The 56140-nt window shown below is 61.5% G+C and carries 53 protein-coding genes and 1 riboswitch (2 of these 54 running past the window's edge); of the genes, 36 read left to right on the top strand and 17 right to left on the bottom strand.

What is annotated here, in order from left to right; genetic code table 11:
• On the top strand, positions 1–285 hold the final stretch of the coding sequence (locus tag OKB87_RS04665) for a YceH family protein (RefSeq protein ID WP_270805181.1). It extends 369 nt beyond the left edge of the window; only the last 285 of its 654 coding nucleotides appear in the window; its start codon lies off the left edge, out of view; the stop codon is at positions 283–285.
• Between the two features lie 142 nt (positions 286–427).
• Positions 428–4258: a DEAD/DEAH box helicase gene (locus OKB87_RS04660; protein WP_270805182.1), complete on the top strand. Its 3831-nt coding sequence runs from the start codon at positions 428–430 to the stop codon at positions 4256–4258.
• Between the two features lie 93 nt (positions 4259–4351).
• Here the strand turns inward: OKB87_RS04660 and OKB87_RS04655 are convergent, their stop codons facing one another.
• Positions 4352–5245, bottom strand: a complete 894-nt coding sequence (locus tag OKB87_RS04655; RefSeq protein WP_270805183.1) for a DNA replication terminus site-binding protein — start codon at positions 5243–5245, stop codon at positions 4352–4354.
• Between the two features lie 523 nt (positions 5246–5768).
• Between OKB87_RS04655 and OKB87_RS04650 the strand changes: the two genes are divergently transcribed.
• The 7 genes from OKB87_RS04650 (at position 5769) to OKB87_RS04620 (ending at position 11641) form a co-directional block, all read left to right on the top strand.
• Positions 5769–5978, top strand: a complete 210-nt coding sequence (locus OKB87_RS04650) for a DUF1127 domain-containing protein (RefSeq protein WP_010675316.1) — start codon at positions 5769–5771, stop codon at positions 5976–5978.
• 272 nt (positions 5979–6250) lie between these two features.
• The gene (gene astE / locus OKB87_RS04645) at positions 6251–7267 is read left to right on the top strand and encodes a succinylglutamate desuccinylase (RefSeq protein ID WP_270826613.1); all 1017 of its coding nucleotides are present in this window, start codon (positions 6251–6253) and stop codon (positions 7265–7267) included.
• Positions 7268–7528: 261 nt separating this feature from the next.
• Positions 7529–8626: a pyruvate dehydrogenase (acetyl-transferring) E1 component subunit alpha gene (gene pdhA / locus OKB87_RS04640; RefSeq protein ID WP_270826612.1), complete on the top strand. Its 1098-nt coding sequence runs from the start codon at positions 7529–7531 to the stop codon at positions 8624–8626.
• A complete protein-coding gene (locus OKB87_RS04635) occupies positions 8619–9605 on the top strand; it encodes an alpha-ketoacid dehydrogenase subunit beta (RefSeq protein WP_218409232.1) in 987 nt (328 codons plus the stop codon). Before pdhA ends, OKB87_RS04635 begins: the two co-directional genes overlap by 8 nt.
• A 94-nt stretch (positions 9606–9699) precedes the next feature.
• Positions 9700–10800: a dihydrolipoamide acetyltransferase family protein gene (locus tag OKB87_RS04630; RefSeq protein WP_270826611.1), complete on the top strand. Its 1101-nt coding sequence runs from the start codon at positions 9700–9702 to the stop codon at positions 10798–10800.
• Between the two features lie 204 nt (positions 10801–11004).
• Complete coding sequence (locus OKB87_RS04625) at positions 11005–11214, top strand: cold-shock protein (RefSeq protein ID WP_005331438.1); 210 nt, start codon at positions 11005–11007, stop codon at positions 11212–11214.
• A gap of 121 nt (positions 11215–11335) precedes the next feature.
• On the top strand, positions 11336–11641 hold the full coding sequence (locus OKB87_RS04620; RefSeq protein ID WP_190284034.1) for a hypothetical protein: 306 nt from the start codon (positions 11336–11338) through the stop codon (positions 11639–11641).
• Here the strand turns inward: OKB87_RS04620 and OKB87_RS04615 are convergent.
• Positions 11628–11876: a TIGR02647 family protein gene (locus OKB87_RS04615; RefSeq protein ID WP_011706664.1), complete on the bottom strand. Its 249-nt coding sequence runs from the start codon at positions 11874–11876 to the stop codon at positions 11628–11630. The genes OKB87_RS04620 and OKB87_RS04615 overlap by 14 nt on opposite strands.
• Before the next feature lie 250 nt (positions 11877–12126).
• Between OKB87_RS04615 and OKB87_RS04610 the strand changes: the two genes are divergently transcribed.
• Together OKB87_RS04610 and OKB87_RS04605 are read left to right on the top strand one after the other, a co-directional pair.
• On the top strand, positions 12127–12684 hold the full coding sequence (locus OKB87_RS04610; protein WP_029299771.1) for a hypothetical protein: 558 nt from the start codon (positions 12127–12129) through the stop codon (positions 12682–12684).
• Positions 12685–12777: 93 nt separating this feature from the next.
• Positions 12778–13170 carry a DUF2750 domain-containing protein gene (locus OKB87_RS04605; RefSeq protein ID WP_005302792.1) on the top strand — a complete coding sequence of 131 codons (393 nt, stop codon included), beginning with the start codon at positions 12778–12780 and terminating at the stop codon, positions 13168–13170.
• A 114-nt stretch (positions 13171–13284) separates the two neighbouring features.
• Here OKB87_RS04605 and OKB87_RS04600 read toward each other — a convergent pair whose 3' ends face one another.
• The 5 genes from OKB87_RS04600 to OKB87_RS04580 all read right to left on the bottom strand — a co-directional run bounded on the left by OKB87_RS04600 (position 13285) and on the right by OKB87_RS04580 (position 20516).
• A complete protein-coding gene (locus tag OKB87_RS04600; RefSeq protein ID WP_190284035.1) occupies positions 13285–15135 on the bottom strand; it encodes an extracellular solute-binding protein in 1851 nt (616 codons plus the stop codon).
• A gap of 121 nt (positions 15136–15256) precedes the next feature.
• Positions 15257–16147, bottom strand: coding sequence for an EamA family transporter (locus tag OKB87_RS04595; protein ID WP_190284036.1), 891 nt, complete (start codon positions 16145–16147; stop codon positions 15257–15259).
• Between the two features lie 127 nt (positions 16148–16274).
• Complete coding sequence (locus tag OKB87_RS04590; RefSeq protein ID WP_011706659.1) at positions 16275–17021, bottom strand: DeoR/GlpR family DNA-binding transcription regulator; 747 nt, start codon at positions 17019–17021, stop codon at positions 16275–16277.
• A gap of 91 nt (positions 17022–17112) precedes the next feature.
• Positions 17113–19545, bottom strand: coding sequence for a formate C-acetyltransferase/glycerol dehydratase family glycyl radical enzyme (locus OKB87_RS04585; RefSeq protein WP_190284037.1), 2433 nt, complete (start codon positions 19543–19545; stop codon positions 17113–17115).
• Between the two features lie 74 nt (positions 19546–19619).
• Positions 19620–20516 (bottom strand): glycyl-radical enzyme activating protein, encoded by an 897-nt coding sequence (locus OKB87_RS04580; protein WP_270826609.1) that lies wholly within the window; start codon positions 20514–20516, stop codon positions 19620–19622.
• Between the two features lie 128 nt (positions 20517–20644).
• Here OKB87_RS04580 and fsa point away from each other — a divergent pair, with 128 nt between their 5' ends.
• Together fsa and OKB87_RS04570 are read left to right on the top strand one after the other, a co-directional pair.
• Positions 20645–21295 (top strand): fructose-6-phosphate aldolase, encoded by a 651-nt coding sequence (gene fsa / locus OKB87_RS04575; RefSeq protein ID WP_270826608.1) that lies wholly within the window; start codon positions 20645–20647, stop codon positions 21293–21295.
• Between the two features lie 99 nt (positions 21296–21394).
• Complete coding sequence (locus tag OKB87_RS04570) at positions 21395–21583, top strand: hypothetical protein (protein WP_270826607.1); 189 nt, start codon at positions 21395–21397, stop codon at positions 21581–21583.
• Here the strand turns inward: OKB87_RS04570 and OKB87_RS04565 are convergent.
• On the bottom strand, positions 21580–22776 hold the full coding sequence (locus OKB87_RS04565) for an HD-GYP domain-containing protein (RefSeq protein ID WP_168755988.1): 1197 nt from the start codon (positions 22774–22776) through the stop codon (positions 21580–21582). The genes OKB87_RS04570 and OKB87_RS04565 overlap by 4 nt on opposite strands.
• 174 nt (positions 22777–22950) lie before the next feature.
• Between OKB87_RS04565 and rsuA the strand changes: the two genes are divergently transcribed.
• The gene (gene rsuA, locus OKB87_RS04560) at positions 22951–23643 is read left to right on the top strand and encodes a 16S rRNA pseudouridine(516) synthase RsuA (RefSeq protein WP_016351327.1); all 693 of its coding nucleotides are present in this window, start codon (positions 22951–22953) and stop codon (positions 23641–23643) included.
• A gap of 11 nt (positions 23644–23654) precedes the next feature.
• On the opposite strand, the gene OKB87_RS04555 is transcribed toward rsuA, so the two are convergent.
• On the bottom strand, positions 23655–24560 hold the full coding sequence (locus OKB87_RS04555) for a DMT family transporter (RefSeq protein WP_219279970.1): 906 nt from the start codon (positions 24558–24560) through the stop codon (positions 23655–23657).
• A gap of 225 nt (positions 24561–24785) precedes the next feature.
• Here OKB87_RS04555 and OKB87_RS04550 point away from each other — a divergent pair, with 225 nt between their 5' ends.
• Both OKB87_RS04550 and yfcE read left to right on the top strand, forming a co-directional pair.
• A complete protein-coding gene (locus OKB87_RS04550) occupies positions 24786–26429 on the top strand; it encodes a peptide ABC transporter substrate-binding protein (protein WP_270826606.1) in 1644 nt (547 codons plus the stop codon).
• A 10-nt stretch (positions 26430–26439) separates the two neighbouring features.
• Entirely contained in the window at positions 26440–26982 is a 543-nt protein-coding gene (gene yfcE / locus OKB87_RS04545; RefSeq protein WP_257703100.1) for a phosphodiesterase, read from the top strand.
• Positions 26983–27039: 57 nt separating this feature from the next.
• On the opposite strand, the gene OKB87_RS04540 is transcribed toward yfcE, so the two are convergent.
• From OKB87_RS04540 to flgA, 3 genes are all read right to left on the bottom strand, one after another.
• Positions 27040–27453, bottom strand: coding sequence for a flagella synthesis protein FlgN (locus OKB87_RS04540; RefSeq protein ID WP_011706649.1), 414 nt, complete (start codon positions 27451–27453; stop codon positions 27040–27042).
• On the bottom strand, positions 27453–27773 hold the full coding sequence (gene flgM, locus OKB87_RS04535; RefSeq protein ID WP_049048030.1) for a flagellar biosynthesis anti-sigma factor FlgM: 321 nt from the start codon (positions 27771–27773) through the stop codon (positions 27453–27455). Before flgM ends, OKB87_RS04540 begins: the two co-directional genes overlap by 1 nt.
• Positions 27774–27863: 90 nt before the next feature.
• Complete coding sequence (flgA, locus tag OKB87_RS04530) at positions 27864–28469, bottom strand: flagellar basal body P-ring formation chaperone FlgA (protein ID WP_257703145.1); 606 nt, start codon at positions 28467–28469, stop codon at positions 27864–27866.
• A gap of 222 nt (positions 28470–28691) precedes the next feature.
• Here flgA and OKB87_RS04525 point away from each other — a divergent pair, with 222 nt between their 5' ends.
• The 15 genes from OKB87_RS04525 (at position 28692) to mgtE (ending at position 44134) form a co-directional block, all read left to right on the top strand.
• On the top strand, positions 28692–29603 hold the full coding sequence (locus OKB87_RS04525) for a chemotaxis protein CheV (protein ID WP_011706646.1): 912 nt from the start codon (positions 28692–28694) through the stop codon (positions 29601–29603).
• Positions 29604–29621: 18 nt separating this feature from the next.
• Complete coding sequence (locus OKB87_RS04520; RefSeq protein ID WP_011706645.1) at positions 29622–30446, top strand: CheR family methyltransferase; 825 nt, start codon at positions 29622–29624, stop codon at positions 30444–30446.
• A 63-nt stretch (positions 30447–30509) separates the two neighbouring features.
• Entirely contained in the window at positions 30510–30908 is a 399-nt protein-coding gene (gene flgB, locus OKB87_RS04515; protein ID WP_011706644.1) for a flagellar basal body rod protein FlgB, read from the top strand.
• Positions 30908–31327, top strand: a complete 420-nt coding sequence (gene flgC, locus OKB87_RS04510; protein WP_011706643.1) for a flagellar basal body rod protein FlgC — start codon at positions 30908–30910, stop codon at positions 31325–31327. Before flgB ends, flgC begins: the two co-directional genes overlap by 1 nt.
• A 15-nt stretch (positions 31328–31342) precedes the next feature.
• Entirely contained in the window at positions 31343–32071 is a 729-nt protein-coding gene (locus OKB87_RS04505; RefSeq protein WP_011706642.1) for a flagellar hook assembly protein FlgD, read from the top strand.
• A 10-nt stretch (positions 32072–32081) separates the two neighbouring features.
• Positions 32082–33416 (top strand): flagellar hook protein FlgE, encoded by a 1335-nt coding sequence (flgE, locus tag OKB87_RS04500; protein ID WP_011706641.1) that lies wholly within the window; start codon positions 32082–32084, stop codon positions 33414–33416.
• Positions 33417–33526: 110 nt separating this feature from the next.
• Complete coding sequence (locus OKB87_RS04495; RefSeq protein WP_257703101.1) at positions 33527–34489, top strand: IS1595 family transposase; 963 nt, start codon at positions 33527–33529, stop codon at positions 34487–34489.
• Between the two features lie 102 nt (positions 34490–34591).
• On the top strand, positions 34592–35338 hold the full coding sequence (flgF, locus tag OKB87_RS04490) for a flagellar basal-body rod protein FlgF (RefSeq protein ID WP_011706640.1): 747 nt from the start codon (positions 34592–34594) through the stop codon (positions 35336–35338).
• 14 nt (positions 35339–35352) lie between these two features.
• Positions 35353–36141, top strand: a complete 789-nt coding sequence (flgG, locus tag OKB87_RS04485; RefSeq protein WP_011706639.1) for a flagellar basal-body rod protein FlgG — start codon at positions 35353–35355, stop codon at positions 36139–36141.
• Positions 36142–36155: 14 nt separating this feature from the next.
• Positions 36156–36827 carry a flagellar basal body L-ring protein FlgH gene (flgH, locus tag OKB87_RS04480; protein ID WP_011706638.1) on the top strand — a complete coding sequence of 224 codons (672 nt, stop codon included), beginning with the start codon at positions 36156–36158 and terminating at the stop codon, positions 36825–36827.
• 8 nt (positions 36828–36835) lie between these two features.
• Complete coding sequence (locus OKB87_RS04475; protein ID WP_011706637.1) at positions 36836–37933, top strand: flagellar basal body P-ring protein FlgI; 1098 nt, start codon at positions 36836–36838, stop codon at positions 37931–37933.
• 44 nt (positions 37934–37977) lie between these two features.
• Complete coding sequence (gene flgJ / locus OKB87_RS04470; protein ID WP_270826605.1) at positions 37978–39069, top strand: flagellar assembly peptidoglycan hydrolase FlgJ; 1092 nt, start codon at positions 37978–37980, stop codon at positions 39067–39069.
• Between the two features lie 3 nt (positions 39070–39072).
• Positions 39073–41073, top strand: coding sequence for a FlgK family flagellar hook-associated protein (locus OKB87_RS04465; protein ID WP_257703103.1), 2001 nt, complete (start codon positions 39073–39075; stop codon positions 41071–41073).
• Between the two features lie 4 nt (positions 41074–41077).
• Complete coding sequence (flgL, locus tag OKB87_RS04460) at positions 41078–42286, top strand: flagellar hook-associated protein FlgL (RefSeq protein WP_102988367.1); 1209 nt, start codon at positions 41078–41080, stop codon at positions 42284–42286.
• Positions 42287–42500: 214 nt separating this feature from the next.
• Positions 42501–42670, top strand: a riboswitch (M-box (ykoK) riboswitch).
• 120 nt (positions 42671–42790) lie between these two features.
• Positions 42791–44134: a magnesium transporter gene (gene mgtE / locus OKB87_RS04455; protein WP_011706633.1), complete on the top strand. Its 1344-nt coding sequence runs from the start codon at positions 42791–42793 to the stop codon at positions 44132–44134.
• Positions 44135–44197: 63 nt separating this feature from the next.
• On the opposite strand, the gene ppx is transcribed toward mgtE, so the two are convergent.
• From ppx to OKB87_RS04440, 3 genes are all read right to left on the bottom strand, one after another.
• Positions 44198–45688 (bottom strand): exopolyphosphatase, encoded by a 1491-nt coding sequence (ppx, locus tag OKB87_RS04450; protein ID WP_029299818.1) that lies wholly within the window; start codon positions 45686–45688, stop codon positions 44198–44200.
• Positions 45678–47747, bottom strand: a complete 2070-nt coding sequence (ppk1, locus tag OKB87_RS04445) for a polyphosphate kinase 1 (protein WP_016351316.1) — start codon at positions 47745–47747, stop codon at positions 45678–45680. Before ppk1 ends, ppx begins: the two co-directional genes overlap by 11 nt.
• Before the next feature lie 75 nt (positions 47748–47822).
• Positions 47823–48335: a glycine cleavage system protein R gene (locus OKB87_RS04440; protein WP_016351315.1), complete on the bottom strand. Its 513-nt coding sequence runs from the start codon at positions 48333–48335 to the stop codon at positions 47823–47825.
• Between the two features lie 211 nt (positions 48336–48546).
• On the opposite strand from OKB87_RS04440, the gene OKB87_RS04435 reads away from it, so the two are divergent.
• From OKB87_RS04435 to OKB87_RS04415, 5 genes are all read left to right on the top strand, one after another.
• Positions 48547–49416, top strand: a complete 870-nt coding sequence (locus tag OKB87_RS04435; RefSeq protein ID WP_247141207.1) for a DUF2726 domain-containing protein — start codon at positions 48547–48549, stop codon at positions 49414–49416.
• A gap of 278 nt (positions 49417–49694) precedes the next feature.
• The gene (locus tag OKB87_RS04430; protein WP_187590491.1) at positions 49695–51116 is read left to right on the top strand and encodes a sigma-54 dependent transcriptional regulator; all 1422 of its coding nucleotides are present in this window, start codon (positions 49695–49697) and stop codon (positions 51114–51116) included.
• Between the two features lie 106 nt (positions 51117–51222).
• The gene (locus tag OKB87_RS04425) at positions 51223–52257 is read left to right on the top strand and encodes a sensor histidine kinase (protein WP_011706627.1); all 1035 of its coding nucleotides are present in this window, start codon (positions 51223–51225) and stop codon (positions 52255–52257) included.
• Positions 52258–52318: 61 nt separating this feature from the next.
• Positions 52319–53662 carry a sigma-54-dependent transcriptional regulator gene (locus OKB87_RS04420; protein ID WP_247141206.1) on the top strand — a complete coding sequence of 448 codons (1344 nt, stop codon included), beginning with the start codon at positions 52319–52321 and terminating at the stop codon, positions 53660–53662.
• 146 nt (positions 53663–53808) lie between these two features.
• The gene (locus tag OKB87_RS04415; RefSeq protein WP_281503274.1) at positions 53809–54570 is read left to right on the top strand and encodes a Nif3-like dinuclear metal center hexameric protein; all 762 of its coding nucleotides are present in this window, start codon (positions 53809–53811) and stop codon (positions 54568–54570) included.
• 111 nt (positions 54571–54681) lie between these two features.
• Here the strand turns inward: OKB87_RS04415 and purN are convergent, their stop codons facing one another.
• Both purN and purM read right to left on the bottom strand, forming a co-directional pair.
• The gene (gene purN, locus OKB87_RS04410; protein WP_247141205.1) at positions 54682–55320 is read right to left on the bottom strand and encodes a phosphoribosylglycinamide formyltransferase; all 639 of its coding nucleotides are present in this window, start codon (positions 55318–55320) and stop codon (positions 54682–54684) included.
• A gap of 32 nt (positions 55321–55352) precedes the next feature.
• Positions 55353–56140, bottom strand: the 3' portion of a protein-coding gene (gene purM, locus OKB87_RS04405) for a phosphoribosylformylglycinamidine cyclo-ligase (protein WP_102988372.1). The gene runs 250 nt beyond the window's last position; only the last 788 of its 1038 coding nucleotides appear in the window; its start codon lies beyond the right edge, outside the window — the gene reads right to left on this strand; it ends in the stop codon at positions 55353–55355.

Below are 56140 nucleotides of genomic sequence, written 5' to 3'. Positions count from 1 at the left end.
CTGTGCAGTTTCGACGACGTGACCGAGGTGGATGCCGTGCTGGCCGGCCTCGTCGAGCGGGGGCCCTATGTGGTCAAGCTGCCCCGGGAGCCGGGCAAGCGAGAGTCCCGCTACGCCCACCTGTTCGGCGGGGAGATAGACCTGGAGGCCCTGGCACAGAGCGCACCGGCAGTCAGCCACGCCTCTCCTGCCGCCGATCGCCTGAGCCAGCTGGAAGAGGAAGTCGAGCGCCTCAAGTCGCAGTTGCAGGCGCTGGAATCCCGCCTGGCACGGCTCGAAGGCTGAGGGTGACTCCTGGCTCAATCAAGAGGCGCTGCGGCGCCTCCAGATCCCTGCGCCGCTTTTTTTGTGCTAATTCGCGCTTAAGGGTCGAGCCGCCGCCGCTTTCCCGTTAAAATTCCGCCTTTGCATCTGCCCGTGAGTTCTGATGTCAGCCTTCACCCTCTCTTCGGATTGCCATGCCCTGCTCTGCGAGCTGCAACTGCAGCGCGCCGCCAGCACCCGTTACCTGCAAGACACGCTGCATGGGCAGCATTCGCTGACCGACACCCTGAACCGGCTGGAGCGGCTGGGGCTGATCCGCCAGCGCACGGAGCAGCAGTGGAGCCTGACGGCGGAGGGGACCCTGACCCTGATCCTGGCGGTACGCTCGGGGGCTTGCCCCATGCCGGACTGGCGCCGGGTGCCCTCGGTCACGGTGCAGGAGGTGGCACAAGGGGTGGTGCGCGAGCTCTGCCTGGGGGAGGCGGGGCAGATCCCGGCCTATTACCAGAGCGCGGAGCTCCTGAGCCTGCTGGATCTGCCCGACGCCCATCGCCTGCTGCCTGGCTCCAGCCCCGCCTGGCAAACCCTGCTGCTCGAACACTTCGCCCTGCAGACCCTGCTGGATGCCGAGCCGGAGGCGAGCTGGCCGCTGGCGTTCCTGGTCACCCCTTGCGCCCCTGCACTGGCGGCGCGGGTCGAGGCGCTGGCCACCGAGTGGGCGTGGCTCTGCGGACCGCTGACCGGCGAGGTGACCACTCACTGGCCGTCGCTGCAACAACTGGCTGCGCGGGAGGATGAACAGACCCTGGCCGAACGGCTCCAGAGGGCGCTTGGGCAGTGGCAGGTGCAGGAGGGGGCCGGGTCCTGGCCCAGGATGTTCAGCGCCCTGCTCTGGCTCGGCTGGTTGCAGCAGGCGGATCCCGTGCTCGCCAGCGAGCAACGCAAGAAGTGGCAGCGCAGCCTTGGCAACCATTTCCCCCTGCTTTCGGATCTGCTGGGACAGTGGGCCGGTGATCGCCACGGTCAGGCGGTCGGCCTGTTCGATACCTTGCAACTGCCGCTGGAGGAGCTCCACTGGGGCTACCTCTGGCTCGATCTCTGCGCCCTCGCGCGCCACGGCGAGCAGAGCCCCCAGGTGGCCATACTGCACAAGTGGGATCTCTCCCACGTGCTGGAGGCCGAACCCCGTCATCGTCTGATGGCTTTCTGCCAGGATCTGCTGCGTCTCTTGCTGGGGCTGGGGGCCGAGCGTCCCCCGTTGCAGCAACTGCGTGCCACTTCGGCCCCCGAGGCGGCCAGCGATGCAGACGATGACGACAAGACCCCCGCCTCGGCCAGCTGGCTCAACTGGCTGCAGGGGCTGGGGCGCTCCAGCGGCGTGCGCAAGGCGCAGGAGCGGCTGGTCTGGCTGCTCCATGCGGAAGGGCCCGAGCTCGAGTGCAAGATCCAGAAGCAGAGCACCAAGGGGGAGTGGACCGCCGGACGCCGGGTCGATCCGGCCCTGCTCTCCACCCAGTATGCCGCCCTGCTCGACGAGGCGGACTGGGCCCTGGTGCGCACCCTGCCACGGGGCATGAGCAAGCTGCCGCGAGACGCCTGGGCCCCCCTGGCCAGCCATCCGCGCCTGTTCAACGCCAAGGGACAGAAACTGCAGCTGGCCATCAGTGCCCCCTTGTTGCAAATCGTCGCCACCGAGCAGGGCATGAGCGCCGTCCTGAGCCCGGCCGCCGCGGCGCGCGGGGCGCACATCGTGCCCCTGGCCCAGGATCTGTGGCAGCTCATCCTGACCCCTCAGGCGCTGCTGGACAGACTGCCTGCGCTGGAATCCATACCGCTGCTGCCAGCGGACGGGCTTGCCGAGCTGCAACGCACCCTGGATGCCATTCCCGAGCTGCCTTGGCACAGCCAGGTGGTTGGGCTCGGTGGCAATGCCGAGCTGACCCCCTGGCCCGGGGTGCCTTCGGTCCAGCTGGACTGGCAGGATGGTCAGCTGGTAGTCCAGCTGGTGACCCGGGAGGGGGAACTGCCGCCGTTGCCCCTTGGCAAGGGGGAGGCCATAGTGCGCCAGAGCGTCAGGGACTATCACTACTGGCAGCGGGATCTGGCCGCCGAGAAGGCCGAGGCCCAGTCGCTGCGCAACCAGCTACCCATCGGCCTGCCGGGCAACGAATGGAAGCTGGACGGTGAGCAGGCACTGACCCTGGTCAATGCGCTGCCCGAGCTGGTGGACGCCGGAGTGGTCGTTCACTGGCATCAGGACAGCGCCCGCCTCAAGAGCCTCGACGAGGCGGCCCTGAGCCTGCGCATCGAACGTCGCCAGGACTGGTTCCAGGTGGAGGGTGCGCTGGCATTGGACGAGCACCAGATCCTCGACTTGCGCCTTATTTTGCGCCAGCTCACCCCGGGCCAGCGCACGGTTCAACTCGACGAGAAGACCAGCCTGATGCTGAGCGACAAGCTGGTGGAGCGCCTCACCATGCTGGGGGCCATGCTGGACACCGAGCAGCGCATCAACAACAAGCTGGCCTACCCCCTGGCCCGCCTGCTGTCGGCGGTGACCACGGCCGGGGATGGCTCCTGGGATGCGCTGCAACAGGAGTGGCAGCAGGAGGTGGAGTGCCCGCCCGAGCTTCTGACGGCGCTGCGGGATTATCAGAAGGAGGGGGTGCGCTGGATGGCGACCCTGGCTCACCACGGCTTCGGCGCCTGCCTCGCCGACGACATGGGCCTGGGCAAGACCCTGCAGGCGCTCATGGTGCTGCGCATGCGTCAGCACCTCGGCCCCGCCCTGGTGGTGGTGCCGAAATCCGTGGTCACCAACTGGCAGGAGGAGGTGATTCGGTTCGCCCCCGAGCTGGAGGTGGTGGTGTTCGAGAACCCCGCCGAGCGGGAGACCCTGATCCAGGAGGCCAAGGCCGGCCAGATCATCCTGGTCAACTACGGCATGCTCGGCAGCCTGGCCCAGTCCCTCAAGTCCCGCCGCTGGGCGAGCATGGTGCTGGACGAGGCGCAGCAGATCAAGAATGCCGGCACTCAGCGTGCCAAGCTGCTGTTCCAGCTCGAGGGGGATTTTCGCTTGGCCCTCTCCGGTACCCCCATCGAGAACCACCTGGGGGAGCTGTGGAGCCTGTTCACCTTCATCAACCCGGGCCTGCTCGGCAGCCTCGGCGAGTTCAAGCGCCGCTTCGGCAAGGCGGTGAAGGATCCTCAGCACATGGCGTTGCTGCGGGCGGTGATCAGCCCCTTCATCCTGCGCCGCCTCAAGCAGCAGGTGCTGACCGAACTGCCGGACAAGACCGAGATCATTCATCACATCAGCCTCTCCCCGGAAGAGCGTCAGCTCTACGAGGCGACCCGGCGCGAGGTAGTGCAGCAGGTGCAAAGCGCCGATGGCCGTGCCCTGATGCACGTGCTGAGCGGCCTGACCCGCCTGCGACGGCTCTGCTGCTCCCCCGAGCTGGTGATGCCTGAGTGGTCCCAGACCAGCAGCAAGCTGGACGAGGCCATGGCGCTGCTGGATGAGGCCATCGATGGCGGGCACCGGGTGCTGGTGTTCAGCCAGTTTGTCGATCTGCTGAGCCTGCTGCGGGCCCGCATCGAGCAGCGGCAATGGGACTACTGCTACCTGGACGGAGGTTGCTCCGCCAAGTCCCGTCAGGAGTCCATCCTGCGGTTCCGTCACGACCCTGTTCCCCTGTTCCTCATCAGCCTCAAGGCGGGGGGCACGGGTCTCAACCTGACCCAGGCCGATACCGTGTTGCACCTGGATCCCTGGTGGAACCCGGCGGTGGAGGATCAGGCGAGCGATCGGGCCCATCGCATGGGGCAGACCCAGCCGGTGACCGTCTATCGACTGGTGTGTGAGCAGACGGTGGAAGAGAAGATAGTGGCGCTGCACGACGAGAAGCGGGCCCTGGCCGATGGCCTCTTGAGCGGCCAGTCCGAGGTGCGCGGCCTGGATGTGGAGAGCTTGCGCGCCCTGCTGATGAGCTAGGAGCTGTGCTGGTTGCCTGTGTGCGAGAGGGGGATGGTCCTGGTGGCCATCCCCCTCTCTGTTTCAGGGACTCATGGCTCTGGCCAGGAGGCGCTAGCCATGATAACGATAGAGGTGTAGCCGCTCTATGATGGCTTCGCCGCCAATCTTGCGATCCCGCCGCGCCTGGCGCAGCTTGGGCGGATAGTGGCCCAGATGGGTGACGGCGGGTTGGGTATCCGAGCAGAGCAGCAGGGGCAGGCTCGCCTTGAGCTGCTGCTTGCGCGGCGCCCTGTCCTGCCAGAGCAGGTTGATCATGGGATGGGTCTTGACCGGCCGGCGGATCCGCAGCTGCACATCCGCCGGTAGGCGTCGGATGTCATACACCTCCTGATCCACCATTTTGCTCCACTCCTCGTTGCTGGAGAGTGCCGGCACATAGCGGCGGCTGCGCTCCAGCATTTCCAGCACCTGCTCGCGGCTGAGGCGGCTGATGCTCTGCTTATCGGCCCAGGTGAAGCCGAGGGAATGCAGCTCTCCGGTGAGCAGAGTGAGCTTGCGATAGACCTGCAGGGTGATGACCCCGGGTAGAGCGCTGTGCACCAGTTCGAACTTCTCATCCCGCCCGCCGGCGGCCTGTACCAGGGCCTTGAAGGCGAGCTTGTGGCTGTTGATCTCGTCGAGCAGCGGCTGCAACAGGGAGGCACAGGCGGCGGGGAAGCGCAACCAGCCAGGCAGCCGGTGAGTCGCCTTGGTGGAGCAGCCGGGGCGGGCGCTGTGATCCTGATAGGCGGTCAGGGTGGCGGCCAGCGCCGCCTCCCCCGAGAGATAGCCCACGTCGATGGCCTCGATGGGATCGTGCTCTTCCCCTTGTGGCACGGCGGGCAGGGGATAGACATGGGCCTCCAGCAATGGGAGCTGGCCGAGCTGTCTGGCGAGACGGGTAAGGGCGTCTTCCAGTTCGTCCATCTGTTGACGCAGGGCGGCGGTGGGGGTAAAGGTGTCCATCGGCATATCCTGTCTGTTTCCCCAATCCGTCACCCGAAAGGTGGCGAGCTGGGAGCATGATTGAACCACTGTATAAATAACCATACCAGTATGACGGGAAGGCGCCAAGTGCCGCCTTTCAAGTGCCATCCGGGGGCGGCAGCTGTGGCCGCGCTTCGGAGGTTGTCGATCGGTATCACATTGTTAAATAACGATCTTTAAGTGATCCAATCATTAACAATTGACAGCGAGGCAGAGGGGATGGCGTCCTGCCTGCAACTCGAGCTGTGCATAGCTAACGTGGGAAACTGCATAGTTAGAGGTCGATGCGGCAGGAGAAAATGCTGCCGGGTTGGATGAGGGAATGTCTTTCCAATATTTCATATATAAATCAATTGGTTGTGTTTCACCCCATGACGAGATCAGCCATTACTTTTACTAATCTCATGTATCAAAATTCGTCAATTGAGGCACCTCCTCGCCCTGACTAAGCTTTGCGCATCAAATCCGAGCCTTGCGCAGAACTAGAGAGAGGAGCCATATCATGGCCAACATGACTTATACCGAAGCCGGTTACCAGCATTCCAGCGAATCGAATCTGGTTGCTCGCGTCAAGATGACCGTCCTGACCTGGCTGGAACGCAGCCGCAGTCGTCGCCAGCTCTCCGAGCTGCCCGCCTACCTGCTCAAGGACATCGGTCTAAACGAAGCCGACCGCTATCAAGAGACCACCAAGCCGTTCTGGCGTGGTTGATCAGCCGGGCATGGATGCCTCGTTTTCTTGCTGATCTGAACTGCTCTGCCTGATGCTCTTCGCCCCCAGACGGGCCCGATTTTTCCCCTGTTGCCGCTTCCTGTTTTCCCCCTTGTCTGTTTTTCCTTCTGTTTGCCCCCTGCGGCATGATTTGTCATCATCCCTCGCCAACTTTGTATCCTTACTGTTTGAATTTGTTTAAAAACTGATTTTAAGCCCGGCTGCCTTGCGTATAATCCGGCCATAGCATTCCAGACAAGAGGGTGAGATGGATGATTCCCCAGCATGACTTTTTGGCTCTGACCCGCCGCCACGAGTGGCAGCTCGATCCTTTTGCCTTCGACCTGGCCAACGGCACCCGGGTGAGTGTGTGGGACACTGGCGTACTCTGCCTGGAGCCCACAGGGACGTCGCCTGGCGGGCGCAAGGACATAGTGCTCTCCTGCGGCATTCATGGTAACGAAACCGCCCCCATCGAGATCTGCAACCAGTTGCTGACCCGGCTGCTCAGCGGGGAGATCCAGGCCTGCCACCGGGTGCTGTTCCTCTTTGGCAACCCCGCCGCCATGAACCAGGGGGTGCGAGAGGTGGAAGAGAACATGAACCGGCTCTTCTCGGGCGCTCACAGCAAGGGGGAGGGGCTGTGCAACAGGGAGCGCATTCGCGCCATGCGTCTGGAGCAGTATGTGAGCCGCTTCTTTGCCGACCCCGCCAGGCCCCGTTATCACTACGATCTGCACACCGCCATTCGCGGCTCCCGCCACGAGAAGTTTGCGGTCTATCCCTTCCCCCACGAGCGGCCGCACAGCAAGGAGCAGGTGCAGTTCCTCGGGGCTTGCGGGGTGCGCACCATTTTGCTCTCGAGCGGTCCTACCACTACCTTCAGCTATTACAGCTCGCACCAGCATGGTGCCCATGCCTTCACGGTGGAGCTCGGCAAGGTGCGCCCCTTTGGCGAGAACGACATGACCCGCTTCATCGAAGTGCGTCAGGCGTTGCAGGAGCTGGTGACCCGGGATGAGGTGATGCTAGAGCCCTGGCGGGCGGATGACTTCACTATTTTTGCCATCGATAGGGTGATCAACAAGCAAACGGCCGAGTTTCGTTTCCTGTTTGCCAGCGACGTGGACAATTTCACCGAATTTCCCCAGGGGTTTGTGCTGGCGGAAGACGGAGATCGGCAATACAGGGTAGAGAAACCGCGGGAAGCGGTGGTCTTCCCCAACGCCAACGTGGCCATCGGCCAACGTACCATGCTGTTGGTGGTGCCGACCCGTTTGTGGGAGTGATCTGAGCCCATTTTTTCACGCCAATCCAGCGCCCTTGGCGGCGTGCCAAATACGGGCGTGATCCCGAACCCGCTCCGACAGGGAGCCCGAAAGGGCTCCCTTCTTCGTTTCTGCTCGCCGAAAATCTCATCTTCTTTCTGAAATTAAAGAAGTTTCTACTGGTCTTACCTGACTGAATCTCGTTGCCCTTTACTTAACATATTATTTACATTCTAAGGGTCACCTCATGGTGGTGACGCTGACAACGGCAAGGAGCCAGTTATGACCCATGTCGACATCCCCTTCCTTCGTTACCTCGATGAGGAGGGGCGCCCGGTCGCGACACTACCGACCTGGCTGGACAAGGCGATGCTGCACACCTTCTACCGCAACATGGTGATGGTGCGCAGTTACGACAAGAAAGCGATAGCACTGCAGCGAACCGGCAAACTCGGCACCTTTCCCTCCCATCTGGGGGCAGAGGCGGTGGGGATTGGGGTCGGTCTCGCCATGCGGCCGGAGGATGTCTATGTGCCCTACTACCGGGACATGCCCACCCTCTATGTGCGGGGCGTGCCCATGGAGCAGAACCTGCAATATTGGGGCGGAGATGAAAGGGGCAGTGTCTTCTACAAGGCCGATGGCGAGTTGTCGGAAGACTTGCCCATCTGCGTTCCCATCGCCACCCAGATCACTCATGCCTCTGGCATAGCGGCCGCCTTCAAGCTGCGCAACCAGCCCAGGGTCGCCGTGGTGACCATAGGCGATGGCGGCACCTCCAAGGGGGATTTTCTCGAGGGGCTCAACTGCGCCGGTGTCTGGCACCTGCCCATGGTGATGATCATCAACAACAACCAGTGGGCCATCTCGGTGCCACGCAAGCTGCAGTCGAGCGCGCCTACCTTGGCCCAGAAAGGCATAGGGGCCGGAGTGCGCAGCCTGCAGGTCGATGGCAACGACGTGGTGGCCGTCTATGAGGCGACCCGCGCCGCCATCGAGCGGGCCCGCAGCGGCAAGGGGCCTACCCTGATCGAGGCGGTGAGCTATCGGTTGGGGGATCACACCACGGCCGATGATGCGACCCGCTATCGGGAAGCGGCCGAAGTGGAAGCTGCCTGGGCCAAGGAACCGGTCAAGCGGCTGCGCCAGTTCATGTTTGAGCAGGGCTGGTGGGACGAGCAGCAGGAGCAGGCATTGCTGGCCGAGGCGGCCCGCGAAGTTGAACGCGCAGTGGCCGTTTATGAAGGCACAACGGCTCAGGCGCCGGAAACCCTGCTCGATTATCAGTTTGCCGAGCTGCCGAGGGAGTATCGTGCCCAGCGTCAGCGCATCATCGCCAAGGGCATGCAGCAGCGCGGCGGGGAGACACACCATGAGTGACATGACACTGCTCGAAGCGGTCAATCTGGCATTGCACCATGAGATGGAGCACGACCCCGATGTGGTTGTGTTGGGGGAAGATGTGGGAGTCAACGGTGGGGTGTTTCGCGCCACCGTGGGCCTGCGGGACAAGTTCGGTTTCAAGCGGGTGATCGACACGCCGCTGGCGGAGGGACTGATCGCCGGGGTGGCGGTCGGCATGGCGACCCAGGGGCTCAAACCCGTTGCCGAATTCCAGTTCCAGGGCTTCATCTTCCCCGGCATGGAGCAGATCATCTGCCAGGCGGCACGAATGCGAAACCGCACCCGCGGCCGGCTCTCCTGCCCCATCGTCTACCGCTCCCCCTACGGTGCCGGTATTCATTCGCCCGAGCACCACAGCGAGAGTGTGGAGGCGCTGTTTGCCCATATTCCGGGCCTGCGGGTGGTCATCCCCTCCAGCCCGAGGCGGGCATATGGCCTGCTGCTCTCGGCCATTCGCGATCCGGATCCCGTGATGTTCTTCGAACCGGATCGCATCTATCGCTCCATGAAGTCGGATGTGGTGGATGACGGCGTTGGCCTGCCGCTGGATGTGTGTTTCACCCTGCGACCCGGACGGGATCTCACCGTGGTTGCGTGGGGGGCCTGCATCCAGGAGGTGATGCGAGCCGCCGCCTTGCTGGCGGAACAGGATATCCAATGCGAGGTGCTGGATCTTGCCACCATCAAGCCGCTGGACATGGAGAGCATCCTGGCCTCGGTGCGCAAGACAGGGCGTCTGCTGGTGGTACACGAGGCGTGCGGCAGCTTCGGGGTCGGTGCCGAAATCGTGGCACGGGTCACCGAGGAGGCGTTGACCTCCCTCAAGGCGCCGCCAAAGCGCCTCACCGGGGTGGATGCCGCCGTCCCCTACTACCGCAACGAGGAGTATTACCTCATCACCGAGCAGGATATCGCGGATGCGGCTCACCAACTGATGGAGAACAAGTGGCTATGACGTCTCTCAACTGTTGGCGCTCAGGCGCCCGAGCAAGGAAGAGCCATGAAGTCGGTCAATCTTTGGTGATGTCCCCGCGGATGGAGAACTGGTCATGAAATTTTTCAAATTACCGGATCTGGGTGAAGGATTGGCCGAGGCCGAGATCGTCGAATGGAAGGTCAGCGCCGGCGACACCGTGAGTGTCGATCAGGTTCTGCTGTCGGTGGAAACTGCCAAGGCGCTGGTGGATGTGCCCTCGCCGGTGGCGGGGGTGATCGCCAGGTTGTGTGGTGCCGAGGGGGATATTCTTCACATCGGTGCCCCCCTGGTTGAGTTCGAAGGCGGCGAGGATGACGGCACCGTGGTGGGCAAGGTCAGCGCCCATCAGCACCACATCGAGGATCACTTCGTGGTGGGTGCCATGGCGCCCGGTGGCACCCTGGTGCAGGCCATGCCGGCGGTGCGTCTGCTGGCGCAAAAGCTGGGGCTGGACATCGACAGGCTCAAGGGTACCGGCAGTGCTGGCATGGTGACCGAGCAAGACGTGCAGAGCGCCTTCGAAGCGCTGCAAAGCAGCGGCAACGAATTTCTCAAGGGGTCGCGCCGAGCCATGGCAAAGGCGATGGAGCACTCTCATCAGACGGTGGTGCCAGTCAGCATTACCGACGAGGTGGACTTGCGTCACTGGCGCCCCGATGAAGATGTCACGGTGCGCCTCATCAAGGCCATCGGTGTGGCTTGTCGGGCGGAACCCTCCATGAACGCCTGGTTTGACGGCGACACCCTGTCAAGGCGGCTGTTCAGAGAGGTCAACGTGGCCATTGCGGTGGATTCCAAGCACGGGCTCTATGTGCCGGTAATGGAAAATGTGGCCGAGCGGGAAGGGGCCGATCTGCGCCAAGGGCTGGATCGCATGATTGCCGACGTGAAGGCGCGCGCCGTGCCGCGCGAGATGTTGCAGGGGGCGACCATCACCCTCACCAACTTCGGCGCCATCGCGGGGCGCTATGCCAGCCCGATCGTGACGCCACCTCAAGTGGCCATCATAGGGGCGGGCAAATTGTTCGAGAAAGTCGTGTTCATTCATGGTGAGGCTCGCCCGGTCAGAGCGCTGCCGTTGTCGATGACATTCGACCACAGAGCCTGCACCGGCGGTGAGGCGGCACGCTTCCTCAAGGCCCTGGTACAGGCGCTGGAAGCCCCCTCGTTGTGACATGTGTGCCCTGCCGTGGCAGGGCACAAATTGTTTGCGTAATCCCCAAAGCCACGTATAATCTAAACCAGCTTGAAAGGGCGATAGTTATGTCAATGAATATGATGTTTTACATCTTTTCCTGTTGTTCATAAGTTAATCCCGTTTTTTGAGCTTTATCCGCTGAAAAGCATAAGTAATTATTTTGAATACAGGTTTAAAGATATGTCTAACATGATCACCGGTACCGTTAAGTTTTTCAACGAAACCAAAGGTTTTGGCTTCATCCAGCAAGAAAACGGCCCGGACGTTTTCGTTCACTTCAGCGCTATCAGCGGTAACGGTTTCCGTACCCTGGCTGAAGGTCAGCGCGTACAGTTCTCTGTGACCCAAGGTCAGAAAGGCCCGCAGGCTGAGAACGTAACTGCTCTGTAATTCTTACAGAATTTAAGAAAGCCGTGGTGCCTCTGGTTCCACGGCTTTTTGTTTATGGACGCTTCACTCTCATCTGTGGGGAGTGAATGGTGCTACTTCCTACTCTCTCGTTGCTTCCACCATGCTGCCATCTCTTCTGCTTGCCGCCACTCTGATCACTTCTGCCGATGTGCAGAGACAGGATACTGTCGAGGCCGAGGCAAAAGCCGTATGCCAGCAGTTTGTCGAGGTGCGCGTGGGCGGCGGCTCCCTGCCCGACGAGATCAAGGCACAACCATTGCCAAAACGGGTGGGGGAGTGGATGGTCGATGGCAAAGTAAAAGGACCCGAAGGTCCTTTGCTGTTTGCCTGTCTGTTGCGTCAGGGGAAACACTGGGAGCTGCTCAACTTTTCGCTGTGGGCTCCCAAAGCGATCAAAGCGGTTTGAGTGCGACCAGCAGGTGCTGCAGGTGCTCGACCATGGTCATGCCGAATGGCGTCAGATAGCCACCATCTTCCGCGCTGATGAGCCCCTGTTGATGCAGGCGTGACGCTGCCTGGCAGAGTTCGTCGGACATGTCGCTGCGCAACTTGATCCCCAGGCTCATGTTGGCCGGATCAAAACATGCCAGTATTTTCAAATCGTTTACAAACTCGTTAGAAACCTGGTCGATCCCGATCATGAATGCACTCCTTACGCTAAAGATGTATGCAAACTAGCATTCCCGGATCCACTTTAGTGGGCGCTGGCTCAAACTATTGGGCTTTCTCCTTTCCATACGTGCTCAAACGCTGCTTTTTTGGTCGTCCTGCCAGTACTTTTTGGAGGCGTAGTTGAGTCCGCCCCTGCCATGCCAAACATGATAGGATAGGAGCCTCCTTTGTCTTTCTGGCCGAACGCTGCGTATCGGCCTCCGGTTCAAGGCGTATTCCATGGTCAAGATCACACTGGTATCACTGCTGCACACACTGGGGACGCGTTTCCCCGTCTATCCCGCCTCCCTGTTGTTGCCCCTGCTCGAGCAGCATCAGGGCGATGTCTGGCTGCCGGCCTGCAAGGGAGCGGATGTCGCCGCCCTGCGTCAGCATGGCAAGGGGGCTGCCGCCCAGACCCTGGCCCCGCTGACGGCGGCCTGGTGTGATTTTGCCACTGGTGAAGAGGGTGCGACGCCTGAGCTGGATGCATTGGCCAATTACGACAGCGAGATGATGGACAATTTGCTGATGTACTGGCACAGCCCGGCCAAGATCAACAGCCCTATCACCGACAACCTGTTCGAGTTGCGCCGGGAAGTAGTGGATGAGGCCCATGGCGGCAAGCTGGCCGCCGCCTGGCAAGCGCAACAACAGGCCCGTTTCGAGCAGGTCATGGCCGCTGCCCTGGCCGGACGGGAGCAGCTCTGCTTCGTCGAAGTGGAGTCCGCCTACTGGCTGCGCCAGCGTTTCAGCGAGATGGCGGAGATCACCCTGGTGACCCCCGAGCTGGGATGAGATCGCGAAAAATCGGTGACCGATCTCTCATACTGGACAAGGCGCCGGCAAGATGTGAACATGGCGCCCTTTATTGCACAAGAGACTTGACCGATGAGCTATGAACTGAGCGACACCGAGCGCAATGCAGCGCTGCAACTGAACGCGGACTACCGCTTTGATCACTTCATCAGCAAGCTGGTCGAGCACGAAGAGCTGTTCGTTCTGACCGACGAGCACGGCGTCATGATGCTGACCACCGACGATGAAGACTGCATCCCGGTATGGCCGCACCCGGAATACGCCAAGGCGTGGGCCGAAGGGGAGTGGGCCGACTGCAAGCCGCAGTCCATCACCCTCAAGGTGTGGCTGGAGCGCTGGATCGACGGCATGGAGCAGGATGAACTGTGCGTTGCCGTGTTCCCGACCCCGGATCAGGAAGGTATCGTGCTGGAGCCGGCCGACGTGGCCGACGCCATCGCCCAGAAGCAGGCCAAGCGCGGTTAATCGCTGCTGCTTCCAGCTGGCAACCCCGGTTGCAAAAAAGACCCCGCCACTGTGCGGGGTCTTTTTGTTGGTGGCCTAGGCCAACCTTGGCAAAGAGGCAGGCTGCACAAGCCCCTATTTCTGCTGATAGGTGGTATCAACCCGGGTAACGGCCGGAAAGGCCTGGTCCGCCTTAATGGCGGCCTGGGTCTGCGTCTTGGCCTCTTCATCAATCCAGAACAGGCCACCGTAGCTGTAGCCGCTGTTGCTGCCGTCCAGCGGCCAGTAGAGTAACTCGCTCTTGGGCGTAGCCGGCAGCTTGGGCAGTTTTATCCAGCGCCAGGCCCCCTCCCGGGTGTAGGGCACCTGGTAGGCGGGCACAAAGCTGGCCAGCTCATAGAGCCGCTGCTGGATCTGGCGCGACAGCGCCGCTTTTTTGGCGAAGTCGAACTCCTTGTCGTACTGCTCCACCAGGGCCGTGATGGCATCGTCATCGATGTTCATGATGTTGTTGGTCTGCGGCTTGTTGGCGTTGATCTTGTGGAAGAACTCCCAATAGGCGGGATAACGGCTGCCTGACCAGGCCATCCAGGCGCTCTGGTGTTTTTTCTCCAGCATCGACTTGAAGCCGGCCGAGGCGTCCATCAGGTTGAGCTCGAGGTTGAGCCCCGCCTTCTTGGCCTCTTCGCGCAGCAGGGTGAGGCGCTGGGCGTGCTCCGCCGTGGTGTAGGTGATGGTCAGGGTCAGCGGCTGGCCCTGGCTGTTTTGCAGGGTACCGTCGGGGCCGGGTTTGGTGAAACCGGCCTTGGCGAAGTAGTGGCGCGCCAGCTCGGGATCAAACGGACGGGCCTTGAGAGCCGTGTTGGTGAACTCCCCCTGGCCGGAGCCGTAGCTGTTGAGGCGCTGGTAATCCCCCCGCAGCAGGGTGGTGAGCATCTTGTCGAGATTGAGGGCGTGCTGGATGCCGAGCCGCACATTGAGATCGCGCAGCAGCGGATCGGCGGTGTTGAGATAGAGCCCAGTTGGGGGCTGGGGCGTCTGGTTGTAGAACCAGAGTCGCTCGATATAGCCCTTGGCGAACTCCGGGGTTTTGCTCTTGTCGTGCCACCAGTTGGGCATCACCAGCGGGAAGGTATCGAGCTCGCCGCGCAGGAAGTGCTGCCAGGCGATGTTCTGATCCCTGAGTACCTTGAGCTCGATCCGATCCGGGTTGAAACGGTGCTGGAAGTAGCGCTCGTCATTGCCCCACCAATCCTTGACCCGCTCGAAGGTGACCGACTTGCCCTTCTTCACCTCGCCAAGCTGATAGGGGCCGGTCACCGGCAGCAGCTTCCAGTTGTACGCCTTGACCCAGTCGGCGGTGATCTTGATGGCGTGGCTGGGGGCCGGGCTGAAGGGCAGGGATTCCAGCAGATCCTGGCGACTCTTGGCACTGCCGCTGGAGATGGCCAGGGTGTGGTCATCAAACTTGGTCACCTCGCTTATCTGGGTGCTGTAGTAGTTGTTGTACCAGGGGTCGTTGATCTCCTTGCTGCGCAGCAGCTTGAGGGTGAACAGCCAGTCATCGGCGGTGACCGGTTGACCGTCTGACCAGCGTGCCTTGGGATTGATGCGCAGATAGAGGGTCTTGTGGTCAGGCCCGAAGGCCCATTCGTTGGCCAGCATCGGCATGGGATTGCCGGTGACGGGATGGGTGCTCAGGAGCGGCAGGTTGGTCTCCCGCATATAGCCGGCGAAGCCGCCGTTGGAGTCCGGGCCGTATACCCGCAGGGTCAGCGGAAAACTGGTCATGAAGCCGCGAAAGGAGCCGCCCCGCTTGGCGGCCGGATCCGCGAAAACCGGATCCGCGTTGTTGCTCTCCCACGTCAGATCGGCTGGCAGGGGGGCGCTCCAGCCGTAGTGGCTCAGACAGAGGGTCAGGGCAATGGCGCTGGTGCGCAGAAGGCGCGGGATGATGCGGGGGCTGGCGGTGAAGGTCGATGGCATGTCCTTGCTCTCCTGATGGCTGCGTCCTGCAGGCCACTCGCTGGTGGCTCCAGCCCCGATGGGGGCTGGCTCATCATGGAAAGTTTCCCCGCCCTGGTCAATGGCGGCGGGCAAATAAGGATCAGACGGCCTGCGGCTTGAACCAGCGCAGCCGGCCGCCCAGCAGATGTACCACGAATCCCAGCAGCACCAGGGCCGAGCCCAGCCACTGCAAGGGGGTGGGGTGCTCGTCCAGCAGCAGGGCTGCGGCCACCATGCCGACGCAGGGCACCAGCAGGGAGAGGGGGGCCACCTGCGCCACCGGGTAGCGCATCAGCAGCCGTCCCCACAGGCCGTAGCCGAGCCAGGTGGCGACAAAGGAGAGATAGAGCACGCACAGGAACCCCTGCCAGCTGATGTTGAGCAGGCTGCTGGCCATCAGCTCGGGCCCCTCGAACAACCAGGAAAGCGCGAAGAAGGGAAGGATGGGTACCAGTCCGCCCCAGGCGATAAGGCTCGGCAGCGTGGTCTGGTAGCGCAGCCCGATCTGGCGATTGATGACGTTGCCAAGGCCCCAGCAGGCGGCCGCGCAGAGGGTCAGCACGAAGCCGAGCAGAGTGAGATTGCCTTCACCATGGGTGGCGATGAGATAGAGACCGGCCCCCGCCAGCGGCAGGGCCACCCAGTGGTGGGGTTGCCAGCGCTCACCCAGCCAGATCATGGCGAACAGCAGGGTGAACACCACCTGGGATTGCAGTACCAGCGAGGCCATGCCCGCCGGCATGCCGAACTTCATGGCGCAGAACAGAAAGGAGAACTGCCCCAGACTGATGGCTCCGCCATAGGCCAGCAGCCAGCGCCACGGCATGGCGGGTCTGGGAACCAGCAAGATGGCGGGAAAGACCACCCCGACGAAGCGCAGCGCCCCCAGCAGCAGCGGGGGAATCCCCTCCAGCCCCCACTTGATGGCGACGAAGTTGAGCCCCCAGCAGAGGATGACCAGAGCGGCCAGAAATTTGTCCTTGGTGTGCATGCGGCGTCCTTCGGTGTGTGGCCTCTGGCAGGAGAGGCCAAAAGAGGACGAGCATACCCCAGCCTCGGTGGGCGCCGTCAAGCCGCCAGGCGGGGGAGCAACCCGGCAACGGGGGGAAAGGTGCGATTCAGGCGGCGACGCAGTGCACTGTGATGCCGCGTGCGGCCAGGGTGGCCCGCATGGGGGCGGGCAGGGCATCGTCGGTGACCAGCACGCCGATCTGGCCTGGCGTGCCGAGCGGGCTCGGGTGGATGGCGCCGAATTTGCTGCTGTCGGTGATGACCACATTGGTCACCCCCTTGGCCAGCACGCTGTTGACCACATCGGCCCGCATCATGTCACGGCCGGTGAAGCCCATCTCGGGATGAAAACCGTCTACCCCGATGAAGGCCTTGGAGAAGTGCACCTGCTCGATGCACAGCCGGGTCAGCGGCCCCACCACGCTCTCGCTCTGATGCTGGAACAGGCCGCCGAGCAGTACCACCTGGGCCTGGGTATCGCGCAGCAGGTGGGCGATGTAGCTGCTGATGGTGATGATGGTGACCCGCTTGTGCAGGGCCAGATGACGGGCCAGCAGGGCGTTGGCGCTGCCCCCCTCGATAAAGACCGTCTCGCCATCCTCCACCAGCTGGGCGGCCCGCTCGGCGAGGCGCTCCTTGAGCAGGTAGTTGATGTTCATCCGGGCGTCGGGGTCGTCGCTCTCCAGCGCCATGGCCGAGCCGTGCACGCGCTTGAGCAACCCCTGTTTTTCCAGCGCGGTCAGGTCGTTGCGCACCGTCACCTCCGAGACCCCGGTACGTTGGGAGAGCTCGCTCACGCTCATCTTGCGGGCCTGATGGACCAGGGTGAGGATCAATTGGTGGCGTGGGTTCATGGGGCCTCGCTGGCTGGCAGTGGATAGCGGCAAGCCACCGCGCGGGTGGCTTGCCGGTCATAAAGGGGCACAGCTGCCCCTGGTGGGGCCGTCAGAGACTGTGCTCGGTGCGGGCGATGATATCATCTTGCGCATCGGGGGATAAGGCGGTGAAGAAGGCCGAATAGCCCGCCACCCGCACCACCAGATCCCGATACTGGTCGGGATGGGCCTTGGCCGCCAGCAGGGTGTCGCGCGAGACGATGTTGTACTGCACGTGCCACCCCTTGTGCACCTCGAAGAAGGTGCGCAGCAGGCTCATCAGCTTGGCCTTGTCCCGCTCGTTTTCAAGGCTCGCCGGGCTCAGCTTCTGGTTGAGCAGCACGCCGCCGAGGATGGCCGCCGTGGGCAGCTTGCCGAGCGAGTTGAACACCGCCGTGGGGCCGAGGCGATCCGAGCCGGACGCTGGGCTTGCCCCTTCCGCCAGCGGGGTGCGGGCGTGGCGGCCATCCGGAGTAGCCATGGTGGCCGCCCCAAACGGCACGTTGGCCGAGATGGAGGAGGTGCCCGCATAGTAGGTGCCGCCGATGGGGCCACGGCCGAAGCGGGTGTTGTGCAGCCCCTTGAGCTCGTCGATGTAGCTCTGGTAGGCCTGCACCAGCAGCAGGTCGACCTCGTCCAGATCGTTGCCATATTTGGGGGCCGCGTGGGTGAGGCGTTGGCGCAGCTGTTCGCCCTCTAGCCCGGCAAAATCCTGCTCGAGCGCTTCGGCCAGCTCGCGCTGATCCACCACCCCCTGCTCGAATACCAGTTTCTTCAGCGCCGCCAGGCTGTTGCCCAGGTTGGCGATCCCCACCTGCAAGCCGGAGACCCAGTCATAGACGGCGCCCCCCTGCTTGATGGTCTTGCCGCGCTCGATACAGTCATCCACCAGGGCGCTGCAGAGGATGTCGTGGGCCTGGGCCTCCAGCACGCTGTCGACCACGCAGTCGATCTCGATGGATTTGCGGGTGAAGTAGCGTACCTGCTCGTCCCAGCGGGCCATCACCTCGTCGAAGTGGCCGAACGAGCCGTCCCGCAGCGACTGGGGCTGCGGCAAAAAGACCTTGCCGGTGGTGGCATCGCGGCCGCCATCGAGCGCCGCCAGCAGGATGCGGGCGAAGTTGATGAAGCTCATGCCGGTGCAGCGATAGCCCCACTTGCCGGGCACTGCGGTTTCGATGCAGCCGATGGCGGCGTAGTGGTGGGCATCCTCCTCGCTCACCCCGAGCTTGATGAACTCGGGGATCACCACCTCGTCGTTGTTGAAGGCGGGCATGCCGAAGCCGCAGCGGATCACCTGGATGCAGGCGTTGAGGAAATCCTCGCTCATTCGTGCGTGGTAGCGCACCGAGAGGTTGGGCTGGGTGGAGCGCAGCTGGCCGCAGGACTCCAGAATCGCGTAGGAGAGGCAGTTGACCGCGTCATGGGGCTTGCCATTGCGCCAATTCTGGCCGCCGATGGTGACGTTCTGGTAGAGCGGGCTGCCGGCGGAGGCCTTGGAGTGGGTGCCAGAACGGATCTTGTTTACCTCCAGCAACTTGAGCCAGCACCCTTGCAGCAGCTCGATGGCGCGTGTGCGCGGCAGGGATTCCGACAGCTCTACTTCGCGGCGATACCAGGGGTAGAGGTACTGGTCCATCCGGCCAAACGACACCGAGTGGCCGTTGGACTCGATCTGCAGGATGAGCTGGATGAAGTAGCAGAGCTGCAGCGCCTGCCAGAAGGTCTCGGGGGGCCGATGGGCGATGTGGGCGCAGTTGAGGGCGATGGTCTCAAGCTCGCAGCGGCGCTCGGGGCGCGGCTCCTGCAGCGCCAGTTCGCGGGCCAGCGCGGCGTAACGCTCGATGTGCTGGCTGACGGCATCGAAGGTGATGGCGACGGCCTGCAGGAACTGCTCGCGCTGCAGATCGGCCCAGTCCGCCAGATCGAGCCGGCCGCGCCGCTCTGCCACCTTGGCCTTGAGGCCGTCGAGACCGAGGGCAAGCAGCTGCTCGTAATTGACCGCGAGGTGCGCATCCCCCGAGGTCATGTTGCCCTCGGCCTTGATGATGCCGCTCTCCAGCAGCCCCTTCTGCTCGTCGGTAAAGAGGCCGTAGCAGCGATCCTGCACCGTCTGGCCGCGCCAGAAGGGGGTGAGGGCGTGGATGGCCAGCTTGTCCACCTCGCTCACCGCAAAGCCGGCGCCGGGACGGTCGGCCAGCTCGTCGATCTCCTTCTCGATCCAACCCACCGTGTATTCGGGAAAGAGCGGCGCCGCCCGCACCTGGCTGGCCTGGTTGCCGACGATGAGTTCGTCGTGCTTGATCCAGATGGTGCGCTCCTTGAGGTGGTGGGCCAGCGCCAGGGCGCGGCGCACCGGCAGCGGCCGGGCCAGGTGGGCCTGATAGGCCTCGGTGTAGTGACGGGCTCGCTCGGTGCAGACCGGTGGCTGGACGATGTGGATCAGGCTCTCCTTGTGGACGCGGATCCGCGGGGGCAGGGTGGTGAGATCGAGCTGGGTCATGGTCTTATCCTCTGGTCATAGGACTGTGAGTTGACGGTAAGTGGACGGTCAGTGGCTGATGTCATGGGGTGTTGCTAGCCCCGGGTGAGCGGGGTCAGCCCCTGCGCACGGGCACACTCATGGGCAAAGGCGAGCAGTGCCGGGTCATCGAGTGGCTGCAGGGGCGCCTGATAGGGTTGGTCGAGCAGGGCGTACTTGCCCGCGCCCAGGGTGTGGTAGGGGAGAAAGTGGATCTCCTGCACGGTGCCAAGGCGGGCGGCAGCTTGGGTGATGGCCTCGATGGAGGCGCGGTCGGCATTGAAGCCGGGGATGAGTGGCACCCGGATCTGCATGGCCACGCCGCGCTCGGCCAGACGCTTGAGGTTGGCCAGGGGCAGGGCGACCTTGCCGCGGGTCCAGTCGAAGAAGCGCTCCTCATCGACATGCTTGAGATCCGCCAGCAGCAGGTCGAGGTGGGGGAGGCTCGGTTCAATCTGGTGCCAGGGGACGTGCAGGCAACTTTCCACCGCGGTATGCAACCCCTCGGCCTTGCAGCGGGCCAGCAGGCTGGCGGCAAATTCGGGCTGCATGAAGGGCTCGCCGCCGGAGAGGGTGACCCCGCCGCCGCTGCGCTCGAAGAAGGGGCGATCCCGCAGGATGGTGGCCATCAGGGTGTCCAGGCTCTCCTCCCGGCCGCACACCTGCAGCGCTTCGCTCGGGCAGAGGTCGCGCAGCCGTTCCACATCTTGATTGCCGAGGGTCGAGCGGGTGAGCTGGACACCCTGGCTGTCACGCAAGATTGCCGGGCAGGCGTCGCTGCAGAGCCGGCATCCCTCGATGCATTGGCGCCGGTCGAGTAGTATGTCCGGCTTGGGAGAGCGGCTTTCCGGGTTTTGACACCAGCGACAGGCCAGCGAGCACCCCTTGAGAAACACCAGGGTGCGAATGCCGGGGCCATCGTGGGTTGAATAGCGTTGCAGGTCAAAAATCATACCGCCTCCTTTTGTTTTTGCATTCTATTTTCTTTCGTTCGAAAGTTGATTTGATTTTGATCAAACAATGTGCGGATGTTATCTCGCTAGAATGGCGACAGATTGAACATCCCATTAAGGAGTCAGAGATGGAGCTTTATCTCGATACTGCCGATGTGGCAGCGGTGTGCCGCTGGTCACGGATCCTGCCGCTGGCCGGCGTCACTACCAACCCGTCCATTACTGCGGCAGGCGGCATGCCGTTGACCGAGCTGCTGCCCGCCCTGCGGGAGGTGCTGGGTCCCAAGGCGCGGTTGTTTGCCCAGGTGATGGCCAAAACCGAGACCGAGATGGTGCGCGAGGCGTTTGCCCTGCGTGAGCTGGACCGGGACCTGGTGATCAAGATCCCGGTATGTGAAGAGGGGCTGGCAGCCATCAAGACCCTGACGGCCAACGGGGTGCCGACCCTGGGCACGGCGGTCTATACCCCGCTGCAGGGCTGGCTGGCGGCGGTGGCGGGGGCCGAATACGTGGCGCCCTACGTCAACCGGCTGGATGCCCAGGGGGGCGATGGCATCGCCACCGTACAGGAGCTGCAACAGCTGCTGGCGCTGCATGCGCCGCACAGCAAGGTGCTGGCGGCATCGTTCCGCACTCCGCGCCAGGCACTTGACTGCCTGCTGGCGGGTTGCCAGTCCATCACGCTGCCGCTCGATGTGGCCGAACAGCTGCTGCGGGTGCCGGCGGTGGACGCGGCGCTGGCAAAGTTTGATCAGGATTGGCAGCGGGCGTTTGCCTGAGGCTGCTTGAAGGCAGGATGAAGGGGCGGCAGGCGGGCTAAGCTAGAAGAGAGGGCCCGTAGTGACGGGCCGGTATCGATGGCTGATCGGAGGTGCCCCATGAGCGACCATACCCTGCTGCCCCATGGTGAAGATCTGCGCCGCGCCGTGCGCTGGCTCAGCGAGCACCATCAACACGACATCCGGGCCATCGAAGAGGCCTGCATCCGCTTTGATCTGTCGCCGCTGGATGAGGAGTTTCTCATCCAGCACTGCGCCGAGCGGTTGCGGGTAGGGGATGCCGACTAGACGAAGTTGGCGAGGTTGATGCCGAATTCCTTGGGATCGACCGTGCTCTCGATGGTTTCCTGCACCCCGTTCTTGGCCAGATCCAGCCACTGCACCTCGAGGTAGTGGCGCTGGGCCCCGTGATAGATCACCTTCACCACCGGTTTGAGCGGCTCATGGGGATTGCGCTGCATGACGATGGCCAGCCGCTGGTTGGAGAGCTGCACCAGCGTCCCCACCGGATAGACCCCCATGCACTTGATGAACTTGGTGACCAGTTCGGCATCGAAGTGGTGGTTGATCCCCTTGAGCAGAATGCGAAAGGCCTGGGTTGGCTGCATGCCCTGCTTGTAGACCCGATCCGCCGTAACGGCGTCATAGACATCGACGATGCCGCTCATGCGGGTATAGAGCGAGAGCTGCTCGCCTTTGAGCCGCTGCGGGTAACCGGTGCCGTCGAGCCGTTCGTGGTGGTTGGCGGCCACCTCCAGCATGGTGGCGGTGATGCCGGGGGTGTTGCTCAGGATCTCGTAGCTGTGCACCACGTGCTGGCGCATGACGGCGAACTCCTCGTCGGTGAGCTTGCCCGGCTTGTTGAGCACCTCGTCCGGGGTCATGATCTTGCCCACGTCGTGCAGCAGGCCGCCCAGGGTCAGCTCCTTGAGCACGCTGCGATCCAGGTCCAGATAGCGGCCGAAGTTCGCCAGCAGGATGGCGACGTTCATCGAGTGCTCCATCAGGTAGGCATCCTTGGCGCGAATGCGGGCCAGGCAGAGCATGGCGTCACCGTGGGTGAACATGGTGTCCACCATCTCCTCGGCGACTGCCGCCAGCGGCGTGATGTCGATGGGCTCCCCCGCCTTGAGGTGGCGGATGAACTTGCCCTGCAGCTCGCGGGCCTCTTGATAAAGCCGGCGGATCTTGAGCTCGCGCCCCTCGCCGTTGCCGCTGCCGGAGGGACGTTGGGTGCTGGCCGGGGAGATGGCCGGGTCGGGGGAGATGACCTGCTCGATGCCGGGCAGCTTGCTGCGGGCGAGATCGACCCGCACCGTGAGTACGCCGCGCTTGACCAGATCGTTGATCTGCTGGCGGGTGGTCACCAACCCCATCTGGGCAATCTCCATGCCGCCGGTCTGGCTGATGATGGCGATCACGTACATGCCGGGTTGCAGCTGGTTGACGGGAATAACGGGATGAGGTGTTTGCGACTTCATACGGCTTCCTGAACTTTATTATTATGCGTAACGTTAGGCCCTCTGTTGGCAGTCTAACACCGGCGCCCCGGTTCGTCATGGCGACATGCGTGGCGGCCGCGGCGCTTAGTGCTGGAGTTGTCGGCCCCGGCCGATATAATGACGCCCCTTTCTTGATGGACTCTGAGGTTGTGCATGCGGCTCGATAAATTTCTTTGCGATTGTTCCGACTTGACCCGCTCGCTGGCGGGCAAACTGATCCGGCAGGGAGAGGTGATGGTGGACGGTATCGTGGTCAAGCAGCCCGCCTTCCACATCAACGAGCAGAGCCAGGTAGAATTTGACGGTGTCACCCTGACCCTGGATCAGCGCAATCGCTACTTCATGCTGCACAAGCCGGAAGGGTATGTCTGCTCCAACGAAGACCCGGATCACCCCACCGTGTTCTTCCTGATGGATGAGCCGGCCATGGGCAAGCTGCACGTGGTGGGGCGGCTCGATCTCGACACCACCGGTCTGGTGCTGGTGACCGACGATGGTCAGTGGTCCCATCGCATCACCTCTCCCCGCCACGAGTGTGCCAAGACCTATCACGTCTGGCTGGCCGACCCGGTCAGCCCGGATGCCATCGCGCTGTTTGCCGAAGGGGTGTTGCTGCGCAGCGAGACCGAGAAGACCCGGCCGGCCCAGCTGGAGATCCTGGGAGAGTGCGAAGCGCGTCTGACCATCCACGAGGGCAAGTACCATCAGGTGAAGCGGATGTTTGCCGCCATCGGCAACAAGGTGGTGGGACTGCACCGGGAGCGGGTGGGTGACCTGACGCTGGATGAAGAGCTGGCACCGGGCGAATATCGCGAGCTGACTGCCGACGAGATCGCCCGGTTCTGACCCTTCGGGAGTCAGTATCCGCTGGCTCCCAGCACCAGCGTGGTGCCCAGAGTCGCCAGCAGGGCGCCGGCCCAGGCCGCCAGGGAAGGGCGCTGCCCCGAGTGCCACCACAGCAGTGGCAAGAGGATGACCGGTGTGGTGGAGGAGAGGATCGCCACCATGCCGACGTCCCCCTGGCGCAAGGCGACCAGGATCAGCGTCATGCCCATGGCCATCGCCAGAAAACCGTTGATGCCGATCATCCCCAATACCTGGCGGTTGATGGGGTTGTGCGGCAATGACAGCGGTACTCTCAGCACCCGCAGGGTGCAGTGGGCCAGCAGGGCGCTGCCCATGCGGATGCCGGAGGCGCTGATCGCATCCACGGTGCCACTCATCATCACCGGTTTGGCGATGATGGCACCCAAACTTTGGCAGAAGGCGGCGGTCAGGCCCAGACCGATGCCGATGACGAGATGGCCGCGTACCTGTTCCCATTCATTCTGCTGAGCATTGCCACGGCGGCCGAACAGGATGGCAAGCATGACGCCGGCAAAGACCAGCATGGCCCCCACCAGTCGCCAGCCACCGAGCTGCTCACCAAACAGCCAGAGGCCGAGCAGGGCGGAGAAGAGGGCGTGGCAGGAGAACAGCAGGCCACTGCGTCTTGGCCCCAGCCGGTTCATGCAGGCAAACAGGGCGGTGTCGCCGACGAAGATGCCGATTAGCCCCGACAGTGCCAGCAGGGGCAGGGCGCTCTGGGTCAGGGTCTGCCAGCCACCGGTGGCCAGACTGGCCGACCCCAGCATCAGGCTGACCAGCAACATGCGCCAGCGGCTGTAGGCAAATGCCCCCAGGTGGCGCGCCGGTTTGACGGAGATGAGGGCAGCTACCGCCCATAAACTGGCTGCTGCCAGTGCCAGCCACTCGTACCCCATAAAAACTCCTGAAAATGTAGCCAGATGCAGGACGCAGGCGACAACCGCTCGCACCTCATAAAAAACTACGGAAAAAAATAGCCCGAGAGACTCCATCTCTTGGGCAAGCCCGATACAATACGGGGCGTCTTCGGGGATAACAAGCGCGGCATCATGCATTCGTATTCAGGCGCGCCGCCGGCCTTCCCCCTTCTTGAAATAAGTGTTTTGAACGAGGTTTATGTCATGGTTTTGTGCCCCGCTTCCCGGCCAGCCCGTCGCTGGCTCTCTCCCTTGCTGCTGGGTCTGCTGCTGGCGCCGCCGCTGCAGCTGCAGGCGACCACGGTATCCCAGGAGCCTGCGCTGTCTGATCGCCAGACCCTGGTCAAGGGCAATGGCGCCGAACCAGAGTCTCTCGATCCGGCCCAGATCCGCTCGGGTTTTCCCGGTGAAGTGGTGCTGGTGGACTTATTCGAGGGGCTGGTGAGTGAAGATGGGCAGGGGCGGATCGTGCCGGCCCAGGCCCAGCGCTGGGAGACCAGCGAGGACGGGCTGGTCTGGCGTTTCTTCCTGCGCCCCCAGCTCAAGTGGTCCAATGGTGACGCGCTCACCGCCGCCGATTTCGTCTATGCTTGGCGCCGTCTACTGGATCCGGCCCAGGCCTCGCCCTCAGCCGGCCTGCTGCTGGCGACCGGCATCAACAATGCCCAGTCCATCTACGCCGGGGCGCTCGATCTCAACACCCTGGGGGTGGAGGCGGAAAGCGACCAGATCCTCAAAGTGACGCTGGAGCGGCCGGTGCCCTACTTCCTGCAACTGATAAGCCAGCGCCCCTTCGTGCCGGTCAACCAGAAGGCGGTCAGCCAGTTCGGCAAACAGTGGACCCAGCCCGGCAAGCTGGTGAGCAATGGCGCCTACAAGCTGGTGAACTGGGTGCCCAATGAGCGCATCGAGGCCGAGCGCAACGTCCAGTACTGGGATGATGCCCACACCCGGATCCAGCGGGTGACCTACCTGCCGCTCGCTTCCCAGCATGCCGAACGGCTGCGTTACGAGGCGGGGGAGATCCAGCTCACCAACAAGGTGGCACTGGAGTATTACCAGAAGACCAAGGAGGAGACCCCCGAGCGGATCTGGGGATTGCCGCTATTGGGCACTTACCTCTACACCTTCAACCTGCGTCGCCCCGAGCTGCAGGATGTGCGAGTGCGCCAGGCGCTGGCCATGACCATCGATCGGCACCTGTTGACCGAGAAGGTCAGCGGGCAGGGAGAGCAGGCCGCCTGGTCGCTGCTGCCCGGCATGCCGGGCTACGAGGCGCTGAGCTCCCCCCTGGCCCTGCAGGATCAGCCGACCCGGTTGGCCAAGGCGGCGGCGCTGCTGGCCCAGGCGGGCTATGACAGCCAGCATCCTCTCAAGCTGACGCTCACCTACAACACCTCGGAGAATCACAAGAAGCTGGCGCTGGCGGTTGCATCCATGTGGAAGCCGCTGGGAGTTGAAGTGACGCTCAACAACATGGAGTGGAATGCCTATCAGGTGGCCAAAGACAGCGGTGATTTCATGCTGGCCCGCTCCTTCCTGTTCGGGGATTACGTGGAGCCCTCCGCCATGCTCAACAGCTTCCGCTGCCAGGATCCCCAGAACGAGAGCGGTTACTGCAACCCGACCTTCGACGGCCTGCTGCAACAGGCGGCTGATACCCTGGATGGCAATGCGCGGACCGGGCTCTACCACCAGGCCGAGCAGCTGCTGATGGACGAGATGCCGGCCATTCCCGTCTATCACTACAACCAGATGCGGCTGGTGGATCCCACCCTGCGCGGCCTGCCGGTGCAGAACCTCAAGGGAGCGATCGCCACCAAGGATCTCTACTTCAGCCAGCAGTAAGGAGCTTGCCATGAAAATTGCCATTCTTTCCGACCTGCACGGCAGCCTGAGTGCGCTGGAGCTGGTGCTGGACCAGCTTGCCCCCTGGCAGCCAGATCACTACCTGCTGCTTGGCGATCTGCTCAACCACGGCCCGCGCAACCCGGTGCCGCCGGGCTATGCCCCTGCGGCCGTGGCCGAGCGACTCAACACGCTGGCTTCCCGCATCATGGCGGTACGGGGCAACTGTGATTCGGAAGTGGATCAGATGCTGCTGGATTTCCCCATCACCGCCCCTTACAACCAGATGCTGGTGGATGGTCGGCGCTGGTTCGTCAGCCACGGCCATCTCTATCGGCCTGCAGAGGTGCCGCTGCCTGCCGGCAGCCTGTTCATCAGCGGCCACACCCATTTGCCCGTGCTGCAGCGTGAAGGGGAGCTGGTGCTGATGAACCCGGGATCCATCTGTTTTCCACGCGGCAACCTGGCGGCAAGTTATGGCAGCTACGAGGATGGGGTGCTCAGTATTCACGCCTGTGCGGACAGTGAAGTGCTGTTGCAGCTGGAACTGTAAAAGAGAAGGGGTTGGAAGGGGCGTGCGGCGGTGCAGCCAGCCGTCGTAACAGGGAGATCAGGCCTTGATGCCGATGGAGCGGGTACCGGAGCGGGTATTGCCCTTGGCGTCATAGGTCAGAGAGTTGCGATCCCGCAGCTTGCTCAGGTAGCTGGCCAGCCGGCGGTTGGAGACGATGCTGAGTTCGAGCAGGCGCCCGTTCAGATCGTTCTGTTCTTGGCAGGCATCGAGTTTCTCACGCAGGGTGCGCATCTGCTCGGGGTAGGCGTTCAGTTGCTGTTTGAGGTCTGGCAGCAGCGCCATGGCCTTGTCCAGCTCTTCAATATCGGCAAGCAGCTTCTGCTTGCGCTCTGCCAGCTCGGGCAGCGCCAGCGCCTGGTGCTGCTTGAGCAGGTTGAACTCCTCCTCCAGCAAGCCTTGCATCTGGGAGAGGTAGTCGTCTTGAGTGTGCAGCAGCGAAGGTAAATCCATTATCCCAGCAACTTGTCGAGGTTGGATTCGAAGCTGAACATCTTCTTGGCCACAGTTTCGCTGTTGACCTGATATTCACCATTGGCCACGGCTTTCTTCAGGCTCTCGACCCGGCTTTCATTGCCGGTGGAAGCTGAGTTGAGGTTCTTCTGCATCTGTTGCAATTGCTGCGCCTCGCTGGTCAAGGAGACGGAGTCAGTCTTGACGGTCGCCGCACGGTTATCGGGGGACGAGGTCGCTGGTTTGGTATTGGCACCCTGGCTGCTGCCGGTATTTTGCAACCGGTTGTTCGCCAAGTTGTTGATATTGTTAATAGCCATAGTGTTTACCTTCGTCTGCTTTGCTGTTCGCTTACCTGTTTATCGGTGGTCATCGCCATAACTTTAGAAAAAAAGTGATCTGAAAAACACTCAGAAGGTGACCACCACGGAGCCAACAGCGTTGACTTTACCCTGCACCGTTTTGCCTGAGCGGATATTGACGAGCCTGATCATGTCTCCGAAGCTGCCATCTTGCAAGGCTCGGGCCATGGTTTTGATTTGCATGCTGCTATTTTCTGCGCTGAGGGTCACCTGATCGCCCTTGCAGACCACGCAGACCTGACTGAGCCGGATAGGCTGGCCTGGCTTGAGTTCGCGCTTGCTGCGCACGCCAATGAGCGCCGTGGTATCGCTGAGATAGTCACCGCGCATCAGCGTCTGATCCTGATAGGCCTGTGTCAGCACACTTTCGCTGAGGATATCGCCCTTGGCCACCGGGGTGGAGACGGTCACATAAGGCTTTTGTATGCTGACCCGCACCGGCAGGTAGAGATCCCAGGGCTTCTCTTCTTCACATTTGAGGTAGACGGTGGTATTGCGGCGGATCTCCATCTTGGCGGGCAGCGTGATGGCAAGATGTTCGTCGCAGCGGCTCAAAGGCAGGCGTTCATCGATGGAGGCTGCCTGCACCTGTACCTGGGCATCGAGCGGGACATCGAGTTGGCCGAGCACAAAATCCTGCGCCTTTTCTTGCAAGTAACTGGTCACCTCGGATGCCGTGGCGTGAGAAATGCCGCAAAACAGCAGTAAGGTGAGGAAAAGTCTACTAATCATTTTCGCTCGCTGGCCGATAAGTTGTTCACGTATATCACCATATTTAACTATGCTTGCTTCAGAATTCGTTCGCAGTGACATCGATAGTTTGACGCAAGCCAACACGCATGCATGATTAATGCCAAGCGTTTTTAGGGAGTGTTTATGGCCAGTATCCTGGACTCGGTCAACCAACGTACCCAGCTAGTTGGGCAAAACCGGCTGGAGTTATTGTTGTTTCGTCTCAACGGACGTCAAAGATTTGGCATCAACGTATTCAAGGTACGTGAAGTGTTGCAGTGTCCTCCCTTGACTGTCATGCCCAAGCTCAACTCCTGCATTCGCGGGGTGGCCCATATCCGTGGCCAAACCATCTCGGTGATCGACCTCAGCATGGCGATGGGCAAGCGTCCGATCGAAGATCTGACCAAGTGCTTCATCATCATTTCCGAATACAACCGCTCCATTCAGGGCTTCCTGGTGCACTCGGTCGAGCGCATCATCAATATGAACTGGGAATCCATCCTGCCGCCGCCGAAAGGGGCGGGGCGCATCAACTATATGACGGCAGTGACCGAGGTCGACGGTGAGTTGGTCGAGATCCTGGACGTGGAACGCATTCTCAACGAAATCTCGCCGGTATCGACCGAGGTCAGCAAAGAGCTGGTGGAAGCCAGCGTGGAGCATCCGACCCTGGGACGCCCGGTGTTGGTGGCTGATGACTCTTCCGTGGCTCGCAAGCAGGTTCAGCGTGCGCTCGAAGCCATCGGCGTGCAGTGCGTGCTGGCCAAGGATGGGCGTGAAGCGCTCAACATGTTGCTGGAAATGTCCAAAAACGGTCCCATCAAGGATCAGATCGCCTTGGTGATTTCGGATATCGAGATGCCGGAAATGGATGGTTATACTTTTACCGCCGAGATCCGCAACAATCCCAATCTCAAGGACTTACATGTTATTCTGCACACATCCCTCAGTGGGGTGTTCAATCAGGCCATGGTGCAGAAAGTTGGTGCGAACAATTTCATTGCCAAATTCCAGCCGGATGAATTGGCCAAAGCCGTACAAGGCGCACTCTAATCAAGAAGAACAAACTGCATGAAGACACTTTCGGACGACTTATACAAACAATTCAGCAATTTTCTGGCGGTACAGAGCGGAATCGTGCTGGGTGACAACAAACAGTATCTGGTCAAGAGTCGGCTTTCACCCTTGATGACTCAGTTTGGTATTGAGAGTCTGTCTGATCTGGTTACTCGAGCGATGAGTGTGCGTGAGCGTGACCTGAAAATGGCAGTGGTGGATGCCATGACTACCAACGAAACCTTGTGGTTTCGCGATACTTACCCCTTCCAGCTGCTGACGGACAAGATATTTCCCGAGCTCGGCAAGAGTGGCCGACCGATCAAGATCTGGTCTGCGGCCTCCTCTTCTGGGCAGGAGCCCTACTCCATTGCCATGACGGCACTGGAACAGCAGGTCAAAAAACCGGGCACCTTGCCAGGTGGGGTACAGATCGTCGGGACTGATATTTCCAGCACCATGCTCAATCAGTGCAAGGAAGGGGTGTACGACAGTCTGGCGCTGGCTCGCGGTCTGTCGCCCGAGCGCAAGAAGCTGTTCTTCGAACCTTATGGTGACAACAAGATGCGAGTGGTGGAGCGTGTCAGAAAATTGACCACCTTCCGGCCATTGAACCTGCTGGAAAGCTACAGCCTGCTTGGCAAGTTCGACATCATCTTCTGTCGCAACGTGCTCATCTATTTTGCACCGGAAGTGAAGTCCAAGATCCTCAACCAGTTTGCTGCCAGCCTCAATCCCGGCGGCTATCTGATGCTGGGGGCTTCCGAGTCGCTGGCCGGGTTGACCGACAGGTTCGAGATGATCCGGTGCAACCCCGGCATCGTCTACAAGGTTAAATGATCCCCGCTTAAATCCCTCTTTGGCACACCTCTTGCTAACAATTTATCAAGCAGGAGGTGTGCTATGGCAATTTCATTCGACAAGGCATTTGGTATTCATCAATACACGCTGAGCGTTCGCTCCAAGCGTGCAGAGGTGTTGTCCAGCAACATTGCCAATGCGGACACGCCAGGCTTCAAGGCTCGGGATATCAACTTCTCGCAAGCATTGGAAGAGGCCCAGCAACAACAGGGCTTTGGCCTTGCCACGACCAGTGAGAAGCATTTCGCCCTGCAGATGGATGCGCCAGGCGTTACGCAATATCGCAATCCCCTGCAGCCCGATACCGGTGATGGCAACACGGTCGACGTGCAGCAGGAGCGCAGCGAGTTTTTGCGCAACAGCCTTGAATACCAGACCTCCCTTGAATTTATGAACAGCAAGATCAGCGGCCTGCTGAAGGCCTTGAAAGGAGAACAGTGATGAGTTTGTTCAAGGTCTTTGACATTGCAGGCTCGGCCATGAGTGCACAGTCTGTTCGCCTCAACACGGTAGCCAGCAACATGGCCAACGCCGACAGCGTCAGCTCCAGCGTGGAAAAAACTTACCATGCCAGGCGGCCAATTTTTGCCGCCCAGCTGGATCAGGCCATGTCGGACAAGCAGGCGTCGGCCGGGGTTGAAGTAAAGGGGATTGTCGAGAGCGAGGCTCCCTTGCTCAAGGAGTACAACCCCAATCACCCCATGGCGGATAAAGATGGCTTCATCTTCAAACCCAACGTCAACATGGTGGAAGAGATGGCGGACATGATCAATGCCTCGCGCAGCTATCAAACCAATGTGCAGGTTGCAGACTCTGCCAAGAAGATGCTGCAGCAGACGCTCAACCTCGGCAAGTCCTGACAGGGGGACGCATAGATGGCAGATACAACCAGTGGCGTGAACGGCATCGGCCGCACGACCACCCAGACCACGGGCACGACATCGACGCCCAAGAAGGAGCTGGATCAGGAGTCGTTCCTGAAGCTGCTGACCATGCAGCTCTCCTATCAGGATCCGTTCAAGCCGGTGGACAACGCCCAGATGCTTTCCCAGATGACCTCCATGTCGACGTCACAGGGGATCAGCAGCCTCTCCAACCAGATTGGCAGCCTCAATAGCCTGATGACCTCCAGCCAGGCGCTGCAAGCCTCGGCGCTGGTGGGACAAAACGTCTTGCTGCAGAGCAATGTGGGTTATCTGGAAAAAGACGGCTCTTTGCCAGGCGTGGTCGCTGTGGGCACAGAAAACAAGTACTCGAACGTCAAGATCACCATCGAAGACGAGAGCGGACAGGTCATCAAGGAGTTTCCGCTGGAAGGTGACCAGAAGGGTAACGTCGAAATCGTCTGGGATGGCAAGGACAAGGACGGAAACCCGGCCAAAGAGGGCAAATACACCCTCAAGGCAAACGGTACCGTGGACGGGAAGTCGGAGAGTGTCCCGATCTTTGCCTATGGCAAGGTCGACAGCGTGATCCTGGGTACGGCAAGCAATCCTACCCAGCTCAATTTGAAAGGCCTCGGTACAACAAGCTTGAACAGTATCTTGCAGATTGCAGGTACGGTGAAAACACCATCAACCCCTACGCCAACAGCATCGATCTAAGGAGCTGGATATGTCATTTAACAATGCCTTGAGCGGTGTCAACGCGGCACAAAAAGATCTGAACGTTACCGCCAACAACATTGCCAACGTCAATACCACGGGCTTTAAAGAGTCTCGTGCCGAGTTTGCGGACGTCTACGCCAACTCCATCTTCGTCAATGCCAAGACCCAGGTCGGCAATGGTGTGGCAACGGGGGCGGTGGCACAGCAGTTTCACCAGGGGGCGCTGCAGTTCACTAACAACGCCCTTGATTTGTCCATTCAGGGCAACGGTTTCTTCGTGACATCGGACGGTCTGACCAACCTGGATCGTACCTTTACCCGGGCCGGCGCCTTCAAGCTGAATGAAAACAGCTATATGGTCAACAATCAGGGCAACTATCTGCAAGGTTATGAAATCAACACGGATGGGACGCCCAAGGCGGTCAGCATCAACGCCACCAAACCGATTCAAATACCGGATCGGGCGGGTGAGCCAAAAATGACCGAGCTGGTGGAAGCCAGTTTCAACCTGAGTATCGAGTCGAAAACCAAACCAACGTCACCGACTGCGTTTGATCCGACCAACTCGGCTACCTTTGCCCACTCAACCTCGGTGACGATATATGATTCGCTTGGTGCTCCCCATGTGATCACCAAATATTTTGTCCGCCATGAGGATCCGGCTGCCCCGGGAACGCCGCTGACGCCGGGTACCTGGAGCATGTACATGTATGAAGGGAACAAGCCCATCGACATCGCTGGTGGTTCACCCAGCCCAGCGACAGGCGTCCCCACAGGCGTAAAGATGGAGTTTACTTCCGGCGGCAAATTGGATCCAACTAAAACCGTTCCAGCTGATCCGATCAAAACCGTCGCCCTTGGCACGACGGCCGGGATTATTACCAACGGTGCCGATCCCGCTCAGACATTGGAGATCCGTCTCGGTGATGTGACGCAATACAGCTCACCTTTCAACGTCACCAAACTGACCCAGGATGGTGCCACTGTTGGTAATCTGACCAAGGTCGAGATTACGCCGGACGGTATTGTGTCGGCGACCTACAGCAATGCGACGACGTTGAAGGTTGCCATGGTGGCACTTGCCAAATTCGCCAACTCGCAAGGATTGACCCAGGTTGGCGATACCTCCTGGCGCCAGTCTCTGCTCTCTGGTGATGCGCTGCCCGGCACCCCTAACTCGGGCACCTTGGGTAGCATCAAGTCCTCTGCGCTGGAACAATCCAACGTGGATTTGACCTCCCAGCTGGTCAACCTCATCACCGCGCAGCGCAACTTCCAGGCCAACTCCCGTTCGCTGGAAGTGAACAGCTCCCTGCAGCAAACCATACTGCAGATCCGCTAATCATCCTCTTGTTAACAAAGGGCGCTTCGGCGCCCTTTTTCATGGCTCAGTCCCAGTTATGTGTTGAAAGGCTAACCTTGAAGTAGGTCATCACCTTGAGGGCCGCCATCATGGATACCCAAGCCTTTCAACATCTACTGTCCCTCTTCCCATTGCTCACTTTGCGTCAGCGTCGTCTCGCGCAACAGGAACTCACCACCCCTCACCCCATCACCTCGTTGGCCACTCAACTGCCCACATGCCAATGCTGCCCTCACTGCCAGGCCGAGGCCACACAACTGGCTCCCTGGGGCTGGTCTCGAGGGCTGCGCCGTTATCGCTGCAAGCAGTGTTTGCGCACCTGTTCCGTTCTCACCAACACGCCTCTCGCCCGACTTCGCAAGCCACAGTGCTGGGAAGACTATGCTCAGGCCCTCATCGACGGTCTGACCGTCCGGCAGGCGGCGCTCCGCTGTGGGGTCGGTAAAAACACCGCCTTTTTGTGGCGTCACCGCTTCCTGAAGGCCATGGCTAGCCACCAGGCGGTACGGGAAGAGGGTATTGTCGAGGTCGATGAGACCTTCTTCCTGGAGTCGTTCAAAGGACAGCGCGGATTGCCCCGCCCGGCCCGCCATCGTGGAGGTAAAGGCCGTACCCGAGGCACAGGACCGGATTACATCCCGGTGATGGTGGTGCAAGACAGAGCAGGCCACCTGGCTGACTTCCAGTTGGAACGGCTGAATGCCAGGGCGGTGAAGGCAGTGCTTCAACCGCTTATCGCCCCGGATGCCGTCCTGTGCAGCGATGGTGCCGGGGTGTATGCGAGTTTCAGCAAGGGGCAAGGGATAACACACCAAGTGGTGCGCAATCGAGCGGGAGAGCGGGTGGTGGGTGCATATCACATCCAACATGTGAACGGGTACCACAGGCGATTGAAGGAGTGGATGGAGCGGTTCCATGGGGTCGCGACCCACTATCTGAGGAATTATCTGGGTTGGCGAAGGATGTTGGTGCGCTATGGGCGGGAAGTGAATATCTCACGTTGCTTGCATGAGGCGCTGGGGCGCCCCATGCAACATGTAATTGGGACATAGCCTTTTTCATGGGTATTTGCCGCCTTGGCGACCCGAGGTAATGGGGATTGGCATTCAAATTGCAGTTCCTCTGTCAGAGTCATCAGTTTGACGGAGGATCCCATGGATCACCTGCTATACATCGCCATGTCGGGCGCCAAGGAGAGCATGAACAGCCTGGCTGTTCGAAGCAACAACCTGGCCAACGCCAATACCACCGGCTTCAAGTCCGACTTCGAGCAGGCGCGCAGCATGCAGGCGTTTGGCGAGGGGCTGCCCACCCGGGTGTTCGCCATGGCCGAGCGGCCAGGCCAGAACCTGCAGCATGGCATGCTGATGACCACGGGTCGGGATCTTGACGTTGCCGTCGACGGCCAGGGCTGGATTGCGGTGCAGGATCCCAAGGGCGGCGAAGCCTACACCCGCATGGGCAATCTGCAGTTGAGCGCGACCGGCAACCTGCAAACCTCCACCGGGTTGAACGTGGTGGACGACGGCGGTCAACCCATCGTGCTGCCGCTGCCGATGGAGAAAATTGAAATCAACCGGGACGGCACCATCAGTGGCCGTCCGGAAGGGGCGGCCGCCAACCTGCCGGAGAATTTCCAGCGCATCAAGCTGGTCAATCCGGCGGTGGATGCGGTGGAGAAGGGGCAGGACGGCCTGTTCCGTCGCAAGGATGGCCAGAATGAAGCGGCGTCGGCCACTGTCGGCCTGATTGCCGGCTCCCTCGAGGGGAGCAACGTCAACGTGGTCGATGAAATGACCAACCTTATTCGGTTGCAACGTCAGTTTGAAACCCAGGTCAAAATAATGAAGACCGCGGAAGAGAATGACGAGGCTCAAACCCAGCTGCTGCGTATCAGCTAACCAAGGAGTTTTACATGAACCCTGCACTCTGGATCAGCAAGACCGGCTTGGATGCACAGCAGACCAACATCTCGGTTACCTCGAACAACCTGGCGAACGCCAGCACCGTGGGTTACAAAAAATCCCGTGCCATCTTCGAGGATCTGCTCTATCAAAACATCAACCAGCCCGGTGGCCGTTCATCGGCCGACACCGAGCGCCCTTCCGGCCTGATGCTGGGGGCGGGGGCCAAGGTAGTGGCCACCCAGAAGAACCACAGCCAGGGCAACGTGCAAACCACGGACAACTCGCTGGATCTGATGATAAGCGGCCGTGGCTACTTCGAGATCCAGCTGCCGGACGGCAGCGCGGCCTATACCCGCAACGGCCAGTTCACCCTCAACAGTGAAGGGACCATCGTCACGCCGGGCAACGGTTATCCGCTGCAGCCGGAGATCCAGATCCCGGAGAACGCCCAGAGCGTGACGATTGGCGAGGATGGCCAGGTGTCGGTACAGCTCAAAGGGGATGGCGCCTCCCAGGTGGTGGGCCAGATCAACACCACTGACTTCGTCAACGCCTCGGGCCTGCAACCGATGGGCGAGAACATGTTCGTCGAGACCCAGTCCAGCGGTGCGCCGGTGCAGGGTGTCGCCGGGACGGACGGACTGGGGGTGATCAAGCAGGGCATGCTGGAGACCTCCAACGTCAACGTGACCGAAGAGCTGGTGAACCTGATCCAGGCCCAGCGGGTGTACGAGATGAACTCCAAGGTTCTCTCGGCGGTGGATGGCATGATGTCCTTCCTGATCCAGCGCACATAAGTAGGAGGCGCATGATGAAAGCCATATGGATGCTGGGGCTGCTGGCGTTGGGGGGCTGCAGCAGCACACCCAATACCGCCAAGCCCGATGATCCCGAGTTTGCCCCCGTCTACGGGGAGTCGGAGCCGGTTTCGGTCAGACCGACCGGTGCCATCTTCCAGCCCGATCAGGTCAACGGCATCTATTCGGACATCAAGGCGCACAAGGTGGGCGACATCATCACCATCGAGCTGGCCGAGTCCACTTCCGCCTCCAAGAAGGCCAATACCCAGAGCGGCAAGGATAATAAATTCACCATGAATCCGGCTGTGTTGGGCGGTGTGCCGGTGACGGCCGGCCCCTATGATCTGTCGGCCTCCCTCAGCCAGAACGGCGCCTTCAAGGGGCAGGCCAAGGCGGATCAGAGCAACAGCCTGCAGGGCAACATCTCCGTCAGCGTGGCCAAGGTTCTGCCCAACGGCAACCTGTTGGTGCGCGGCGAGAAGTGGATCATGCTCAACAACGGCAACGAATATATCCGGATCACCGGCATGATCCGCCCCGAGGATGTGACCACCGACAACAGTGTCTCATCCCAGAAGGTGGCCAATGCGCGCATCCATTACGGTGGCACCGGTGATCTGGCCAATACCCAGGAACAGGGGTGGCTCACCAGCTTTTTCAATGGCCCCTGGTGGCCGCTCTAGGAGGTGTTATGAAGTCGCTCCGTCTTGTTGCCCTGTTCTGCTGCCTGTTGCCCCTGGGGATGGCCCATGCCTCCCGGATCAAGGACATCAGCTCGGTGGAAGGGGTACGTAGCAACCAGCTGATCGGCTACGGTCTGGTGGTCGGTCTGCCGGGCACGGGTGAGAAGAGCAACGCCTTCACCGAGCAGACCTTTCGCACCATGCTGAACAATTTCGGCATCAAGGTGCCGGACAACATCAAGCCCAAGATCAAGGACGTGGCGCCGGTGGCCATTCATGCGGATCTGCCGCCGTTTGCCAAACCGGGCCAGACCATAGACGTCACCGTATCGGCCATCGGTGAGGCCAAGAGCTTGCGCGGCGGCACCCTGCTGCAAAGCTTCCTCAAGGGGCTGGATGGCCGGGTCTATGCGGTGGCGCAGGGCAGCCTGGTAGTTGGCGGGCTGGGTGCCGAGGGGGCCGACGGCTCCAAGGTGGTGATCAATACGCCGACCGTGGGTCGCATTGCCAACGGGGCCACCGTGGAGCGGGAAGTCCCGAACTCCTTCAGCCAGGGGGATACCATCACCTTCAACCTGAACCGCCCCGACTTCACCACGGCGCGCCGGTTGGCTGACGTGGTCAACGATCTGGTCGGCCCCAACACGGCGCAGGCGCTCGATGCCACCTCGGTCAAGGTCTACGCACCGCGGGACCCGGGCCAGCGGGTCTCCTACCTCGCCACCATCGAGAACCTGGAAGTGGATCCGGCCAGCGAGGCGGCCAAGATCATCGTCAACTCCCGGACCGGCACCATCGTCATCGGCAGCCAGGTGCGGCTCAAACCTGCTGCCATCAGCCACGGCGGCTTGACGGTCACCATCGCGGAAAATCAGCAGGTGTCCCAGCCCAATCCGCTCTCGGGCGGGCAGACGGCGGTCACCAACAACTCCACCATCAACGTGCAGCAGGAGCAGGGACGCATGTTCAAGCTGGATACCGGGGCCACCCTGGATGATCTGGTGCGAGCGGTGAATCAGGTCGGGGTGGCTCCCGGCGATCTGATGGCGATCCTGGAGGCGCTGCAACAGGCCGGCGCCATCGAAGGTCAGCTGGTCATACTGTAATAAAGCGGCAAGGGGTTGCCACGGGCGGCAATGAGGTAAGCAAAATGGCAGAGTTAGATACCAACAGCGGCGTGAATCTGGGCATGGTGCAGGATATCCAGAACCTGGATCGCCTGCGCCAGCTGAGCCAGAGCAAGGAGGGCAAGGCAGATGCGCTCATGGCGGCTTCTCGTCAGTTTGAGTCCATTTTTACCCAGACCCTGTTTCAAAGCATGCGCCAGGCCAATCAGGTATTGACCCAGGACAGCCCCTTCAACAGCAGCTACACCCAGTTCTACGAGGGGATGCTGGACGAGCAGCGGGTCGCCGACATGTCGAGCAAGGGTGGCATCGGCTTGGCTGCCATGGTGGCCAAGCAGCTCTCGCCAGAGACCTTTACCCATCACGACGGGCGGGTGCTCAAGATGCCGCAGCGTACCGAGCGGGTCTATAAACCCTATCAACCGCCCACCTCGGCCGCCAACGATCTCATCTCAGCTTCAAAAGTTGGCAAAGATTTTGCTGACAAGGAGATGAGTGGCGATGTGCAGCCTTTGGCAACGGCTCATCGCGGTCGTCGCACCATACCGCCGATGGGGCCTGCGCAAGTGGGACACGGCATTCGCGGTGCCAAGGCGCTCGATGAAACGACCCAGGTGTTTGACACCCCTGAAGAGTTTGTCAACCGGCTGATGCCGCTGGCCAAGAAGGCGGCCGACAAGCTGGGATTGAGCCCGGCAGTGCTGGTAGCCCAGGCGGCGCTGGAAAGCGGCTGGGGCAAGCGGGTGATCAAGAACGGGGAGGGGCAGGTGACCCACAACCTGTTCGGCATCAAGGCCGATCCTCGCTGGGAAGGGCCCAAGACGGTGGTCAGCACCCTGGAATACGAGAAAGGAGTGGCATCGCGCCAGAAGGCGGCGTTTCGCTCCTACGAGTCGTTCGAGGAGAGCTTCAACGACTATGTCGATTTCCTGACCTCGGGTTCCCGCTACAAGGGAGCCCTGGCCAAGGTGGACAGTCCGGACCGTTATTTCGAAGCCTTGCAACAGGCTGGATACGCCACCGACCCGCACTACGCCAGGAAACTGAAACAGGTATTGCGCAGTGATGCCATTGCCGGCTACTCCGCGACCAACAATACAGAAATGGAGCTGTAAGTCATGGCAAGCGATCTGCTTGGAATTGGTACCTCGGGTGTGATGGCCCAGCAGCGACTGCTGCAGACCACCAGTAACAACATCGTCAACGTCAATAGCCAGGGCTATGTGCGTGAACGGACCCTGATCTATACCAATGCCAACGGACTTGGTACCGGCGACATGCTGACCGAGCGGGTCATCAACGCCTATGCCCAGGGAGAGGTCAGACGCGACACGTCCGCCTTCTATGCCTCTTCCACCCGTTATCAGCAGCTCGCCAACACCGACAGCCTGCTGGGAGACACCAGCAACAGCGTCGGCGCCGCCATCAGCTCCTATTTCGAGGGCTTCCATACCGCCAACGAAGCCCCCGCCGATATCTCCGGCCGCAAGACCACCCTGAGCCAGCTGAGCGGCATGGTAAACCGCTTTCACACCCTGTCGGCCCAGCTGGACAAGCAGACCGACACCATCAATACCACCATCGGCGATGAGGCCAAGCGGGTGAACAGCCTGATCAACAGCATCAACGATCTGAACCAGGCCATCATTCGCACCCAGGGCACGCCGGAAGAGAACCTGATGCTGTTCGACCAGCGCGACGAGGCCATCCGCCAGCTCTCCGAGAAGATGGAGATCCGCACCGTGCCGCAGGACAACGGCAGCATGCTGGTCAACATGAGCACCGGCCACTCCCTGGTACTCAATGGCAGCGTTGCCCAGCTCAGCGTGGTGCCGGGCAATCCCGATGCCCGTGAGCCCGAGTTGCAGCTGAACATGGACCCCAACAAGATCACCCTGAACAACAAGGATATTGGTGGCGGTCTCGGCGGTCTCTTCTCCGCCCGCAACGATCTGGAACCGTCCAAGCGCGAGCTGGGCCAGCTGGCCGCCGCCATGGCCGATGCCATGAACCAGCAGAACCGGTTGGGGATGGATCTGGACAACGAGCTGGGAGGGGATCTCTTCTCCCTCGGCTCGAGCGATGGTCTGGCCTACAGCCAGAACACCGGCAGCGGCGCCGCCAAGGTGAGCTTCGTGCCCGGCAAGGGCACGGAAGTGACCACCTTCGACTACGAAGTGCAGTTCAGCAGCGCCACCGGTTACGAGGTGTTCTCGGTGGACAAGGATGGCAACCGCACCTCGCTGACCACAGGTACCACGCCGCCCGCCACGGTACAGGTGGCGGGTCACGGCATCCAGATCGATCTCTCCGGTACCCCGGCGGCGGGGGATAAGATCCTGCTGCAACCGACCAAGCGGGCGGCCGCCGGCCTGGGTCAGCTGGCAACCCGGGCCGAAGATCTGGCGCTGGCATCGCCGCTCAAGGCCGACAAAGGCAAGAACAACTTCGGTGCGGGCGAGATCAAGCTCAATGGCATCACCAATACCGGGGCCGGCTCCGGCTTTGGCACCAACAGCCTGAATCCGGCCTCACCCCAGGTGGTGAAGATAGACGGCAGCGGCAACTACGAGGTCTATGCGGCAGACGGTACCACGCTGATTGGGGTAGCCCCTGCTTCCAGCAAGGGGCAGAACCTGATGGCCGCCCTCGAGAGTCCGCTGGGCGGGCCCAAGGTGTACGCCACCCCGGCCCAGACTCCGGGTTATGAGTTCAGCATCACTGGCCAGGTAAAGGCCAAGGACAGCTTTACCCTCAGCTACAACACCGATGGTTTTGCCGACAACGCCAACGGGCTGGCACTGGCGGATCTGCAGAACAAGGATCTGGTGCGCAAGAGCAGCAACGCTGGCACCAGCAACGACAAGATGACCTTCAACGAGGCTTACTCCAGCCTGGTGACCGGGGTGGGCAACACCACCAGCCAGGCCAAGAGCCAGCTCAAGGCCGACGAAACGAAATTGATCCAGAGCAAGGGCATTTTCGAGAGTGTCTCCGGCGTCAGTCTGGAAGAGGAAGCTGCCAACCTGATCCGTTATCAGCAGTCCTATGCCGCCTCCGCCCAGATCGTCAGCACCGCCAAGACCATTTTCGATACCCTGTTGTCATCAGTGAGGTAAGCAGATGCGTATTACCACCAACATGGTCTATGACCGCAACCTCTCCTCGCTGAACGGCGCCAACGAACGGCTGAGTACGGCTTATGAGCAGCTGATGACCGGCAACAAGTTCAAGACGGCGGGGGAAGACCCTTCCGGCATGAGCCAGAAGCTGGCGCTGACCAAGGAGATCGATCTCTTCAAGCAGTACGGGGTCAACGGCAGCCTGCTGGAAAACAGCCTGGGCCACGAGGAGACGGTGCTGACCGCCCTCAACACCGCCATGACCAGTGCCCAGACCCTGATCCAGAAGTCAAATAATTCAGCTATGGATTTAGAAGAACGCAAGGCTATCGCCAGCGAACTGGAGGGGCTGCAAAAGCAGATGTTCGACCTGATGAACAGCAAGAACTCCCAGGGCGAATATATCTTCGGCGGCAACCAGAGCAAGACTCAGCCCTTCATCAAGGATGCAAGCGGCAATTATGTGTTTCAGGGGGATACCGGCCAGCGCAACATTCAGGTGTCGCCGACGGTGCAGATCCCTGCCAACGATTCCGGCTTCAATCTGTTCGAGATAGTGCCGACCCGCAGAACCAGCAGTGCGGGGAGCGCCAATATTCAGGTCGGGGTGGCCGATCAGGGCAACTTCGACAGCTTCTATCGCAACAACTACGACTCCTCACTCGCCAGCAACCAGTATACGGTGAACACCATAGCCGGTACGCCGGATACCTATGAGATCAGGGATGGCGGCGGTGCCTTGCTGCAAAGCGGTGACTATGTGGCGGGCAACAAGATCCCCTTCAACGGGCTGGAGCTGACCCTGTCGCTGCCGGCAGGGGGCGCGGCACAAAACTTCGTGCTGGATCCGCCCCAGAACAACAACATCCTCGATGGCATGTCCGATTTCATCACGGCGCTGCGGGATCCCAACATCACGCCGGATACCTTCCAGCTGAAGGTGGCGGACGCCACCGCCCACATGAAGAATGCCCGCCAGAACATGGATCAGGGGTTAGGGGGAGTTGGCAGTCGGTTGAATAGCCTGGAGCAGGTGATGGGCTCGAACGAAGGGCTGAGCACCTTGAACCAGCAGGCGAGGGCCAAGGTCTCCGAAACGGATCTCTATGAGGTGATTGCCACCCTGTCAAAAGAGGATGCGGCACTGAGCGCCACCCAGCTCTCCTTCAGCAAGATCAGCAAGCTGACCCTGTTCGACTACATTCGTTGACCGGTCACCCATCGCTCGCGGCCCTGATGGCTGTGAGCGATGGTTACCCGCTTGGCCCCTGTTTTTTCCGCTCGTTTATCCTCATTCAACTCCCCATGCCGGCCAATTGTAACAAGCTGTTGCCACAGGCTATTTAGCGCATTGCGACGGGTTGACTCCTATTGATCATTCGATAATCATGCAGCCCGCACAACAGAGGGTTGTGCGCATATTTGCAGCATCTCGTTAGGCGAGGCTCCTGTATAAACACAGGCCACTGATCTCACGACGTCCAGAGACGCCCAAGATCAGGACAGTTTTCATCGGATTAAGGTGTAAACCCAAGTGGCTTCCGGCATGCCGGATACGTTATGCAGTGCTAAAGCTGGTACGTGGGGATGATGACACGCCGGACGGCGTCATTTCCTGCCTATTACTCGTCAATCAAATTGCTGTTTTCTTTCAGACGGCGACGGATCACCGTTCGCGCTCAGGCTTGCCTGAAATCACATGAGGTCATTTGTGATGAAGAAAACACAGACTCTACTCAATCGTCACCAACTGCTCGATCTGGCTGCCCTGCAGGGCTGGCTGGAGCACAACCTGGATCCGGTTCAGCGTGCCGATCAGCTGCTGACCCTGCGTCCGGAAGAGCTCAACTGCATCTTCGATACCCTGCCCACTGCCGATGGGGCGGCGCTGCTCAGTTCGCTGTCTGCTGACTGTGCCGGGCGTCTGCTGATGCGGCTGCATGCCAGCATCGTCAGCGTGTTGCAGGGGGCCATGCCCCGCCGCGACATGCTGGCCATTCTGCGCCGGCTGGGCAGCAGTGATCGCACCATGCTGCTTGCCCGCTTCCCGGAGCAGGTGCAGTCCACCTTCTACTCCCTGCTCGACTGGCCGACCGAATCGGTGGGCGCCAACATGCGCCACGAATTCCTGGCCATCGGCGATCAGGAGACGGTGGGCAGCGCCAAGCAGCTGATCCACGATGCCTGGGACAACGCCCAGCTGTTCCAGAACCTCTATGTGGTCAACAACGACCACCGCCTGCTTGGCAGCATCTCGCTCAAATCCCTGCTGATTGCCGACCCGCAACTGCCGGTGAGCGAGTTGATGGACCGGGAGACGGTGCGCATCAACGCCCGGGCGGATCAGGAACTGGCCGCCCGCCTGTTGATTGACCGCGACATCTCGACCCTGCCGGTCGAGGATCAAGGCAAGCTGGTGGGGATCTTCCACGTGGACGATGCCGCCGACATCCTGGAGCTCGAATCGACCGAGGATGCGGAGATGCAGGGTGGTTCCTCGCCACTCGACACTCCCTATCTGCAGGCGACCCCCTGGCAACTGTGGCGCAAACGGGTGGGCTGGCTGCTGATCCTGTTCGTGGCCGAAGCCTATACCGGTACCGTGCTGCGGGCGTTTGAAGAGCAGCTGGAAGCGGCCATCGCGCTGGCCTTCTTCATTCCGCTCCTGATCGGCACCGGCGGCAACAGCGGTACCCAGATCACCACCACCATAGTGCGAGCCATGGCAGTCGGGGAGGTAAGCCTGCGCAACCTCGGCACCGTGCTGAAAAAGGAGATCTCCACCGGTCTGCTCATCTCGGCCGCCATCGCGCTGGCCGCCTGGGTACGGGCCTGGAGCCTGGGGGTTGGTCCCCAGATCGGCATGGTCGTCACCCTGACCATCATCGCCATCGTGCTGTGGAGCGCCACCGTTGCTTCTGTGATCCCCATGGTGCTGCGTCGCTTCCGCATCGACCCGGCCGTGGTATCCGCCCCCTTCATCGCCACTCTGGTGGATGGTACCGGTCTTATCATCTACTTCGAAATCGCCAAGCTGCTGCTGCCCGAGCTGCAGTAAGCCGCAATCCGAAAATGCAAAAGGCAGCCCATGGGCTGCCTTTTTTGTCTCGCCGAGCTGGCGTCAGCCGAGCTGGAACAGCAGTGGCCAACCCTGCTCCTGACAGTAGCGGTGCTCCTTCTCCAGATTTTGCATCAGCAATTTGTTCTCGTCGCACCAGTCCAGTGGCAGGGTGACCACCAGCTGATCGCCGGCGGCCTGCACATGCCAATCGGGCAGCAGGTTGTCCTGGCGCCTGTGGTGGGCGGCAACTGCGAGGCGCAGGATGCGGATACAGCGCAGCACCGTCTGTTCATCGTGGTTGGGCAGGGAAGGGAGCTCGGAGAGCTTGAGCCCCTTGCGGTGAAAGCGTACCAGCGCGGCCAGCAGGGCCTGATCGTCCTGGTTGAAGCCGGGCAGGTCGGTGTGCTGCAGGATATAAGCGGAGTGGCGGTGAATGCCGCTGTAGTTGATGGCAAGGCCGATCTCGTGCAGTCGCGCTGCCCAGCCGAGGATGGCGCGATAGGGCTCCTCCGGCATCTCCCAGGGGCCGCTGAGCAGATCGAACAGGGTCAGCACGCTCTGTTCGACCCGGCCAGCCTGACGCTTGTCGATGCGATAGTGGGTGGAGAGTGCCAGGGCGGTGCGCTCGCGAATGTCGTGGTGCTGCAAGCGCTCCTCGAACTCGTACAGTAACCCCTCACGCAGAGCGCCATCGGAATAGTCCATCCGCTCGATGGGCAGGGAGGTGAAGAGCCCGAGCAGGATGGCCACTGCGGCGGCAAACACCTCCTGACGTTCTTCGGTGAGGCCGGCCAGCTTGAGATCGCCGACCCGCTTGTGCCGGATCATCTCCTGCTTGAGCCGTTCCAGCCCGGCCAGGGTGATGGCGCCATCGGTCCACTCTTCTCCCTGCAACACATCGCGCACGGTGCGGATCGAGCCCGAGCTGCCGAGGCAGCTCTGCCAGCCCAGCTTGCGGTACTGGTTGATGATGGGGGCGAGCTGGTGCTGAGCTTCCAGCACGGCATTGTTGAAGGCCTTCTCGCTCAGCTTGCCGTTGGCAAAGAAGCTCTGGGTGAAGCTGACACAGCCCATCTTGCGGCTGGTGAGCGCCTTGTGATCGAAGCCCTCGCCGATGATGAGCTCGGTGCTGCCGCCGCCGATGTCCACCACCAGTACCTGGCCTTCGATGTGCTGGGTATGGGCGACCCCCTGATAGATGAGGCGCGCCTCTTCCTGGCCGCTGATGATCTCGATGGGGTGGTTGAGCACCTTGGCCGCCTCGCTCACGAACTCACGGGCGTTGCTGGCACGGCGCAGGGTATAGGTGCCGGCGATGCGGATCTGATCCGGCTTGATATTGGTCAGCCGCTCGGCAAACAGGGCGAGGCAGTCGAGGCCCCGGGTCATGGCTTCGGCAGACATGCGGCGCTGGCCGTCCATCCCTTCTGCCAGCCGCACCCGTTCTTTTATCCGGTCGACGATCTGCAGTCGTCCCTCGGTGAGGCGGGCGATGACCATGTGAAAGCTGTTCGAGCCCAGATCCACGGCGGCGTACAGGCTATTGTCCATTGTTTGACTCTATGCGTTTGAGGTAGTCGTAAATCGCGACCTGGGAACGGATCTTGCGGCGATTGCCCCGCTTCACGTACTCGTTCTTCTGGTCGGCATCGATGACCCGCGCCTTGCAGGTGTCACTCAGTTGTAGCTCGAGAATGTCGAGGATGCGCTGCTTGAGCCGCTCGTCATAGATGGGGGTGCCCACCTCGATGCGGCCGTCGATGTTGCGGCTCATCCAGTCGGCGCTGGAGATATAGAGCTGGGGATTGCCCTTGTTGTGGAACACCATCACCCGCGGGTGCTCGAGGAAGCGGTCGATGATGCTGATCACCCTGATGTTGTCGCTGAGGCCCGGCACGCCCGGACGCAGGGCACACATGCCGCGGATGATCATCTGGATGGGCACCCCGGCCTGACCGGCGGCATAGAGCCGGTTGATGAGGTCTCTGTCCACCAGGTTGTTGATCTTGAGGGTGATGCCGCTCGGCTGGCCCGCCTTGGCGTTGGCCAGTTCGTTGTCGATGAGCCGGTAGAGCTGGCGGCGGCTGTTGATGGGGGAGACCAGCAGGTGGTTGAACTTGTAGCGCCGATAGGGATATTCGATGTACTCGAACACCCCCTCCACCTCGGCGGTGATGTCCGGGTGGCGGGTCAGCAGGGAGAAGTCGGTATAGATCTTCGCCGTCTTCTCGTTGAAGTTGCCGGTGCCGATGTGGGCGTAGCGCACCGCCTCACCCTGCTCGTGGCGGGTGATGAGGCAGAGCTTGGAGTGGATCTTGAGGCTTGGCACCCCGAACACCACCTTGACGCCGGCATCGGTCAGGATGTTGGCCCAGTCGATGTTGGCCGCTTCGTCGAAGCGGGCGCGCAGCTCCACCACCACGGTCACCTTCTTGCCGTTGTTGGCGGCGTCGATGAGGGAGTGGATGATGCGTGACTTCTTGGCCACCCGGTAGATATTGATGCGAATGGCGCTGACCGCCGGATCGAACGCCGCCTGGCGCACCAGCTCGGTGAAGTGGTGGAACTTGTGGTACGGGTAGTAGAGCAGTATGTCCTGCTTGGTGATGGCGTCGAAGGCATTGACGAAGCCGTCAAAATCGCGGCAATCCAGCGCCGGCAGTTTGGGGTTTTCCAGATAGTCCCGGCCCACGTTGGGGAAGCCGATGAAATCCTTGAAATTGTGATAGCGACCGCCCGGCATGATGGCGTCGTAGGAGCTGATCTGCAGCTTGAGCTTCAAGAAGCTTATCATCGCCGCCGGCATCTCCCGCTCGTAGACGAAGCGCACCGGCATGGCGGTGAGACGCTGCTTCAAGCCATCACTCATCTTGTCCACCAGGCTCAGATCCAGCTGGTCGGAGAGGTCATATTCGGCATCTCGAGTCAGCTTGACCGCGTAGGCGGCTATCTCGTCGTAGTCGAAGAAGCCCTTGAAGATCTCGTCGAGACAGAAGCGGATGACGTTGTCGAGGATGATGATCTGCTTCTTGCGGCGGGTGCCCTCCGGCGGCAGCTGGAAGAAGCGGGGCAGATCGTCGGTCGGTACTTCCACCAGCGCGTACTGGATCACCTGGCCGTTCTTCTTCATCTCGATGGCCAGATAGGTGTACTCGTCTTTCAGAAACTTGACCGGGTTGACCTCTTTGTTGAGCAGGATCGGGATGATGTGGCGCAGCACCTTCTCCTTGAAGAAGACCCTCAGCCACTGCTGGATGGACTCGGAGAGCTGGTACTCGTTGACCAGGAAGATGTTGTGGCGGGCGAGCGCTATCAACAGCTCCTTGTAGGTGTTGTCGAACGCCTCGCCGAGCGCCATTACCTTCTGCTGGATGGCGCGCAGCAGCACCTTGGCCTCGTCGTCGCCGCCGTGCACTTCGTTGATCAGGATGCGGCGCTTGACGTCCGACACCCGCACTTTAAAGAACTCGTCCTGGTTGGAGGAGAAGATCCCGAGGAAGCGGACCCGCTCGATGAGCGGGACCGTCTTGTCCATTGCCTCTTGCAACACCCGTTCATTGAATGAGAGCCAACTCAGCTCCTTCTCTTCATACTGCTTGTCGGTGCTCATGTGATGCCTCTGTGGTCAGGTCGCGTCTGCGCGGCAGTTATGGCGTGGAAATATGACAGATTGATGACCATCCGCTCAGTCGATGATGGCCTGATCGATGTCGACCACCAGATCGTCCGACAGCGACTCCAGCGCGCTGATGAGATCCCCCAGTTCGAGTCGGGGCGGCAGCGCCACCAGGGCGTGGGCGTAGAAGAGCGGGGCGCCGGAGTGGGGGGCCGGTTCGCAGCCGGTGGTGAGGTCGGCCACGTTGATGTTGAGCTGACGCAGGATGCTGGCCACCTCGTGGACGATGCCGGCCCGGTCGTTGCCGGTGACACTGACCATCACCTGCCGTTCCGGCTCCTGGCTGAGCTGGCCTTCGGCGAAGCTGACGGTGAGGCCGGGCAGCATCACCAGCGCCTCGCACAGGCTGCGGTAGTGTTCGTCAGGCACGCTCACGTGCAGGATGCCGGCAAATTGTCCCGCCAGCTCGCTCATGGAGCTGGCCAGCCAGTTGCCCTGCTGGTGGGTGATGACGTCCGCCAGACTCTCGACGATACCGGGCTTGTCAGCGCCTATCACGGTCACGACCAATTGCTTTTGCATCCTGCTCTCCTTGGAAAATGGGTACTCGGTAGCATTGTGCCTGCTGTCACAGGCCATATGAAGCCCCGCCCACCGCAAATATGGCGAAAAAGCACCGCCGGGAGGGGGTTGGCGCCATTTCTGCACTGCCTGCGCCCGCTGCACCGTGGTAGAGTGATGCCCCTGTTTTGTATTGTGAACCGGATAGCTCTTGTGAACGGGATGTGCGCGTATGAATAGCCTTGTCGTATCGGGATTGGTGTTGTTGGTGTTGCTGCTGCTGGCGATCTTCTGGAGCAGGGGCAAGAAGGGCAAGGCGCTGCCCTATGATCTGCAGGAGACTCTGTTCAGCCCCGCCGAGCGCTCCTTCCTCGGTGTGCTGGATCTGGCGGTCGGCGACCAGGCCCGGGTCTTTGCCAAGGTACGGGTAGCCGATGTGCTGACGCCGGAGACGGGCATGGGCAAGAGCAAGTGGCAGCAGGCGTTCAACAAGATCAGCGCCAAGCACGTGGACTATCTGCTCTGCCACCCCTCCGACCTCTCCTTCATCTGCGCCATCGAGCTCGATGACAGCTCCCATCGCCACCAGAAGCGCAAGGTGCGCGACAGTTTCCTCAAGGCCGCCTTTGACAGCGCCGGTCTGCCGCTGCTGCAGATCCCGGCAAGCAGCCATTATCAGGTCGAAGAGCTGCGCGAACAGATCCTGCCGCTGCTAAGCGGCCCCCGCCGAGCCCCGGATGAGGATCTGCTGCCAGGTGATCGCCGCGAGCCCACCTTCAGCCCCCTGCAGCTGGATCGGGTCGAGGTGGAAGAGCCTCGTCATGGCGGTCGTGCCCCGGCCGTGGCCCCCATCAAGGCGATCGTATCGCCGCGCAGTGCACCGTTGCCGGCGGCCGAGGCCGAGCTGGTGGAGAATCTGTTTGCCGAGGTGGAAGATGAGGAAGAAGAGTATCCCCATCAGGTGCCGCACTGCCCGCGCTGTGATGCGCCGCTGGTGGAGCGGGAAGCCAAGAAGGGCCCCCATGCCGGCCGGCTGTTCCTGGCGTGCAGCCGCTTCCCTGAATGTCGCTACGCCGCTCCCCATACTCACGCTCGCCATTGATCCCCCCCGCCTGTTTGCGGCCTGCTGCCGGCCGCAAACAGGTGCATCTGCTAGTGTTCCAGCCTCTCTTGCTTACCCGCTACCTGCCCACCGTACCCAAAAAAAGAGGCGACAAAATTTATCTTGTTGCGCCGTTGGGTCGATAAACTTAGGTGAAATGCGACAAATTTTGACAATGCGTCGGAATTTTGGCACTTTGTGCATCCTGCATAAAGTGCGTGGTTTGACCACATAAGCACAATAAAACAATAAGTTACGTCGAGAATAGAGGGATGGATATGATGGCAATGGGAGTGTTGATTGTTGACGCCGATGCGCAGCGGCGCCAACAGTTGGGGACAGTTCTCTCGTTCATGGGGATCCCCTGGCAGGACGTTGCCGAGGGCGATCTGGATGTGGCCATCGAGTCATCCGGCCCGCTGCAGGGGGTGCTGACCGGTTCCCTCAACGGCCGCTCGCTGGGCGAGCTGCTGACCGGATTCCCCCGGGTGCCTTTCCTGTCGCTGGTGGAGGCCGACTTCCCCAACAGCAACTTCATCGGGGTGGCCGAGGCGCCTTTCACCTACGAATCCCTGACCCGCCATCTGCACTTTTGCCAGGCCTTCGTCTCCCTCCATCCTCGTCAGCAGACCCACGACAAGGGGCAGGCTCTGTTGCGGCTGCTGGTGGGCAAGGGCAAGGGGATCCAGGAGGTGCGTCGGCTCATCAGCCAGGTGGCCGAGACCGATGCCAATGTGCTGATCCTCGGTGAATCGGGTACCGGCAAGGAGGTGGTGGCCCGCGCCATCCATGAGCTGTCCGGCCGAAGCCAGGGCCCCTTCGTGCCCATCAACTGCGGCGCCATTCCGGCTGAGCTGCTGGAAAGCGAACTGTTCGGCCACGAGAAGGGGGCCTTCACCGGCGCCATCGCCGCCCGGCGCGGCCGCTTCGAGCTGGCACAGGGGGGCACCCTGTTTCTCGACGAGATCGGCGACATGCCGCTGCCGATGCAGGTCAAGCTGCTGCGGGTGCTGCAGGAGCGGTTGTTTGATCGGGTTGGCGGCGGCAAGCCCATCCAGGCGGATGTGCGCATCATCGCGGCCACCCACCGGGATCTGGAAGCGATGATCCGTACCCAGGGTTTTCGCGAAGATCTCTACTATCGCCTCAACGTCTTCCCCATCGAGACCCCGCCGCTACGGGAGCGGGCCGACGACATCCCGCTGTTGCTGCAGGAGTTGCTCAATCGCCATGCCGAGCTGCATCAGGGGATGATCCGCCTGACCCAGCGCGCCATGGAATCCCTGATGCAGTACCCCTGGCCAGGCAACGTGCGCGAGCTCTCCAACCTGCTGGAGCGGTTGCTCATCCTCTACCCGCAGCAGATCGTCGATGTGGCTGACTTGCCGAGCCGCTATCGGTTGCTGCCGTGCGAGCCGCGGGACGAGCGGCTGACCGAGATGGACGAGCGCGATGCACTGGCCGCCGTGTTCCAGGATCCGCCCGAGCTGGATCTGCCTGCTAGCCACGCCCGCGCCATGCAACTGCCGGAGGAGGGGGTCAACCTCAAGGAGATGCTGGCCGACCTGGAGGTGGAGCTGATCCGCCAGGCGCTGGAGTCCCAGGACGGGGTGGTGGCCCGCGCCGCCGACCTGCTTGGCATGCGCCGCACCACCCTGGTGGAGAAGATGAAAAAATACGGGATGAGCAAGGAAGCATAAGGGTCAAAGCCTTGACGCCTAGCTTCAAGGCTTTGATTTTATATGTGAATTTTAGTGGCATGGAAATTGAATAAGCTGATTCAGTCGCCAGTTTGAGGTCAGCTTTATGACAGCCCAGCCGCAGGATACCCCGCTCCAGTCTCACGAGGTGAGCCAGCTTTACGCCATCTTCACGGCGCTGCCCACCGGTGTCTTGCTGCTCGACGGCGAGGGCCGGATCACCCGCGCCAACCCGGCCGCCAAGGCGCTGCTGGGGGAGCCGCTGGAAGGTCAGGCCTGGCGCCAGATCATCGACCGCTGTTTCCAGCCCCGCGAGGATGATGGCCACGAAATTTCTCTGCGCGATGGGCGCCGGGTTCAGCTGTCGACCCAGCCGCTGCCGGATCAGCCGGGCCAGCTGGTGTTCATCAACGATCTGACCGAAACTCGCCAGCTGCAAGACCGTATCAACCACATGAAGCGGTTGTCCGCCCTTGGCAACATGGCCGCCTCGCTGGCCCACCAGATCCGCACGCCGCTCTCCGCCGCCATGCTCTATGCCGCCAACCTGGCCAACCGCACCCTCAAACCGGAATCCCGCAGCCAGTTCCAGCAAAAGCTGATGGCGCGCCTGCAGGATCTCGAGAAACAGATCAGCGACATCCTGCTGTTTGCCCGCAACGGCGACAACCAGGTGGTGACCCCGACGTCGGTGCAGGGGTTGCTGGCCGAGGTGCAGGCCGGCGCCGAGGCATTTTGCAGCCAGCAGGGCTGTGAGCTGCACATGGAGGCACCGGAGCCCGATCTCTGCTTGCTGGCCAACAGCAGCGCGCTGGCGGGGGCGGTCAACAACCTCATCGCCAATGCCCAGCAGGCCGGCGCCACCTCGCTTCTGGTGAGCGCGGTGCGCAGCGGCGCCCGGGTGGAGCTGCGCATTCTCGACAACGGCAAGGGGATGCCCGCTCACCTGCTGAGCCAGATTTTCGAACCCTTCTTCACCACCCGCTCCCAGGGCACCGGCCTTGGGCTGGCGGTGGTGCAATCCGTGGTCCGTGCCCATCAGGGCGAGGTCAGCGTGGCCTCGGTACCCGGCGAGGGAACCTGTTTTACCCTGTCGTTCCCCCTGCACCAGCAAGCGGTGCAGCTGGGGGGTGTAGCATGAGCGTCAGGCTCGTGGAAATGAATATTGCAGCGGCCAGGTTGGCTGTGGTGGGAGGTGTAGCATGACTCAGGCCCGGATCCTGGTAGTGGAAGATGACAATGGCCTGCGCGAAGCGCTGGTGGATACCCTGTTGCTCGGCGGCTATGAGTGCCGCGAAGTGGACAGCGGCGAGCGGGCTCTGCTGGCCCTGTCGCGCCAGAGTTTCGACATGGTGATCTCGGATATCCAGATGGGAGGCATGGATGGCCTGACCCTGCTGGCCAACATTCGTCAGCAATATCCCCAGGTGCCGGTGCTGTTGATGACTGCCTACGCCAACATCGACGGTGCGGTGCGCGCCATGCGCGAAGGCGCCATCGATTACCTGGCCAAGCCCTTCTCGCCCGAGGTGCTGCTCAACCAGGTCAGCCGCTATGTGCCGGCCCAGAAGGTGGAGAAACGGGCCGTGGTCTATGGCGATCCCAAGACCGCCGAGCTGTTCCAGCTGGCGACCCGGGTGGCCAGAAGCGAGGCCACCGTGATGGTGACCGGTCCGAGCGGGACGGGCAAAGAGGTGCTGGCCCGCTACATCCACGACAACTCCAGCCGCGCCGAGCAGACCTTCGTCGCCATCAACTGCGCCGCCATTCCGGAAAACATGCTGGAGGCGACGCTGTTCGGCTACGAGAAGGGGGCCTTTACCGGCGCGGTACAGGGCTGCCCCGGCAAGTTCGAGCAGGCGCAGGGGGGGACTCTGCTGCTCGACGAGATCACCGAGATGGATCTGGGGCTGCAGGCCAAGCTGCTGCGGGTATTGCAGGAGAAAGAGGTGGAGCGGCTCGGCAGCCGCAAGATGATCCCGCTCGACGTGCGGGTCATCGCCACCAGCAACCGGGATTTGAAGAAAGCGGTGCAGGACGGCCTGTTTCGCGAGGATCTCTACTACCGGCTCAATGTCTTCCCGCTGCGCTGGACAGCGCTGTGGGAGCGTCCCGGTGACATACTGCCGCTGGCGGAGCACCTGCTGGCGCTGCATGCCGCTCAGCAGGGACTGCCGACGCCGCAGCTCACAGAACCCGCTCGCGAGCGGCTGCTGGCTCACCCTTGGCCTGGCAATGTGCGCGAGCTCGACAATGTGGTGCAGCGCGCCCTTATTCTGAGCCCCGACGGCCTCATCGGCTGCGAGCACCTGATCCTGGAAGAGGTGGAGGAAGAAGAGATCCGCCTTGTCGGCAGTGAGCGCAGCAGCGGCAGCGAACACCTAGGCAGCGAGCTCAAGCAGCAGGAGCACCAGATCATTCTCGACACCTTGCAGGATTGCAACGGCAGCCGCAAGGCGGTGGCCGATCGGCTCGGCATCAGCCCACGCACCCTGCGCTACAAGCTGGCCCAGATGCGCGAGGCGGGGATCGACCTGCCGGCCTGATACCACTCGGGCCCGGCCATGGGCCACAGTGCGGGAGGCATCATGGTCTTGGCGGCCGGCCTCGATTATCATGGGGCCTCGGCGTTATGAGCCCGATTCCTGTCTGCATCGCAGCACAGGGGTCGGCGCCTTTATAAGGGACCCCTATGATCTCTCATCGAAAACTCGAAACCGTACTCAACCATCTGCTCGAACCGCATGCCATCAAGGATTACTGCCCCAATGGCCTGCAGGTGGAGGGGCGTGAGCGCATTCGCAAGGTGGTGACCGGCGTCACCGCCAGCCAGGCCCTGATCGATGCGGCTGTGGCCGCCGATGCTGACGCCATCCTGGTTCATCACGGTTACTTCTGGAGCGGTGAGCCAGCCCAGATCACCGGCATGAAACAGCGCCGCATCAAGACCCTCTTGACCCACGACATCAACCTGTTTGCCTACCACCTGCCGCTGGACGTGCACCCTGAGGTGGGCAACAACGCCCAGCTCGCCAAGCTGCTCGACATCAAGGTGCGTCGTGGCCTCGAGCCCTGGAACAGCAAGAGCGTCGCCATGGTGGGCAAGCTGGAAGAGCTCATGAGCGGCAGCGATTTTGCCAAGCTGATTGCCGAGCGGCTCGGCCGTGAACCGCTCCATTGCGGCGACAGTGGCCCCGAGCTTATCCGCTCGGTGGCCTGGTGTACCGGCGGCGGCCAGAGCTACATCAATCTGGCGGCGGAGCAGGGCATCGATGCCTTCATCTCCGGTGAAGCCTCCGAGCAGACCATCCACACCGCCCGCGAGATGGGGATGCACTTCTACGCCGCCGGTCACCACGCCACCGAGCGTTACGGCGTCAAGGCGCTGGGGGAGTGGCTGGCGACGGTGCACGGGCTGGATGTCACCTTTATCGATATCGACAATCCGGTGTAGGTTCGATTAGCCGCATAGCGGGGTCATCGGACGTGGCCGCAGGGCTGGTAGATAGAAATAACAAGGGAGGCCTGGGCCTCCCTTGTTGCATTTTATTACTGCGGTTAGCGGTTACTCGCTGGCATAGCCTGCCGGGCCAAGCTGCATGCCATCGAGCAAGGCAGACCCTGCTCGCATCTGCAAGCGCCCTTCACAGAACCACTGCACCACCAGCGGGTAGATGCTGTGCTCCTGCACCTGTACCCGGGCCGCCACCTCGCCGGCATCATCCCCTTCGAAGATGGGGACGCGCGCCTGCAGGATCACCGGGCCGCCGTCGAGCTCTTCGGTGACGAAGTGGACGCTGGCGCCATGCTCGTCGTCGCCGGCGTCGATGGCGCGCTGGTGGGTGTGCAGCCCCTGATATTTGGGCAGCAGGGAGGGGTGGATATTGATCATCCGTCCGGCGAAGTGGCGTACCAGGTCAGCACTCAGGATCCGCATAAACCCGGCCAGTACCACCAGATCGGGCTGATAGTCCGCCATCTGCGCCAACAGAGCCGCGTCATACTCCTCCCGGCTGGCAAACTGCTGCTGGGCGAGGATGGCGGCGGCCACCCCCGCCTCTTTGGCACGCACCAGACCATAGGCATCGGCCTTGTTGCTGATGACGCCGACCACCTCACCGGCAATCTTGCCGCCAGCACAGCCGTCAAGGATGGTCTGCAGGTTGCTGCCGTTGCCGGAGATCAGCACCAGGATGCGTTTCATGGGGGTGGTCATTTGGCTGTTGATCCGGTCATTCATTGAATGATGACCTGCTCCTCACCATCGGCCGCCTTGGCGATATGGCCGATATGCCAGGCGTTCTCGCCTTCGGCCTTGAGCAGGGTCAGCGCTTTTTCCAGCTGATCCGCCGGCAGGGCGATGATCATGCCGACACCGCAGTTGAAGGTGCGGTACATCTCGTGGCGGGTGACGTTGCCAGCCTGCTGCAGCCAGCTGAACACTGCCGGCCACTGCCAGCTCTGCTCGTCGATCACCGCCTTGGTGTTGGCGGGCAGCACGCGCGGGATGTTCTCCCAGAAGCCGCCACCTGTGATGTGGGACAGGGCGTGGATCTCGCACTCCTTGATGAGCTTGAGCACGGGTTTCACGTAGATGCGGGTCGGCTCCAGCAGGGCGTTGGCCAGGGTGGTATCACCCAGCGGCTGCTGCACGTCGGCCTTGGAGACTTCCAGGATCTTGCGCACCAGCGAGAAACCGTTGGAGTGGGGGCCGCTGGCGGCCAGGGCGATCAGGGCATCTCCTTCGCCGACCTTGCTGCCGTCGATGATCTCGCTCTTTTCCACCACACCGACGCAGAAACCGGCGATGTCGTAGTCTTCCCCTTCATACATACCCGGCATCTCGGCGGTCTCGCCGCCCACCAAGGAGCAGCCGGACTGCTCGCAGCCGGCACCGATGCCGGTGACCACGGCCGCGGCAGTGTCGACGTCCAGTTTGCCGGTGGCATAGTAGTCAAGGAAGAAGAGGGGCTCGGCGCCTTGCACGATCAGGTCATTGACGCACATGGCCACCAGATCGATGC

The organism is Aeromonas sp. Y318-1 (genome assembly GCF_027706125.1).
GTDB classification, from domain to species: domain Bacteria; phylum Pseudomonadota; class Gammaproteobacteria; order Enterobacterales; family Aeromonadaceae; genus Aeromonas; species Aeromonas hydrophila.
This window is presented reverse-complemented; position numbering and strand designations above follow the sequence as displayed.

Excerpts from the sequence above, each read along its gene's own strand:
- OKB87_RS04660 (WP_270805182.1), top strand. The coding sequence starts at position 428 with ATGTCAGCCTTCACCCTCTCTTCGGATTGCCATGCCCTGCTCTGCGAG.
- OKB87_RS04655 (WP_270805183.1), bottom strand. The coding sequence starts at position 5,245 with ATGGACACCTTTACCCCCACCGCCGCCCTGCGTCAACAGATGGACGAA.
- OKB87_RS04650 (WP_010675316.1), top strand. The coding sequence starts at position 5,769 with ATGGCCAACATGACTTATACCGAAGCCGGTTACCAGCATTCCAGCGAA.
- astE (WP_270826613.1), top strand. The coding sequence starts at position 6,251 with ATGATTCCCCAGCATGACTTTTTGGCTCTGACCCGCCGCCACGAGTGG.
- pdhA (WP_270826612.1), top strand. The coding sequence starts at position 7,529 with ATGACCCATGTCGACATCCCCTTCCTTCGTTACCTCGATGAGGAGGGG.
- OKB87_RS04635 (WP_218409232.1), top strand. The coding sequence starts at position 8,619 with ATGAGTGACATGACACTGCTCGAAGCGGTCAATCTGGCATTGCACCAT.
- OKB87_RS04630 (WP_270826611.1), top strand. The coding sequence starts at position 9,700 with ATGAAATTTTTCAAATTACCGGATCTGGGTGAAGGATTGGCCGAGGCC.
- OKB87_RS04625 (WP_005331438.1), top strand. The coding sequence starts at position 11,005 with ATGTCTAACATGATCACCGGTACCGTTAAGTTTTTCAACGAAACCAAA.
- OKB87_RS04620 (WP_190284034.1), top strand. The coding sequence starts at position 11,336 with ATGCTGCCATCTCTTCTGCTTGCCGCCACTCTGATCACTTCTGCCGAT.
- OKB87_RS04615 (WP_011706664.1), bottom strand. The coding sequence starts at position 11,876 with ATGATCGGGATCGACCAGGTTTCTAACGAGTTTGTAAACGATTTGAAA.
- OKB87_RS04610 (WP_029299771.1), top strand. The coding sequence starts at position 12,127 with ATGGTCAAGATCACACTGGTATCACTGCTGCACACACTGGGGACGCGT.
- OKB87_RS04605 (WP_005302792.1), top strand. The coding sequence starts at position 12,778 with ATGAGCTATGAACTGAGCGACACCGAGCGCAATGCAGCGCTGCAACTG.
- OKB87_RS04600 (WP_190284035.1), bottom strand. The coding sequence starts at position 15,135 with ATGCCATCGACCTTCACCGCCAGCCCCCGCATCATCCCGCGCCTTCTG.
- OKB87_RS04595 (WP_190284036.1), bottom strand. The coding sequence starts at position 16,147 with ATGCACACCAAGGACAAATTTCTGGCCGCTCTGGTCATCCTCTGCTGG.
- OKB87_RS04590 (WP_011706659.1), bottom strand. The coding sequence starts at position 17,021 with ATGAACCCACGCCACCAATTGATCCTCACCCTGGTCCATCAGGCCCGC.
- OKB87_RS04585 (WP_190284037.1), bottom strand. The coding sequence starts at position 19,545 with ATGACCCAGCTCGATCTCACCACCCTGCCCCCGCGGATCCGCGTCCAC.
- OKB87_RS04580 (WP_270826609.1), bottom strand. The coding sequence starts at position 20,516 with ATGATTTTTGACCTGCAACGCTATTCAACCCACGATGGCCCCGGCATT.
- fsa (WP_270826608.1), top strand. The coding sequence starts at position 20,645 with ATGGAGCTTTATCTCGATACTGCCGATGTGGCAGCGGTGTGCCGCTGG.
- OKB87_RS04570 (WP_270826607.1), top strand. The coding sequence starts at position 21,395 with ATGAGCGACCATACCCTGCTGCCCCATGGTGAAGATCTGCGCCGCGCC.
- OKB87_RS04565 (WP_168755988.1), bottom strand. The coding sequence starts at position 22,776 with ATGAAGTCGCAAACACCTCATCCCGTTATTCCCGTCAACCAGCTGCAA.
- rsuA (WP_016351327.1), top strand. The coding sequence starts at position 22,951 with ATGCGGCTCGATAAATTTCTTTGCGATTGTTCCGACTTGACCCGCTCG.
- OKB87_RS04555 (WP_219279970.1), bottom strand. The coding sequence starts at position 24,560 with ATGGGGTACGAGTGGCTGGCACTGGCAGCAGCCAGTTTATGGGCGGTA.
- OKB87_RS04550 (WP_270826606.1), top strand. The coding sequence starts at position 24,786 with ATGGTTTTGTGCCCCGCTTCCCGGCCAGCCCGTCGCTGGCTCTCTCCC.
- yfcE (WP_257703100.1), top strand. The coding sequence starts at position 26,440 with ATGAAAATTGCCATTCTTTCCGACCTGCACGGCAGCCTGAGTGCGCTG.
- OKB87_RS04540 (WP_011706649.1), bottom strand. The coding sequence starts at position 27,453 with ATGGATTTACCTTCGCTGCTGCACACTCAAGACGACTACCTCTCCCAG.
- flgM (WP_049048030.1), bottom strand. The coding sequence starts at position 27,773 with ATGGCTATTAACAATATCAACAACTTGGCGAACAACCGGTTGCAAAAT.
- OKB87_RS04525 (WP_011706646.1), top strand. The coding sequence starts at position 28,692 with ATGGCCAGTATCCTGGACTCGGTCAACCAACGTACCCAGCTAGTTGGG.
- OKB87_RS04520 (WP_011706645.1), top strand. The coding sequence starts at position 29,622 with ATGAAGACACTTTCGGACGACTTATACAAACAATTCAGCAATTTTCTG.
- flgB (WP_011706644.1), top strand. The coding sequence starts at position 30,510 with ATGGCAATTTCATTCGACAAGGCATTTGGTATTCATCAATACACGCTG.
- flgC (WP_011706643.1), top strand. The coding sequence starts at position 30,908 with ATGAGTTTGTTCAAGGTCTTTGACATTGCAGGCTCGGCCATGAGTGCA.
- OKB87_RS04505 (WP_011706642.1), top strand. The coding sequence starts at position 31,343 with ATGGCAGATACAACCAGTGGCGTGAACGGCATCGGCCGCACGACCACC.
- flgE (WP_011706641.1), top strand. The coding sequence starts at position 32,082 with ATGTCATTTAACAATGCCTTGAGCGGTGTCAACGCGGCACAAAAAGAT.
- OKB87_RS04495 (WP_257703101.1), top strand. The coding sequence starts at position 33,527 with ATGGATACCCAAGCCTTTCAACATCTACTGTCCCTCTTCCCATTGCTC.
- flgF (WP_011706640.1), top strand. The coding sequence starts at position 34,592 with ATGGATCACCTGCTATACATCGCCATGTCGGGCGCCAAGGAGAGCATG.
- flgG (WP_011706639.1), top strand. The coding sequence starts at position 35,353 with ATGAACCCTGCACTCTGGATCAGCAAGACCGGCTTGGATGCACAGCAG.
- flgH (WP_011706638.1), top strand. The coding sequence starts at position 36,156 with ATGAAAGCCATATGGATGCTGGGGCTGCTGGCGTTGGGGGGCTGCAGC.
- OKB87_RS04475 (WP_011706637.1), top strand. The coding sequence starts at position 36,836 with ATGAAGTCGCTCCGTCTTGTTGCCCTGTTCTGCTGCCTGTTGCCCCTG.
- flgJ (WP_270826605.1), top strand. The coding sequence starts at position 37,978 with ATGGCAGAGTTAGATACCAACAGCGGCGTGAATCTGGGCATGGTGCAG.
- OKB87_RS04465 (WP_257703103.1), top strand. The coding sequence starts at position 39,073 with ATGGCAAGCGATCTGCTTGGAATTGGTACCTCGGGTGTGATGGCCCAG.
- flgL (WP_102988367.1), top strand. The coding sequence starts at position 41,078 with ATGCGTATTACCACCAACATGGTCTATGACCGCAACCTCTCCTCGCTG.
- mgtE (WP_011706633.1), top strand. The coding sequence starts at position 42,791 with ATGAAGAAAACACAGACTCTACTCAATCGTCACCAACTGCTCGATCTG.
- ppx (WP_029299818.1), bottom strand. The coding sequence starts at position 45,688 with ATGGACAATAGCCTGTACGCCGCCGTGGATCTGGGCTCGAACAGCTTT.
- ppk1 (WP_016351316.1), bottom strand. The coding sequence starts at position 47,747 with ATGAGCACCGACAAGCAGTATGAAGAGAAGGAGCTGAGTTGGCTCTCA.
- OKB87_RS04440 (WP_016351315.1), bottom strand. The coding sequence starts at position 48,335 with ATGCAAAAGCAATTGGTCGTGACCGTGATAGGCGCTGACAAGCCCGGT.
- OKB87_RS04435 (WP_247141207.1), top strand. The coding sequence starts at position 48,547 with ATGAATAGCCTTGTCGTATCGGGATTGGTGTTGTTGGTGTTGCTGCTG.
- OKB87_RS04430 (WP_187590491.1), top strand. The coding sequence starts at position 49,695 with ATGATGGCAATGGGAGTGTTGATTGTTGACGCCGATGCGCAGCGGCGC.
- OKB87_RS04425 (WP_011706627.1), top strand. The coding sequence starts at position 51,223 with ATGACAGCCCAGCCGCAGGATACCCCGCTCCAGTCTCACGAGGTGAGC.
- OKB87_RS04420 (WP_247141206.1), top strand. The coding sequence starts at position 52,319 with ATGACTCAGGCCCGGATCCTGGTAGTGGAAGATGACAATGGCCTGCGC.
- OKB87_RS04415 (WP_281503274.1), top strand. The coding sequence starts at position 53,809 with ATGATCTCTCATCGAAAACTCGAAACCGTACTCAACCATCTGCTCGAA.
- purN (WP_247141205.1), bottom strand. The coding sequence starts at position 55,320 with ATGAAACGCATCCTGGTGCTGATCTCCGGCAACGGCAGCAACCTGCAG.